Origin of the sequence: Rheinheimera sp. (genome assembly GCF_030824435.1) — a bacterium.
Classification (GTDB): domain Bacteria; phylum Pseudomonadota; class Gammaproteobacteria; order Enterobacterales; family Alteromonadaceae; genus Pararheinheimera.
Genome location: NZ_JAVBXS010000020.1, coordinates 114,354 through 170,816, shown reverse-complemented (window position 1 = coordinate 170,816; position 56,463 = coordinate 114,354). Strand labels below are relative to the sequence as shown.

The 56,463-nt window shown below is 48.3% G+C and carries 57 protein-coding genes and 1 tRNA gene (2 of these 58 running past the window's edge); 28 read left to right on the top strand and 30 right to left on the bottom strand.

All coding sequences use genetic code 11. The features are described 5' to 3' along the window. On the top strand, positions 1 to 1,223 hold the 3' portion of the coding sequence (locus tag RCH83_RS04685; protein ID WP_306519528.1) for a M23/M56 family metallopeptidase. The gene continues 175 nt to the left of window position 1, outside the view; the window shows 1,223 of its 1,398 coding nt (coding positions 176-1,398); its start codon lies off the left edge, out of view; it ends in the stop codon at positions 1,221 to 1,223. Between the two features lie 51 nt (positions 1,224 to 1,274). Beyond that, positions 1,275 to 2,471, top strand: coding sequence for a serine hydrolase (locus RCH83_RS04680; protein ID WP_306519527.1), 1,197 nt, complete (start codon positions 1,275 to 1,277; stop codon positions 2,469 to 2,471). Between the two features lie 214 nt (positions 2,472 to 2,685). Here the strand turns inward: RCH83_RS04680 and RCH83_RS04675 are convergent, their stop codons facing one another. Genes RCH83_RS04675 through RCH83_RS04665 form a run of 3 tightly spaced genes read right to left on the bottom strand, consistent with a single transcriptional unit; the run spans position 2,686 to position 3,802 of the window. Further along, a complete protein-coding gene (locus tag RCH83_RS04675; protein ID WP_306519525.1) occupies positions 2,686 to 2,988 on the bottom strand; it encodes a hypothetical protein in 303 nt (100 codons plus the stop codon). A gap of 1 nt (position 2,989) precedes the next feature. Then, positions 2,990 to 3,529: a hypothetical protein gene (locus RCH83_RS04670; protein WP_306519524.1), complete on the bottom strand. Its 540-nt coding sequence runs from the start codon at positions 3,527 to 3,529 to the stop codon at positions 2,990 to 2,992. 27 nt (positions 3,530 to 3,556) lie between these two features. Continuing rightward, the gene (locus RCH83_RS04665) at positions 3,557 to 3,802 is read right to left on the bottom strand and encodes a hypothetical protein (RefSeq protein ID WP_306519522.1); all 246 of its coding nucleotides are present in this window, start codon (positions 3,800 to 3,802) and stop codon (positions 3,557 to 3,559) included. A gap of 196 nt (positions 3,803 to 3,998) precedes the next feature. On the opposite strand from RCH83_RS04665, the gene RCH83_RS04660 reads away from it, so the two are divergent. Then, positions 3,999 to 4,463, top strand: a complete 465-nt coding sequence (locus RCH83_RS04660; RefSeq protein ID WP_306519520.1) for a DUF4920 domain-containing protein — start codon at positions 3,999 to 4,001, stop codon at positions 4,461 to 4,463. A 43-nt stretch (positions 4,464 to 4,506) separates the two neighbouring features. Here the strand turns inward: RCH83_RS04660 and RCH83_RS04655 are convergent, their stop codons facing one another. The 7 genes from RCH83_RS04655 to ccoG all read right to left on the bottom strand — a co-directional run bounded on the left by RCH83_RS04655 (position 4,507) and on the right by ccoG (position 10,638). After that, the gene (locus RCH83_RS04655; RefSeq protein WP_306519519.1) at positions 4,507 to 5,052 is read right to left on the bottom strand and encodes an isochorismatase family protein; all 546 of its coding nucleotides are present in this window, start codon (positions 5,050 to 5,052) and stop codon (positions 4,507 to 4,509) included. Between the two features lie 107 nt (positions 5,053 to 5,159). After that, the gene (locus RCH83_RS04650; RefSeq protein ID WP_306519517.1) at positions 5,160 to 5,648 is read right to left on the bottom strand and encodes a hypothetical protein; all 489 of its coding nucleotides are present in this window, start codon (positions 5,646 to 5,648) and stop codon (positions 5,160 to 5,162) included. A 95-nt stretch (positions 5,649 to 5,743) separates the two neighbouring features. Beyond that, positions 5,744 to 6,604 carry a PA4780 family RIO1-like protein kinase gene (locus RCH83_RS04645; protein ID WP_306519515.1) on the bottom strand — a complete coding sequence of 287 codons (861 nt, stop codon included), beginning with the start codon at positions 6,602 to 6,604 and terminating at the stop codon, positions 5,744 to 5,746. A gap of 106 nt (positions 6,605 to 6,710) precedes the next feature. Next, positions 6,711 to 7,352, bottom strand: coding sequence for a thiol:disulfide interchange protein DsbA/DsbL (locus RCH83_RS04640; RefSeq protein ID WP_306519512.1), 642 nt, complete (start codon positions 7,350 to 7,352; stop codon positions 6,711 to 6,713). A 21-nt stretch (positions 7,353 to 7,373) separates the two neighbouring features. Beyond that, positions 7,374 to 8,012 (bottom strand): thiol:disulfide interchange protein DsbA/DsbL, encoded by a 639-nt coding sequence (locus tag RCH83_RS04635; RefSeq protein ID WP_306519510.1) that lies wholly within the window; start codon positions 8,010 to 8,012, stop codon positions 7,374 to 7,376. A 120-nt stretch (positions 8,013 to 8,132) separates the two neighbouring features. Next, entirely contained in the window at positions 8,133 to 9,116 is a 984-nt protein-coding gene (locus RCH83_RS04630) for a serine/threonine protein kinase (RefSeq protein WP_306519508.1), read from the bottom strand. A gap of 103 nt (positions 9,117 to 9,219) precedes the next feature. Next, entirely contained in the window at positions 9,220 to 10,638 is a 1,419-nt protein-coding gene (ccoG, locus tag RCH83_RS04625; protein ID WP_306519506.1) for a cytochrome c oxidase accessory protein CcoG, read from the bottom strand. A gap of 376 nt (positions 10,639 to 11,014) precedes the next feature. On the opposite strand from ccoG, the gene RCH83_RS04620 reads away from it, so the two are divergent. Further along, positions 11,015 to 11,377, top strand: coding sequence for a hypothetical protein (locus RCH83_RS04620; protein ID WP_306519505.1), 363 nt, complete (start codon positions 11,015 to 11,017; stop codon positions 11,375 to 11,377). 18 nt (positions 11,378 to 11,395) lie between these two features. On the opposite strand, the gene RCH83_RS04615 is transcribed toward RCH83_RS04620, so the two are convergent. The 3 genes from RCH83_RS04615 to purT all read right to left on the bottom strand — a co-directional run bounded on the left by RCH83_RS04615 (position 11,396) and on the right by purT (position 13,751). Continuing rightward, complete coding sequence (locus RCH83_RS04615; protein ID WP_306519503.1) at positions 11,396 to 11,743, bottom strand: ribbon-helix-helix protein, CopG family; 348 nt, start codon at positions 11,741 to 11,743, stop codon at positions 11,396 to 11,398. After that, the gene (locus RCH83_RS04610; RefSeq protein ID WP_260658182.1) at positions 11,700 to 12,398 is read right to left on the bottom strand and encodes an AAA family ATPase; all 699 of its coding nucleotides are present in this window, start codon (positions 12,396 to 12,398) and stop codon (positions 11,700 to 11,702) included. Before RCH83_RS04610 ends, RCH83_RS04615 begins: the two co-directional genes overlap by 44 nt. A gap of 171 nt (positions 12,399 to 12,569) precedes the next feature. Beyond that, complete coding sequence (gene purT, locus RCH83_RS04605) at positions 12,570 to 13,751, bottom strand: formate-dependent phosphoribosylglycinamide formyltransferase (RefSeq protein ID WP_306519499.1); 1,182 nt, start codon at positions 13,749 to 13,751, stop codon at positions 12,570 to 12,572. A gap of 241 nt (positions 13,752 to 13,992) precedes the next feature. Here purT and RCH83_RS04600 point away from each other — a divergent pair, with 241 nt between their 5' ends. From RCH83_RS04600 to RCH83_RS17625, 3 genes are read left to right on the top strand one after another with little or no spacing between them, the layout of a single operon-like run. Continuing rightward, entirely contained in the window at positions 13,993 to 14,259 is a 267-nt protein-coding gene (locus RCH83_RS04600; protein ID WP_306519497.1) for a GNAT family N-acetyltransferase, read from the top strand. Between the two features lie 10 nt (positions 14,260 to 14,269). After that, positions 14,270 to 15,469: a benzoate/H(+) symporter BenE family transporter gene (locus RCH83_RS04595; RefSeq protein ID WP_306519494.1), complete on the top strand. Its 1,200-nt coding sequence runs from the start codon at positions 14,270 to 14,272 to the stop codon at positions 15,467 to 15,469. Next, complete coding sequence (locus RCH83_RS17625) at positions 15,466 to 15,687, top strand: cysteine-rich CWC family protein (protein WP_373689739.1); 222 nt, start codon at positions 15,466 to 15,468, stop codon at positions 15,685 to 15,687. The genes RCH83_RS04595 and RCH83_RS17625 overlap by 4 nt, the downstream gene beginning before the upstream one ends. 46 nt (positions 15,688 to 15,733) lie before the next feature. On the opposite strand, the gene RCH83_RS04590 is transcribed toward RCH83_RS17625, so the two are convergent. From RCH83_RS04590 to RCH83_RS04580, 3 genes are all read right to left on the bottom strand, one after another. After that, positions 15,734 to 16,513, bottom strand: a complete 780-nt coding sequence (locus tag RCH83_RS04590; RefSeq protein WP_306519492.1) for a peptidylprolyl isomerase — start codon at positions 16,511 to 16,513, stop codon at positions 15,734 to 15,736. A gap of 140 nt (positions 16,514 to 16,653) precedes the next feature. Next, positions 16,654 to 18,570, bottom strand: a complete 1,917-nt coding sequence (locus RCH83_RS04585; protein ID WP_306519567.1) for a tetratricopeptide repeat protein — start codon at positions 18,568 to 18,570, stop codon at positions 16,654 to 16,656. A gap of 41 nt (positions 18,571 to 18,611) precedes the next feature. Next, positions 18,612 to 18,884, bottom strand: a complete 273-nt coding sequence (locus RCH83_RS04580) for a hypothetical protein (protein ID WP_306519490.1) — start codon at positions 18,882 to 18,884, stop codon at positions 18,612 to 18,614. A gap of 269 nt (positions 18,885 to 19,153) precedes the next feature. On the opposite strand from RCH83_RS04580, the gene RCH83_RS04575 reads away from it, so the two are divergent. Beyond that, positions 19,154 to 20,449, top strand: coding sequence for a cation:proton antiporter (locus RCH83_RS04575; RefSeq protein WP_306519488.1), 1,296 nt, complete (start codon positions 19,154 to 19,156; stop codon positions 20,447 to 20,449). A 150-nt stretch (positions 20,450 to 20,599) separates the two neighbouring features. Here RCH83_RS04575 and ilvN read toward each other — a convergent pair whose 3' ends face one another. Both ilvN and RCH83_RS04565 read right to left on the bottom strand, forming a co-directional pair. Then, complete coding sequence (gene ilvN, locus RCH83_RS04570) at positions 20,600 to 21,091, bottom strand: acetolactate synthase small subunit (RefSeq protein ID WP_306519486.1); 492 nt, start codon at positions 21,089 to 21,091, stop codon at positions 20,600 to 20,602. Between the two features lies 1 nt (position 21,092). Next, positions 21,093 to 22,829, bottom strand: coding sequence for an acetolactate synthase 3 large subunit (locus RCH83_RS04565; RefSeq protein ID WP_306519484.1), 1,737 nt, complete (start codon positions 22,827 to 22,829; stop codon positions 21,093 to 21,095). Positions 22,830 to 22,909: 80 nt separating this feature from the next. Here RCH83_RS04565 and RCH83_RS04560 point away from each other — a divergent pair, with 80 nt between their 5' ends. From RCH83_RS04560 to RCH83_RS04545, 4 genes are all read left to right on the top strand, one after another. Beyond that, complete coding sequence (locus RCH83_RS04560; protein ID WP_306519482.1) at positions 22,910 to 23,140, top strand: hypothetical protein; 231 nt, start codon at positions 22,910 to 22,912, stop codon at positions 23,138 to 23,140. Between the two features lie 96 nt (positions 23,141 to 23,236). After that, positions 23,237 to 24,076, top strand: coding sequence for a tetratricopeptide repeat protein (locus tag RCH83_RS04555; protein ID WP_306519480.1), 840 nt, complete (start codon positions 23,237 to 23,239; stop codon positions 24,074 to 24,076). Between the two features lie 72 nt (positions 24,077 to 24,148). Next, complete coding sequence (locus tag RCH83_RS04550) at positions 24,149 to 25,405, top strand: serine protease (protein WP_306519478.1); 1,257 nt, start codon at positions 24,149 to 24,151, stop codon at positions 25,403 to 25,405. Beyond that, complete coding sequence (locus RCH83_RS04545) at positions 25,396 to 26,367, top strand: FHA domain-containing protein (RefSeq protein ID WP_306519475.1); 972 nt, start codon at positions 25,396 to 25,398, stop codon at positions 26,365 to 26,367. The genes RCH83_RS04550 and RCH83_RS04545 overlap by 10 nt, the downstream gene beginning before the upstream one ends. Here the strand turns inward: RCH83_RS04545 and RCH83_RS04540 are convergent. Next, positions 26,364 to 26,753: a response regulator gene (locus RCH83_RS04540; RefSeq protein WP_306519473.1), complete on the bottom strand. Its 390-nt coding sequence runs from the start codon at positions 26,751 to 26,753 to the stop codon at positions 26,364 to 26,366. The genes RCH83_RS04545 and RCH83_RS04540 overlap by 4 nt on opposite strands. A 146-nt stretch (positions 26,754 to 26,899) precedes the next feature. Between RCH83_RS04540 and RCH83_RS04535 the strand changes: the two genes are divergently transcribed. Further along, complete coding sequence (locus tag RCH83_RS04535) at positions 26,900 to 28,081, top strand: methyltransferase (protein ID WP_306519470.1); 1,182 nt, start codon at positions 26,900 to 26,902, stop codon at positions 28,079 to 28,081. Here RCH83_RS04535 and RCH83_RS04530 read toward each other — a convergent pair. From RCH83_RS04530 to speA, 3 genes are all read right to left on the bottom strand, one after another. After that, positions 28,078 to 29,013: an acyltransferase gene (locus RCH83_RS04530; protein ID WP_306519468.1), complete on the bottom strand. Its 936-nt coding sequence runs from the start codon at positions 29,011 to 29,013 to the stop codon at positions 28,078 to 28,080. The two genes, RCH83_RS04535 and RCH83_RS04530, sit on opposite strands and share 4 nt — an antisense overlap. Further along, positions 29,010 to 29,900, bottom strand: coding sequence for an acyltransferase (locus tag RCH83_RS04525; RefSeq protein WP_306519466.1), 891 nt, complete (start codon positions 29,898 to 29,900; stop codon positions 29,010 to 29,012). Before RCH83_RS04525 ends, RCH83_RS04530 begins: the two co-directional genes overlap by 4 nt. Positions 29,901 to 30,007: 107 nt before the next feature. Then, on the bottom strand, positions 30,008 to 31,894 hold the full coding sequence (gene speA / locus RCH83_RS04520) for a biosynthetic arginine decarboxylase (RefSeq protein ID WP_306519465.1): 1,887 nt from the start codon (positions 31,892 to 31,894) through the stop codon (positions 30,008 to 30,010). 129 nt (positions 31,895 to 32,023) lie between these two features. Between speA and speE the strand changes: the two genes are divergently transcribed. Further along, on the top strand, positions 32,024 to 32,884 hold the full coding sequence (gene speE / locus RCH83_RS04515; RefSeq protein WP_306519463.1) for a polyamine aminopropyltransferase: 861 nt from the start codon (positions 32,024 to 32,026) through the stop codon (positions 32,882 to 32,884). A gap of 141 nt (positions 32,885 to 33,025) precedes the next feature. Then, the gene (locus RCH83_RS04510; RefSeq protein ID WP_306519461.1) at positions 33,026 to 33,478 is read left to right on the top strand and encodes a DUF4124 domain-containing protein; all 453 of its coding nucleotides are present in this window, start codon (positions 33,026 to 33,028) and stop codon (positions 33,476 to 33,478) included. Between the two features lie 14 nt (positions 33,479 to 33,492). Here RCH83_RS04510 and RCH83_RS04505 read toward each other — a convergent pair whose 3' ends face one another. Together RCH83_RS04505 and RCH83_RS04500 are read right to left on the bottom strand one after the other, a co-directional pair. After that, positions 33,493 to 34,338 carry an EamA family transporter gene (locus RCH83_RS04505; RefSeq protein ID WP_306519460.1) on the bottom strand — a complete coding sequence of 282 codons (846 nt, stop codon included), beginning with the start codon at positions 34,336 to 34,338 and terminating at the stop codon, positions 33,493 to 33,495. Positions 34,339 to 34,546: 208 nt separating this feature from the next. Then, positions 34,547 to 35,185: an OmpA family protein gene (locus tag RCH83_RS04500; protein WP_306519458.1), complete on the bottom strand. Its 639-nt coding sequence runs from the start codon at positions 35,183 to 35,185 to the stop codon at positions 34,547 to 34,549. Positions 35,186 to 35,415: 230 nt separating this feature from the next. On the opposite strand from RCH83_RS04500, the gene proB reads away from it, so the two are divergent. Further along, positions 35,416 to 36,528: a glutamate 5-kinase gene (proB, locus tag RCH83_RS04495; RefSeq protein ID WP_306519456.1), complete on the top strand. Its 1,113-nt coding sequence runs from the start codon at positions 35,416 to 35,418 to the stop codon at positions 36,526 to 36,528. After that, the gene (locus RCH83_RS04490) at positions 36,528 to 37,820 is read left to right on the top strand and encodes a glutamate-5-semialdehyde dehydrogenase (RefSeq protein WP_306519454.1); all 1,293 of its coding nucleotides are present in this window, start codon (positions 36,528 to 36,530) and stop codon (positions 37,818 to 37,820) included. Before proB ends, RCH83_RS04490 begins: the two co-directional genes overlap by 1 nt. Positions 37,821 to 38,055: 235 nt before the next feature. Here RCH83_RS04490 and leuD read toward each other — a convergent pair whose 3' ends face one another. From leuD to leuA, 4 genes are read right to left on the bottom strand one after another with little or no spacing between them, the layout of a single operon-like run. Continuing rightward, positions 38,056 to 38,658 carry a 3-isopropylmalate dehydratase small subunit gene (gene leuD, locus RCH83_RS04485; RefSeq protein WP_306519452.1) on the bottom strand — a complete coding sequence of 201 codons (603 nt, stop codon included), beginning with the start codon at positions 38,656 to 38,658 and terminating at the stop codon, positions 38,056 to 38,058. Continuing rightward, entirely contained in the window at positions 38,655 to 40,076 is a 1,422-nt protein-coding gene (gene leuC, locus RCH83_RS04480; RefSeq protein ID WP_306519450.1) for a 3-isopropylmalate dehydratase large subunit, read from the bottom strand. The genes leuD and leuC overlap by 4 nt, the downstream gene beginning before the upstream one ends. A 2-nt stretch (positions 40,077 to 40,078) precedes the next feature. Next, entirely contained in the window at positions 40,079 to 41,161 is a 1,083-nt protein-coding gene (gene leuB, locus RCH83_RS04475; RefSeq protein WP_306519448.1) for a 3-isopropylmalate dehydrogenase, read from the bottom strand. 53 nt (positions 41,162 to 41,214) lie between these two features. After that, positions 41,215 to 42,768, bottom strand: a complete 1,554-nt coding sequence (leuA, locus tag RCH83_RS04470; protein ID WP_306519446.1) for a 2-isopropylmalate synthase — start codon at positions 42,766 to 42,768, stop codon at positions 41,215 to 41,217. 491 nt (positions 42,769 to 43,259) lie between these two features. Between leuA and RCH83_RS04465 the strand changes: the two genes are divergently transcribed. Both RCH83_RS04465 and RCH83_RS04460 read left to right on the top strand, forming a co-directional pair. Continuing rightward, a tRNA-Leu gene (locus RCH83_RS04465) sits at positions 43,260 to 43,346 on the top strand. A 115-nt stretch (positions 43,347 to 43,461) separates the two neighbouring features. Continuing rightward, positions 43,462 to 44,691, top strand: a complete 1,230-nt coding sequence (locus tag RCH83_RS04460) for an adenosine deaminase family protein (RefSeq protein ID WP_306519444.1) — start codon at positions 43,462 to 43,464, stop codon at positions 44,689 to 44,691. A gap of 78 nt (positions 44,692 to 44,769) precedes the next feature. Here the strand turns inward: RCH83_RS04460 and RCH83_RS04455 are convergent, their stop codons facing one another. Both RCH83_RS04455 and RCH83_RS04450 read right to left on the bottom strand, forming a co-directional pair. After that, positions 44,770 to 46,365, bottom strand: coding sequence for an ATP-binding protein (locus RCH83_RS04455; protein WP_306519442.1), 1,596 nt, complete (start codon positions 46,363 to 46,365; stop codon positions 44,770 to 44,772). Further along, positions 46,362 to 46,976, bottom strand: a complete 615-nt coding sequence (locus RCH83_RS04450; protein WP_306519440.1) for a YfiR family protein — start codon at positions 46,974 to 46,976, stop codon at positions 46,362 to 46,364. The genes RCH83_RS04455 and RCH83_RS04450 overlap by 4 nt, the downstream gene beginning before the upstream one ends. 58 nt (positions 46,977 to 47,034) lie before the next feature. Here RCH83_RS04450 and RCH83_RS04445 point away from each other — a divergent pair, with 58 nt between their 5' ends. From RCH83_RS04445 to RCH83_RS04405, 9 genes are all read left to right on the top strand, one after another. Then, positions 47,035 to 49,014: a TonB-dependent siderophore receptor gene (locus tag RCH83_RS04445; protein WP_306519438.1), complete on the top strand. Its 1,980-nt coding sequence runs from the start codon at positions 47,035 to 47,037 to the stop codon at positions 49,012 to 49,014. Positions 49,015 to 49,411: 397 nt separating this feature from the next. Beyond that, the gene (locus RCH83_RS04440; protein WP_306519436.1) at positions 49,412 to 49,606 is read left to right on the top strand and encodes a hypothetical protein; all 195 of its coding nucleotides are present in this window, start codon (positions 49,412 to 49,414) and stop codon (positions 49,604 to 49,606) included. Between the two features lie 399 nt (positions 49,607 to 50,005). Next, positions 50,006 to 51,424 carry a HAMP domain-containing sensor histidine kinase gene (locus RCH83_RS04435; protein ID WP_306519434.1) on the top strand — a complete coding sequence of 473 codons (1,419 nt, stop codon included), beginning with the start codon at positions 50,006 to 50,008 and terminating at the stop codon, positions 51,422 to 51,424. After that, positions 51,421 to 51,999: a hypothetical protein gene (locus RCH83_RS04430; RefSeq protein WP_306519432.1), complete on the top strand. Its 579-nt coding sequence runs from the start codon at positions 51,421 to 51,423 to the stop codon at positions 51,997 to 51,999. The genes RCH83_RS04435 and RCH83_RS04430 overlap by 4 nt, the downstream gene beginning before the upstream one ends. 2 nt (positions 52,000 to 52,001) lie before the next feature. Further along, positions 52,002 to 53,354: a sigma 54-interacting transcriptional regulator gene (locus RCH83_RS04425; RefSeq protein ID WP_306519430.1), complete on the top strand. Its 1,353-nt coding sequence runs from the start codon at positions 52,002 to 52,004 to the stop codon at positions 53,352 to 53,354. A 43-nt stretch (positions 53,355 to 53,397) separates the two neighbouring features. Beyond that, on the top strand, positions 53,398 to 53,721 hold the full coding sequence (locus tag RCH83_RS04420) for a DUF2288 domain-containing protein (RefSeq protein ID WP_306519428.1): 324 nt from the start codon (positions 53,398 to 53,400) through the stop codon (positions 53,719 to 53,721). 173 nt (positions 53,722 to 53,894) lie between these two features. Then, positions 53,895 to 55,313 (top strand): HDOD domain-containing protein, encoded by a 1,419-nt coding sequence (locus RCH83_RS04415; protein ID WP_306519426.1) that lies wholly within the window; start codon positions 53,895 to 53,897, stop codon positions 55,311 to 55,313. A gap of 328 nt (positions 55,314 to 55,641) precedes the next feature. Beyond that, positions 55,642 to 55,833, top strand: coding sequence for a hypothetical protein (locus RCH83_RS04410; RefSeq protein ID WP_306519424.1), 192 nt, complete (start codon positions 55,642 to 55,644; stop codon positions 55,831 to 55,833). A gap of 72 nt (positions 55,834 to 55,905) precedes the next feature. Further along, positions 55,906 to 56,463: the beginning of a two-component regulator propeller domain-containing protein gene (locus RCH83_RS04405; protein WP_306519422.1), read on the top strand. The gene runs 3,321 nt beyond the window's last position; 558 of the gene's 3,879 nt are visible here — the first part of the coding sequence; its start codon is at positions 55,906 to 55,908; its stop codon lies off the right edge, out of view.

The window sequence follows — 56,463 nt, the reverse complement described above, 5'->3', positions numbered from 1 at the left end:
ACTGGATCATGCCACCGCAGTTGTTGCAGCAAGGTGTAGGCACAGCAGCTTATTGGGTTGCAGCACCTATGCACCCGGGTTTACAACAAAAACTGGGTGGTGCAGATCTGCTGGTTTTGTTGGTGTTCACATGCTGGATTAGCGGTGCAGCCTGGCGGTTATGGCAACTCATCAGACAATGGCGGCAGCTACAGCTGTTATGTCGCAAAGCGCAAGCTGTCAGTGCCACCGATTTATTAACAGGTATCAATGAAACTTCGGCTGCCGGTTTAACAGAACAACTTGGTTTATTACAACTGAAACAACAGGGTGCCAGTTCAGCTTTTGTGTTTGGTTTTTTCCGTTTGCATCTGGTGTTACCGGCCAACTTTGCCTTTTTTCCACCTGCCGAGCGGCTACTGCTGTTGCAGCATGAGCTCTGCCATGTGCGTCGGCGTGATCCACAACAATTGTTGTGCTGGCGGTTATTGGGCGTTTTGTGTTGGTTTAATCCTGTGGTGCAAAAGCTGGAAACTGCTTTTATCCGTGCGATGGAGCTCAGTGTTGACAGACAGGTGTTGGCCCAACAACCGGAGCTGGCTTTAAGTTACGGCAAAGCCATGCTGACCAGTCTGAAGTATCAGCAGCACGCCAGTCAGGTCAGTGCCGGTTTTACCGGGCAGACATTTGACGAACAGTTTTACCGGCAGCGATTATCCCAATTGTTTCAACCAGTGCCGTTGTGGCCTGCCGGAAAATTGTTGTTGTTGGCACTGGTAACCCTGCTGATGATGGCTTGTTGTCATCTGGTATTAAGCCAGTTTTCGTGGCAGCGCGCTGCGCCAGAGCAGTGGCAGTGGCCGTTACAACAGGTGGCCGTAAATTCTGGTTATGGGGTGAAAAGTGCCATCCGGCAATACAAACCGCATCTGGGATTGGATCTGGCAGGCCGCAGCGGCGACCATGTGCTTGCTGTAGCGCCTGGCCGGGTGCTGATAGCTGATGACAACAGTTTGGATCGCAATTTTGGTTTAGTGGTATTGCTCGACCATGGTGATGGTTATCAGACCCTATATGCCCATCTGCAACAGAGCCAGGTAAAACCGGGTGATAAAGTGGCAGCAGGTGAGTTGATAGGCGGAGTTGGCAGCAGTGGCAAAGCGACAGGACCACATTTGCATTTTGAATTGTTGCACTTTGGTGTGCAGCAGGACCCGATGTTGTATTTACCTGCTTTGCCTTAAGCAATACAAAGTATCAGCGGTGGGATTTAAGGTTATTTTTTGGAGTTTGGCATGTTTGCATCTATATCACGTTTAGGCGGGGCTTTGGTTGTTTTGGCATTGTTTAGTGTGGCTTTGTCGGCCGCACCTTTGTCAGAAGCTGAGCTTATCAGCAGTTTTGAACAACAATTCAGGGAGAAACTGCAAAAGGCTAAAGTACCGGGCGGGGCTTATGCCATAGTGCAGGGCGACCGCATTCTGAAGCTGGGTCATTATGGTGTGCGTGCTGTTGGCGAACGTGCCATGGTTAATGCCGACACTGTCTTTCGTCTGGCTTCAGTGTCAAAGACTTTTGCCGGTGTCAGTCTGGTGCAGGCACAACAAGCCCAACAACTGCAGTTGCAACAAGCTTTATCGAAATATGTGCCTGAACTTCAGCTCAGAACTGAAGAACTGACCCAAAGCCTGACACTGGAGCAAGTGTTATCTCACAGCAGTGGTTTCTGGGCTCATGCCTTTGAAGATTTGATTGAAGCGGATCAAACCCCGGCGCAAATTTTGCCAAGACTGCGTGAGTTAAGTCCGGTCTGCCCGCTCGGGCGTTGTTACAGCTATCAGAATGTGTTTTTTGGTTTACTTGGCAACGCATTAGAACGTGCGACAGGGCAAAGATATGAGCACTTATTGGCGCAGCGTTTATTCCAGCCTTTGGGCATGCAAACCGCTTCTGTTGGTCTGGCACCTTTACTGGCGTCACGCAATAAAGCCATGCCACATGAGCGGGGTGGTAAAGGCTGGCGTCAGGTTAAACCCAAAGCCAATTTTTACCGTGTCAGCACAGCTGCCGGAGTCAATGCCAGCGCACGTGATCTGGCTATTTATCTGCAGGCAATGCTGGGGCAAAGACCTGATGTATTGCCACAAGACATACTTCATCAGTTACAACAGCCATTAACCAGAATGCCGGGCAAGCCACGTTGGCCGGTCTGGCAGCAGTTTAAACAGGTGAGTGCCTGGTATGGCCGTGGCTGGCGTATGGTGCAGTATGATAACGAACGTCTGTATTATCATGCCGGTGTGGTAGATGGTTACCGGCCTTATATTGCTTATTCACCACAAAGTGGTTACGGCCTGGTGTTATTAACTAACGCCGAAGCTGATGTGACAGGGCCTTTAGCTGGCTGGTTCTGGCAGCAGGTATTAAGTCCACAACAGCATATGCGGTTGGCGCAAAAAACGACAAAAACGAACAGCAACAGCGGCGGCTGAGGTTGTGCCTGATTTGGATTTACGTTGCATCGGACAAGGTTGTTTAAGCCGTAGGCGGTCAAGCTGAGATACCAGCCCAGACTGATACTATCCACTAATTTTCAGCAAAACAGATTGATTGTTTTCGCCAAAAACAGAAGATTAGTTTGGGCAAAAGATGCGTCTGATGTTGCATGGTTGTGGTGGTATAACTTGGCTTGCCGATGCAACCCCGTCAGGAAAGAGACGGGGTTTTACGACCTAAATGCACTCTGCTACGTGCCAGTGCTTCTTGTTCATAATCTTCCATATATTGCGCCACATCATTACGCCAATGTTCGTTTTCAACACTGGCGTCGACACTTTGCCTGGCATCCAGTTGATCTTTGCGCACCAGCAAATCGTGTGCTCGTTGTTGTAGTTCAACAGCAACTTCGGCAAAAATCTGCGGTTCTTTAGCCAGTTGCCATAGTTTTAAATGCAGATGCATTGCCAGAATTAGCAGAATGAAAGTCACCAAAATTAGGAATAATGCCATTTTATGCTCCTGCGACTATCAATCGACGTTTACGAATTTCCACCAGCCAGAAGTAGGCAATAAGTGGCAACATGCCGGTATTAAAAATCGCAATCAATACTTGATAAGCGGATGCAAAAAAACTGCTTTGCAACGTAGCTCTGTCAATAAAGTCAATGGCTTGGATAATGGATGTTGCTATAAAAGACATTGAGACCACTAGTGATAACTGAGTAGCCCTTAGCTTCTGTACTTGGTGCAGGTAATAAATAAGCCAAACACAAAACACGTCAATTGCTATCCAACTACCGTACCATGCAAATTTGTTGTACAACTCAGGGCCTGATGCTATGTCGTAAAGCAAAGGCATGACGCCTCTGCATACTACCCAACTCAAATAGACCACAAAAATCGAAATCGTAATTGAGTTAAGTTTGCGCTCGTATATCAAGGCGATCACAAGCAGCATGAGGTAGCCAATAACACCATACTGAGCAATATAAACAAAAATTTGTGATTCAGGACTAATGGTTTTTAGTATTTCGTAAAACTTGCTTTCCATTATGATTGCCTTACCTATGCAGTGGAATCAGAGCGGAGGCCGGGCACTAGCACCACCGCCTGCTGAAGGGGTATCTGTTGGTGGAGCAATAACATTCTGGGTATCAGTCGCCTGTTGCAACGCCAAAGCTTCCGGGCTGATGGTGACAGTGTCTGCAGTGCTGCTGACAGTATTTTGTGTGGTTGTTGTCGTTGTTGCTGACCCTGTGCTGCTTGTTGTGCCGCTGTAGAGTGCATATTGATTTTGCAGATTATTAATACCACTGGTATTCATCAGAATTTCTCCCAACCTTGATTGTTAACTTGTGTTGAAGTAGCTGTAGTACCAAAGCTATAGTGAAACTTTACGCGTCTGATTTCACTACGGCAGCAGGCTAAAAGACTGACAAAATTCTGATATTGCTATGATATATCACTGAAAATACAGAAATTAATAAATCAACAACACTTAAAGCGTTTTGGAGACCAGGATGAAGAGCAGATTGGCAATGTTGCTGGCGCCGGTATTTTTCAGCGTTCAGCTGATGGCGGCGCCATTGCAGTTTGGTGGTTCAGTGGATAAGACTTTAATAACCAGTATCAGTGAAGTGCAGGCAAATCCGGCACAATTCCTCGGTAAAACCATCACTGTGCAAGGTGAAATTGTCAGTGTTTGTCAGAAAAAGGGCTGCTGGATGCAGCTGGCTGTTGCCGGTAGCCAACAACTGAAAATTAAAGTGCGTGACGGTGATATGGTGTTTCCGCTGAGTGCCCGTGGCAAACAGGCGTTGGCAATGGGGCAACTGGTAAAAACTGAACTGGATTTAGCCTCAAGCCGTGAGCAACTGGCGGCGCAGGCAAAAGCGTCGGGCGAAAATTTTGATGTTACAACTGTCACTAAACCTCTGGTTAGCTGGCAGCTGGTGCCAACAGCAGTTGAAATCCTGACTGAATAACTTCTGTCTGGTGTTTGCAGATTGTGCCAGACCACATCTGGTGTTAACGGATCCAGCCTTGATTCAGCGTTCTGAATTTGTCATTGCCGGCTTTATCCAGCCATTCAAATGCCAGCATTTCCAGACTGATAATGCTGGCGCCCGCTTGTTGTAATCTGCTAAGCGCCAGTTGTTTGTTTTCTATAGTACGCGAACCAACAGCAGCTGCCACCACAAAAACCTGATAACCACTGCTCAACAAATCCAACGCCGTTTGCAACACACAAACATGAGTTTCAGTGCCAATTAAGACGATTTGTTGACGTTGTTGCTGCTGGATCACCTGACGGATATCGGGTTCACGCAGCGCGCTAAAATGTATTTTGCTGAAGATATGAACAGGCGCTATTAAGTGTCTTAAGACTGGGACTGTTTCGCCCAGACCTTGTGGATATTGTTCAGTGGCAAATACAGGAACGTGTAATTGTTGGGCAACTTCCAGCACCCAGAGTGCTGCCTGCTGCACCTGTGTGGTTTCATGGATGGCTGGCGCCAGTTTTTGTTGCATATCAATCAGCACTACCAGACTTTGTTCACGCTCCAGCCGCATTTTGGTTTCCTCTTACCGTCGCTACATACCAGAACACCAGTTATTCCCTTCGGGGTCAAGTTTGTAGGCGATTTCCAGCGCCAGCGCTTTGTTCATCAGATAGTCTTTCACCGGCTGAATGGCGACGTCTGAATGCTGGATGCGGAAGTCGCCGGTTTGATATAGCGGTAGCTCAGGCTGTTTTTGTCATAACTAAAAGCCAGATACTGAAAAACCCCGGCATCGCGGCAAATACTTGTTGGCTCAGATAAAGCACTATTGCTTTTAGTTGCGGTGGACCAAAAATTTTGCAGCTGAGCAGGTGCTATTTGTTCGACAAACCGATATTCGGCTGCTTCAAAATAACGGCTGAGATCTGCTTCTGTCAGCTTGTCCTGATGCAGGATGCTGGTTGGGTTTACCGCCGAAATGTCATAACGGTAAATATCACCGGCCCCAGTGATCACCAAACCCTTTTTGCTGTTGCTCCAGGAATGGTTTTCATACACCACGGCAAAAGCATATTTGCCTGGGGCTGGCGGTTCGGAGATGTTCGGCGTGTCGCTGTTACAGCCACTTAACAACAGGCCAATAACAAAAAGCAGCGGTGATTTCATAGGGCAAACTCCGTTCGGCAGATGTTTTATCATGCATCAAACAGAGGTTGTTTAATTGTTAGGTTTTGTTATTTAAATGCCTGAATCAGCACAAATCAGAACGGGTCGTCATCCTGTTCTTGCTGACGCAACTGCCGTTCCTGCATCTGGGCAAAAGCGGCTTTAATTTCCTCCAGCACTGCGTCAACATCGGCAGCTGCCGTGGGCGCCTGATATTGCCCTGTTAACTCAGCTTCCGGGTCAAAATCGCCGGCCTGGTAAAGTGCCCAGATTTCTTTGGCAAACTGTGTGGTTAACAGCTCTGGCGCAAACTGACCATAATATTGCGTCATGTTGTTGACGTCGCGTTCCAGCATCCAACCTGCATTATTATTTGCTGCAGCATCAACAGCTTGTGGCAGGTCGATAATCACAGGGCCATAACTGTCAACCAAAACGTTAAACTCTGACAAATCACCATGCACCAGACCAACACCCAGCATCCGCATAATGTAACGCATCATAATGGCGTGATCTTCAATCGCCTGTTCGGTGGACATGGCGACATCGTTGAGGCGTGGTGCTACATCACCCTCGGCATCTGTCACCAGCTCCATCAGCAAAACACCGTCATAACAACCATAAGGTTCCGGCACCCGCACTCCGGCGTCCGCCAGTTTTGCTAAAGCTGAAACTTCAGCCTGTTGCCAGCTTTGTTCCTGCTGCTCCCGGCCATAACGCGAGCCTTTCTCCATAGCTCGGGCACGGCGTGAGCTCCGGACTTTACGGCCTTCCTGATACTGCACCGCTTGTTTAAAACTGCGCATATTGGCGTCTTTGTACACTTTGGCGCAGCGGATTTGGTCGCCACAGCGCACCACAAACACTGCAGCTTCTTTGCCACTCATCAGCGGGCGCAGCACTTCATCAACCAGGCCTTCATCAACCAGTGGCTGGATTCTTTTCGGAATTTTCATGCTGCCGTTATACCTTAGTTTGGCGGGCTGGGGAATCAGCGATTTTAGCTGTTGCGCAGAGACAAAAAAAAGCCCGGCCTGATGCCGGGCTTTTTCAGCACATAACTCAGTCTTTTTTCGCCAGTAAAAAAGTCACCAGCTGCTGCAGTTCCTGATCAAAGTTCTCAGGGTTCAGCTTGTCAAACTTAGGTTTGTATTTACCGTTCACCAACAACATAGGCACACCAGTTAATACCCGGTTTTCCGACCATTTATTTTGCGCCGTTTTCATTGCATTTACCGCAGCCACTGTAGGCATACTGTTGATTTTGGCATCAAAGGTTTTGGCATCAAAATCATTAACCAACAACAGATTGCGGATATCGTTTTCGCTGCCGAATGAAGCGCCTTTCAGATGAATATAATCAAAAATCATCGCGGCAACTTTTTCTCCCTGACCTGAGGTTTTGCCAACCACATAAGCACGGGCTAAAGCATTTTGCATTTCAGGCGCTGCCGCCTGTACAAAATCTACATGGACTTTTTCCAGTTCGACACCTTTCGGCAATTGGCTGGCCAGTTTGTTGACCACAGGCTCAAAGCGGAAACAATGACCACAATAAAATGAAAAAAACTCTTTCACTTCTGGTTTGGCTGTGGCTTTTTCTGCAACCACTTCATAGTGGGTGCCTTCAACAAATTTGTCTGCTTCAGCGGAGCAAGCCACAAACAACAAGGCCATAGCGGCAACAACAAAAGAACGCAACATGGTAAAACCTCCGGATACTGCTTATGGCAGCTGCAGCAGATAGTTGATCAGGCCTTTTAAATCCTGTTCCAGATTGGCCTGGTCCAGTTTACTGATATCCAGTTTGTAACGGCCGTTAACAATAAAGGTTGGCACTGAATTGAGCACCCGTGATTTTGTCAGAGTATTTTGTTCTTTTTGCATCAGGCTAACTTGTGATTTCACCACAAAGTTATTGATGTTTTTATCGTAATCAGCGGCATCAATACCCGCGCTTAATACCACTTCACGAATGTCCTGTTCGCTGGCAAATGTCTGGCGTTTGGTATGAATGTGTTCAAACAAAGCGCGATTCACCTCATTGCCTTTGCCTTTTACTTTGCCAACAACCATAGCGCGACTTAACGCAGCCTGGGTTTCTTGTTTGGCGCCACCCATAAAATCAACATGGAATTTTTTCAGGCTAACGCCTTCAGGCAACGACTTTTCCAGACTTTGCACCACAGGTTCAAAGGAGTGACAGTGTGGGCAATAAAATGAGAAAAACTCTTTTACTTCCGGTTTGGCCGTTTTTTGTTCAGAAATGACCTGATAATGTTCACCTTCTTCATATTTATCCGCAGCTTGTGCTGCCGGTACCAGCAATAAAGCCGCTGCAAACCACATCATTAATTTTTTCATGTTTCAGTTCCAGAGTTACTTTTTATTGTCCATTGCCAGTGCGCTGGCTATTCGCTGGCGCACAGCTTACACCAAGGTAAATTCGGCTGTATAGCGGCTTTCACCTTTGGCGTTTAACTATTAATAATCATACGGATACATTTGCAAAGGCGGCTGCTGCAATCGATGAATCTGGTCATGGAGTACCACCAGCTGTTGTTGCCAGTATCCTTCGGTATTAAACCAGGGAAAATGCAAAGGGAAGGCAGGGTCTGTCCAGCGTCTGGCAAGCCACGCCATATAATGCACCATCCGCATCGCTCTGAGTGCTTCGATCAGTTTTAGTTCCGCAAAATCAAAATCACAAAACTGCTGATATTCTTCCAGCAGCAGTTCCAGCCTCAGTCTTTGTTCCGGTATTTCGCCGCCCAGCATCATCCATAAATCCTGTATGGCAGGTGCCTGCCGGCAGTCATCCAGATCAACAAAAAAAGGTTGCTGATGGTAAAACAGGTTGCCCGGGTGGCAATCGCCATGGCAGCGAATGGTATTTTTTGGTTTAAATTGTTGCTGACAAAGCAACTCTATCTGTTGCAACAACTGGTCAAGTTGCTGGCCGGTGTGATTGCTGAATTCGCCATGTTGCAATAAAAAGCTGCGGCTATCGCTGATAAAAGCCTGCACCGACAAGGTTGGCCTGTGCACAAAAGCTTTGGCGCTGCCAAGCTGATGTAACTGGCCTAAAAACCGGCCCAGCTGGCAAAGTTGTTCGTCGTCATCAAGCTCTAAAGCCCGGCCACCACGGCTTGGGAATACCGCAAAATGATAACCTTTAAAAGGTAATAACGATTGCCCATCAATTAAAAGTGGTGCTACTACCGGAATTTCGGCGGCGGCCAGCTCAAACGCAAACTGGTGTTCTTCCAGTATTTGCGCCTGACTCCAGCGTTGTGGCCGGTAAAATTTCACCACATAACGCTGACCATCATCGGCTTTAAACTGATAAACGCGGTTTTCGTAGCTGTTTAACGCCAGCAAGCCCGATTCAGCATAAAAACCGTAATGCTGACAGGCATCAAGAATGACATCGGGAGATAATTCAGAAAAATCAAAAGCGGCGCTCATAGCACACCTCGTTGCAACCAGGGTGCAGTGTAACCGGCTATCCACAAGACTGCGATGGCTTTATCGGAGCAGCAGCTTGCGCCGCTGCTCCTGTGTTGTAATGTTAACGTCCGGCGAAAAACTTGCTGCCCTGCGTCAATTCAATTTCTGGTTCATCTTTGTCACGCACCTGAAACTCAATATCCATCACAGGTTTTTTTGCATCTGCCGGGTCCAGCGACAGGCTGATTGGAATACCGGCTGTGTCGCCGCCTTTGATAGTGATTTCTGTTTCACCAATCCAGCTGGCTTGTTCCAGCCCGGTGAAACTGAGCACAAAGGTTTGATCCTGCTGCGATTTGTTAATGATTTTTAAGGTGTAGGTGTTTTCAATCAACCCTTCATCCGTTTCGCGGAACAAACTGCCCCTGTCGCGCACTACGTCAAGCTCGGCCGGCATTCTGGTCCAGAGTGTCCAGGCAAAGGCTGTGCAAACAACCAGCAACACCACAAAATAACCCAGCAATTTTGGCCGTATTACTTTGGTGGTTTTACCAACCAGACTATGTTCTGTGGTGTAGCTAATCAGGCCTTTGGCGTACCCCATTTTGTCCATGGTGTCGTCACAGGCGTCAATGCAGGCACCACAGTTGATGCACTCGTATTGCAAACCGTTACGGATATCAATACCGGTAGGGCAGACATGCACACAGAGGTTGCAGTCGATGCAGTCGCCGAGGCCTTTAGTTTTGTAATCTGTGTCTTTGCGTGACCTTGGCCCCCTATTTTCACCACGCACAGTGTCGTAGGTGACGGTAAAGGTATCTTTATCAAACATGGCTGACTGAAAGCGGGCATAAGGACAAATGTGGGTGCACATAATTTCCCGCATCCAGCCGGCATTGCCATAGGTACAAACCATAAAAAACAATACCGAAACCACAGCCCAGAAACTGGTATTCCAGCTGAAGAAGTCGATAAACAGTTGATCAACAGGTGTGAAATATCCAACAAAAATCAACGAAGTTAACAGCGAAAACGCCAGCCAGGCGAAGTGGGTCAGGCCTTTTTTGAACACTTTGGAAGCTGACCAGGGATCTTTGTCCAGCTTCATCCTGTTGTTACGACTGCCCTGAATTTTTTCTTCAAACCAGATAAAAATAAAGGTCCAGACCGTCTGTGGACAGAGATAACCACACCAGACCCGACCATAAAAGGTCGTAACAAAAAACAACGCATAAGCGCCGATCACAAAAATCCAGGCCATGATGGTGAAGTCTTGTGGCCATAAGGTCATACCAAATATATTAAATTTCTGTTCGCCAATATCGAGCAAAATAGCCTGATGGCCGTCAAACTGCAGCCAGGGCAATAACATAAACAAGCCCATAAAAATAAAGCCCATATTACGGCGTAATCTTTGATGCAAACCTTTTACAGCCCGCACATAAATCCTGTCCCGTGCCGGGTAGTTTTTCTGCTCTTTAGGATTATGCATATCCACTTTGATAGGGATTGCCTGTTGCTTTTGTTGTGGTTCCACGCTGTACCTCTGATGCTGCAACTGCGCCGGAATAGTCGATGTCCGGCACTGTGGGGCGATTATAGCAGTAAATGCTGATGGATCATGGTCTTGCCTGCATTGCGGTAGATCAAGTCCGGGTTGTATCTTGATTCTGCTTTATTAAAAGGCAAGTTTTGTACCAGAGTTGGGCTTGTGGTAAACAGCTGATAAAGCGCAGGTTCAGCTGAAGTTATGTAAACTTTGACGACAGTTAAGTGTCAACAATGGTGACAACCCGTTGTTGTCCTTTGTTGTGATCCACAGCAAACTATAGTGCCGGATTTCGTTCATAGCATTTTATGCGTAGAATAGGGCGTTGCGCACAGAAGCAGGTGCCGGAATAAAAGGTGTAGTGATGAAAAAAGTCTTATGGTTTATCGTGTTAGTGTTGGCTCTGGCAACATTGTCAGACCACCCGGTACTGCTGCCTTATAAACAGCAACTTTATGCCAAATTCAGTGACTCAACCCAAAATGCCAGCAAAGTAAAATCTGATCAGAGTATCAGGGCAATTACAACACGTTTTGCTGAAATTGGTGCCGATCTTGGCAAAGGTCAACAAGCTGAATTAGCGCAGGTTGCCAGCAGCACAGAGAATATTCTTGAGTTTTATCAGCGTTATTGTATTGAAAAGCAATTTCACCCGCAGTTTTATGGCGACAGCATTAAACAGGTGTGCCGGGTGATAGAAAACAACCGCAGCGGTCTGAAGCATTAATCAGACCGCATCGCAGTATTATTCTACCTTTTTAACCACCACTGACTTGCCAACTCCAACAGCGGCACTTTGATTTTGCTCGTTGACGCTGAGAATAAGCTGGCGGATCAGTTTTGATTTTGATACGCCAGTTTCTTTACTCAGTGCATTTAACACTTCAATCGCTTCGGCACTTAAAGTGAAAGTTGCATGACGCATTGGCCCCTGACTCAGCAGGTTTGCTGAATCTTCTTCCGGTGCCTGTCTGACACTTACGATTTTGGGAATACCCATCGCATAGTTTTCAGCATCGGCAATAAATTCTTCCACGGTGAAAGCGCGTTTATTCGATCGTGTTGAATTTCTTTTCAGATCGGTCAATGCCATCTTCTTGAATTGCCTTCATTGCCATCAGTTCAACAATAATGTCTTTGATTTCGGTAGCCGCTTTACCATCCGGCTCAGTGTCCATCACTGACATGCCCTTTTCTTCGCTGTCATCGTAGATGTTGCGGCTGTAAGTTACGCCGTTTAAAACCCGTAAATTAAAGCTGCGTACCACTTCTTTGGCATCGAGTATACGATTGGCCTGATTTGGTAGCGACGGACATTGGGTCAGAACACAAGCAACAATCATGTCCGGGTTCACGACATTACAGTTGCTGACTAAATCTTCTAAGTGTTCCAGTGTTTTTAAGTCACGGCGTTTTGGCCGCAGTGGTAACAATACATGAGACGCAACCGACATGGCGGAACGCAGCGCCACGCTATCCTGACCACCACAGTCGACGATGACATAGTCATAGTGGTGTTCAAGGCTCTTCAGTTCATAACGGATCTTGCCGTACATTTGTACACAGTTGATCCATTGCACGTTCGGTGACAGGTGACGTTCCTGCACCCAATCAGACGTGGTTCGCTGCGGATCACAATCCACCAGAATCACGTTGGCATTTTTCTGGGTTGAAAAATACACGGCGATATTTTGGGCCAGACAACTTTTGCCACTCCCGCCTTTTTCCCCACCGACTAACAAAATCATGCACATTCCCTCTTCGTTGCGACCACGACAATTCAGCACTGCTGCTGCAGAACTGCAGGTTAAACTGATAGTTCAGTGCACAATGATGCTGACTATCAGTTTCTTAGTGTAGGAGACAACTCTGCAGAGTGGCAAAGTTTGCCATCAACTCTTTGCAGTAGTTGTGTCCGGTTATAACTCCACTCTGATATGACTGATCACGTTCAGAGCTTTTTTGACGGCCAGCGCTACAGTTTCAGCCTGCGCCAGGGCAACGCCAAGTCGGCGTTCACCCTGTACTTCAGGTTTTCCGAATAAACGAATTTCAGTATCTGCTTCAGTCAGAGCGCGGTCAAGTCCATGAAAACGCATCTGTTGTGATTGTCCCTGCACCAGTAATACCGCTGAAGCCGTTGGACCAAGCTGCCGTATCGCCGGAATGGGCAGACCGAGAATAGCGCGGGCATGTAATGCAAACTCAGACAGGTTTTGCGACATCAGTGTGACCATGCCGGTGTCGTGTGGCCGTGGCGACACTTCACTGAACCAGACATCATCACCTTTAACAAAAAGCTCAACACCAAAAACGCCACGGCCACCCAAAGATGCAGTAATACGACGGGCATAATCTTCTGCTTTAGCAAGCGCAGCCTCAGACATAGCTTGTGGCTGCCATGATTCGCGATAATCGCCTTTTTCCTGCCGATGGCCGATAGGGGCGCAGAACTGAGTGCCGCTGATGGAACACACAGTCAATAAGGTAATTTCGTAGTCAAAATCAACAAAGGCTTCCACTATCACCCGGCCTTTACCGGCTCTGCCGCCTTCCTGAGCATAAGCCCAGGCGGCTTCAACATCGGCGGTCGATTTCAACACGGATTGGCCTTTGCCGGAGGACGACATTATCGGCTTGACCACACAAGGGTAACCAATAGCGGCCACTGCAGCGAGGTAGCTGTTGTGATCATCAGCAAACTGGTAACGGGACGTTGGCAACGCCAGCTCTTCAGCCGCGAGGCGACGGATGCCTTCCCGGTTCATCGTCAGATGTGCAGCACGGGCACTCGGGATCACCTGAAAACCTTCCTGCTCCAGTTCCAGTAAAGTGGCGGTGGCAATAGCTTCAATTTCAGGCACTATTAAATCGGGTTTTTCTTTAATCACCAGCTGACGCAAAGCCGCACCGTTTAACATCGAAATCACATAATGGCGATCAGCAACCTGCATGGCCGGCGCATTCACATATCGGTCTACCGCTATTACTTCACAGCCATAACGTTTTAATTCAATACAAACTTCTTTACCTAACTCGCCGGCGCCAAGTAGCAATACTTTGGTACTGCCTGGGCTGGCCGGGGTGCCAATGCTGGTCATAACCACTCCACCTGAATGTAAACCGGGCCATTTGGGCCGGTGTTCTGAGATTTTTGGTAGATTAACAAGAAAACATCGTTTTGCCTGCTGTTTTATCGGTTTGGCACTGTGGCTTTGATGGTGTTCTCCGGCTTTTGCTATCTGGCGAGTGGTCTGTAGGCTGGCACTTTGCAACGCTGCGGCGTAAAGTGGAAGTTCTGTCAGAACAAGCATTTAACTTATCATCATTTAAGGATCCGCTATGAGTCAGGCTGTTATTCGTCATCTGCCAGAGCAGCAGTGTTTTGTATTGGATGTTCAGGGACAACAAGCCCGGCTTGACTACCAGCTGAGTACTGATGCCGCGGGCAAGCCGATGCAGGTAAATTTTACTCACACCTTTGTGCCGGAAGTAGCGCGCGGGCAGGGGCTGGCAGAACAACTGGTGCGGGCAGGTTTGAGTTGGGCCCGTGCCCGGCAGCTACAAATAGTTGCCAGTTGTTGGTATGTTGCCAAATTTTTGCGTTAAGGCCAGCGATATGGGATCTCAGCTTATGCCGGAAAAAAACAGGCAAAGTACCGACTGGAGTCTGTCTGCTGTCGTTGCGGGTTTTGTCGCTGTACTGGTTGGTTTTGCCAGCTCAGTGGCTATTGTGTTTCAGGCCGCCAGTGCCTTTGGTGCCGATCAGGCGGTGATGGCTTCCTGGATTGGTGTTTTGGGTTTTGCGATGGGCATCACCTGTATTGGTTTTTCCTGGTATTTTAAAGCGCCAGTGCTGACGGCCTGGTCCACTCCGGGCGCAGCTTTGTTGGCCAGCAGCCTGACCGATGTCACATTGCCACAAGCTGTGGGTGTTTTTATATTCAGTGCTGCGCTGACTCTGTTACTTGGGCTCAGCGGCTGGTTTGACAAAGTTGCCAGTCGTATTCCGCTGCCGATAGCAGCGGCTATGCTGGCCGGCATTTTATTAAAATTTGGCCTGGCCATTTTCAGCAGTATGCAGACTTTACCTTTGCTGGTGCTAGTGATGTTAGTGCTGTTTTTATTGGCAAAAAGATTTATACCGCGTTATGCAGTGCCTTTGGTGCTTTGTGGTGGCTTGTTGTTTTGCCTGCTCAGTGCACAACTGGATTTTTCCACGGTCGAGCTCAGATGGGTGGAGTTAGTCTGGATAACGCCTTCCTGGTCTTTGCCAGCTTTGTTAGGTGTGGGTATTCCGTTGTTTCTGGTAACTATGACGTCACAGAATATTCCGGGTCTGGCTGTGCTTCGTGCCAGTGGTTATCAGGTTCCGGTGTCGCCACTGCTCAGTTGGACGGGTTTTATCACAATACTGACAGCCCCTTTTGGTAATTTTTCTATTAATCTGGCTGCTATTACTGCGGCAATTTGTAGCGGTCCTGAGGCTCACCCTGATGCAACAAAACGTTACACTGCCGGCATCGCCGCCGGTGTGTTTTACCTGCTGACTGGCCTTGCCGGCGCTACAGTTGTGGCACTTTTTGCTGCTTTTCCAGAGGCTCTGGTGGCGACAGTGGCAGGTGTTGCGCTGCTTGGCACTATTGCCGCTAATCTGGCTATCGCCAGTGCTGATACACCTCACCGAGACGCCGCTATGCTGACATTTTTGGTGACGGCTTCAGGTGTGAGCTTTTTTGGTATTGCCTCAGCCTTTTGGGGTTTAGTTGTGGGGGTTTTAACGATGTTATTGCTGAACTGGCGCCGGGGCGGACTGTGAATATTTGTCCTGGCTGTGGTGCGGAAAATCAATGTGCAATAACAGCAGGGGCTGCGCCTGAAAGTTGCTGGTGTTTCCGCTTGCCTTTTGGGCTGGCTGAGCGCGCTGGGTTGCCATCAGGTAGCTATTGTTATTGTGAAACTTGCCTGAGCAAACTGACAAAAAACCTGGCTGAGGAAAAGCTGGCTGGGGAAAAAAGTGACCGGGAGCCGGAATAAGTACCAACGCAATCTCTGCGTGCCACCGGTCACTGACGCAGAACTGTTAAACGGCGCGGCGACGCCATACCAGCAGGGCAGCAGCCAACAGACTGAACCAGCCCAAACTACCACCTGAAGAGCCGCCACTGCTTGGCGGTTGTGAAGTGATCAGTGTATTGGCTTTTGGTGTAAGACCGGCGGCTGTGTTCACTTCGGCATTAATTACAGTGATGCTTTCAATAGTCACCAGATTGTTGCTGGTTACCGGTGTTTTGGCGGTGCCATCGGCTGCAGTGTAGTTACGCAGTGGTACTTCCGGGTAATTGGTATTTAGATTGTTTGGCAGAGCGCTGATAGCGTTTATGATTTCCATGCCGGTGCCCGTCACCTGACCAAAAACGGTAAAACCACCGTTTTGTAAATCGAGATTGGCGCTGTTGTCACCTAAATTAATAAACCACTGGTTGGTGGCGCTGTTGGCATTGCCGCCAATTTTAGCCATGGCGATGGTGCCACGCACATTCGACAACTTAGGTTCGTTCACCACTGGAGCCAGCTGTGGCACTGCGGTAAAAGGTGCATTGTTGTCTCCGCTGAAGCGAAAACCACCACCTTGCAATACAAAACCTTTGACACTGCGATGAAAAATGGTGTTTTGATAACTGCCATTTTTGACATAAGCCAGGAAATTATTGACTGTGGCTGGTGTGGTTTGATCAAACAGATTCACTTCAAAATCACCCAGACTGGTTTTTACCAGCACCACTGTTGCGCTGACAGGGGCACAAACAAAGGTGATGGCTGCGGCCAGACAGGCCAGTACTGGGGCGGTTTTTTTCTGCATTGGGCTTACTCCGGATTTGAATATAAGCCGCAGCTTAAACGACAGCCCACTTTGGATGCCAGCGCCATTACATTTAGTCACCAATTGAATACAGATCGTTGTAAAACAACCGGTTATTAAATAATCGACCAGAGAGGCTGTCAGGGCTTGTCCGGCTGTCCGGTCATTTGTTGCCAGTTTTGTAAATAACGAATGGCATTAGGGTGTTGGCCCGCTTGTTCAAAATATAATTTGGCTTTGGCAAAATCGCGGGGTACTACTTTGCCCTCAAAATACAACAGTCCCAGATAATAGTTGGCACTGTGACTGCCGGCAGCTGCCGCTTCTGCAAATAATTGCAGCGCTTTGTTGCTGTCTTCTTTCAGGCCTTTGCCAAACAGATATAACAAGGCCAGCCGGTTTTTTGCCGGTGCGTAACCCTGAGCTGCAGCATATTGATAAAAGTTTGCAGCTGTCTGGTAGTTCTGCGGCACACCGTCGCCATCATCAAACATTAAAGCTGCGTTAAAAGCACAGGCACTGTTGCCCTGTTTGCTACATAACATAAACCAGCGGTTGGCCAGCTCGCTGTTTTTCGGCACCTTGATGCCGTCGCGGTATAAGGTGCCAAGCCGCAACATAGCCCGGCTGAAAAAGCGTTCTGCCGCCTGTTGGTAATATTGCAGCGCCAGTTGTGGTTGAGGTGCACCAAAAACACCTTCTTCGTAACCATAAGCCAGCAGAAAAAGCGCTTCAGGGTGCCAGTTCTGGCTGGCTTGTAACAGATATTGTTCTGCTTCTGCTGCCGCGGAAGGAGAGACAGGTTGTTGTTGTATCAGTTGTGATGCGTAGAGATAGGCTGCAACACTATTGCCTTGTTCAGCCAGAGGTTTTAGTTGTTGACTGAGTTCAGTAGTTTTTTCCGGATGCTGCTCAAGTTGCGACAGCAGATAAAAAGCTTTGGCATCTTGCATGCCGGCAGCGGCAGCTGCTTTTAACCAAAAATCCCCTTGAGCAGGATCTGACTTGCCAAATTTGTTGCCAAAATAATAACGGGATAGCTGTAATTCGGCCTGTCCGGCGCCAGCCAGCTGATTGATCAGCTGCAGTTGTTCTTTGATATTGCCCTTGTCGACAGCGCCAAGCCTGCCACTCTGGTGCAGGAACAATAAAAACTGCAAGGCAGGCACATAGTCATCGTCTGCCGCAGCCAATAGCCACTGATGACATTGGCTTTTTTTCAGCTCCAGACTGGCCTGATAACAGAGTTCGGCCAGTTTAACTGCGGCCTGATGTGAGCCTTCGCTGATACCTTGTTGGTAAAGGCTGGCTGCCTGTTCCGACTGGCCAGCCTGTTGTTGCAGCATGGCCAATGGCAATAACAACATTGAATTGGTTTTTGCATATTCCGGCTGCATTTGCCGGCCCCAACCATCGACCAGACCGGTAAAAGGAAAAGGGATCTGGTCCAGCGCATGCAGATAACGCTGATTTTCAAAATAAATCGCCTTAAACTTCTGATCGCTGCTGTCATAGACCTGCAGTACATAATGCAAAGCATTGTTACTTGAGGATAATTCAGCGTAATAATCCAATACCTGCATACCCAGCAGCTGCACTAAGTCATGTGCGTCCTGATACATATTAATTTGAAAAGCGGCATAAGCAGTGCGGCCATGGCCAGTTTGCAATAAACCAGTACGCAGATAATTCAGATAAGCATGCCAGTGTTTTAATTCGTTGTTGTTATTGTCGGCTTGTTCGCTAAAACATCTGATCGCCTGACGATAAAAAGCCAGAGTCCAGAAATTGTCTTTTTGTCCTTGTTGCCAGTCCAGTTGCCGGCAGTTTTTGCCATCAACCTTTTGTTGCCACTGTTGCCAGGCAAGGGCTGTTTTTTCCACTGCCGGGCTTTGCAAATAACTCTGATACAAAGTGCTGTAAGGCGGTAGTTGTTCTGCGTCGGCTAAGTTATCGATGGTTTGCAGATAGAGGTTGGCAGCAGAATGGGCAGCAGGGCGGCTTTGGCAAGCCGACAATAACCACAGGCAACAACAGAGGCACAGAAGGCGTAACATCACAGCTTGATTCCCTGCTTCAGCTATCAATAAAAAGACGATTATTCAGCGGCTAACCAGGGGGTTTCCGGCAATAAGTCCAGATGTTGTTCATAACGGGCCAGATTAAACTGTTGCTGCTGTTCCACTACGGCCAACATCTCCGGCGCCAAAGCACAGGCTATCAGCTCCATCGCTTCTTCCTGACTATGACCCGTCATCCGTAAACGCATTAAAGTGGCTTTAACTTTGGCCGGATAAGCATCGGCCAGCTGATTTTCGATGACTTCAAACAACAGGCTTTGATCAAGCTGTTCTGACTCGTGATTCGACATAAATAGCTCCCCACCCTAAAAGCAGCAGCATGCCAGAAATGCGTTGTATTGCCTAGGCGCCGTAGTAATAAATGCGTGCATTTCAAGGTGATGAAAGGCCTTACTACAAATTCACTTGCAATGGTCTGCTGCCGGCTATAAGGTGGTTTTTATAAAATTATCAGACCGGTTTTAGCCGGCTGCCAACCGGATTTAAGCCGGTACATCAATTACAAAGTTGCCACTACCCTACTTTGCCGTAAAAAACTAAAGCAATAGCGAGTCAAACTATGACAAATATGGAGTTGGCCTGGGCTTTTGCTCAGCAGTTAGTACTTATTCTGCTGGCCGCCCAGCTGTTTGGTTATCTGGCCAAATTTATCGGCCAACCCCGGGTGGTGGGTGAAATGATAGCCGGTGTGGTGCTTGGACCTTCGTTATTTGGCCTTCTGCTGCCGGAACTGCAACAAAGTATTTTTGTCGCCGAGACTATGCCCATCTTGTATATAGGCGCCCAGATTGGGGTGGGCCTTTATATGTTTCTGGTGGGGCTGGAGTTTAATACCCAGCTATTCCGGCAGCAGGCGCGTAGCGCGGTTGGGGTGTCACTGGCAGGCATGATAGTGCCTTTTGCCGTTGGCGCTTTGTTATGCCTGTGGCTGCTTGATCAACCCGGCTTATTCGCCCCAAATATTTCTTACGCCAACGCTGCACTTTTTATGGGTGCTGCTATTGCCATTACTGCTTTTCCAATGCTGGCGCGCATTATTTATGAACGTAAACTGGCAGGCACTGCTTTAGGCACGCTGGCGCTGGCGGCCGGCGCTATTGATGACGCTGCGGCCTGGATAGTACTTGCTGTGGTGTTGGCCAGCTTTGGTGGTGGCACTGAGCTTGCCATTAAAGCCGTGATTGGTGGTGTGTTATATGCCTCTTTTATGCTGCTGAAAGCGCGCGGCTGGTTACAACCGCTGGCGGATAAAGTGCAGCAAAGCGGGGTGTTAACCTCATCACAACTTTTGCTGGTCTTGTTGCTGTGGGCTTTGTCCGCTTATTCCATGGAATGGGTGGGTTTGCATGCGGTCTTTGGTGGTTTCCTATTGGGGATTGCCATGCCTCGCGGCAAATTGACAGAACTCATCAGCACCAGACTGAACAAAATTACCGTGTTTTTACTGTTACCGATGTTTTTTACCTACTCAGGTCTGAAAACCCAATTGGATGTATTGGGTTCCTGGCAGGTGCTGTCGACAGCGCTGGTGATTCTGGCGGCTTCTATTTTTGCCAAAGGGGTGGCTTGCTGGGCGGCGGCCCGTATTGGGGGCGCCGATAACCGCACCGCTATGGCCGTTGGCGCTCTGATGAATTCCAGAGGCCTGATGGAGCTGATTATTATCAATATTGCTTTAAGTTATGGTGTCATTCAACAAGGGTTGTTTTCCATTATGGTGTTAATGGCAATAGTCACCACTTTAATGGCAACGCCATTGTTTCAGCTGGTGTATGGCCGGCATATGGCCAAGGACAAACATAAGTCTTCATCACCATTGCTGGATACCGACTCAACCGCATTAAAAACCGGCTGACTGTTAGTTTGCATTGCGCTGACCCCACGAACTAAAAAGGGCGATGTTATATAACATCGCCCTTTGTTTTATCAGAGGTTGCTGAAAGCCAAAGCACCAAAAACGCCAGGCAACAATGCTGCCACCAATGCTATCAACAATGTTGCCAGCTTAGAGTGCCAGTGCTTTTTCGCCCCGGGAAATACCGGATACCCCGGTGCGAACCACTTCCAGAATTTGCGTATTGCTCATGGCTTCAATAAAAGCTTCCAGCTTTTCTGAAGTGCCCACCACCTGAATGGTATAAGTGGTTGGCGAAACGTCGATAATCTGACCGCGGAAGATATCGGCACAACGTTTTACTTCTTCCCGTTGATCGCCGCTGGCTTTTACTTTCACCATCATCAGTTCACGTTCAATGTGTGCACTTTCGCTTAAATCCACCAGCTTCACCACTTCAATCAGCTTGTGCAGCTGTTTGGTGATTTGTTCAATGACCTGGTCGTCACCCCTTGTCACCAGCGTCAACCGCGACAAAGTTGGATCTTCAGTGGCGGCAACTGTTAAAGAATCAATGTTATAACCACGCTGGGCAAATAAACCTACCACACGGGCCAAAGCGCCGGACTCGTTTTCCAGCAATACTGCGATAATATGCCGCATCTTAAGTCCGCTCCGTTTTGCTTAAGAACATTTCATTCATAGCGCCACCCGGCACTTGCATTGGGTACACGTGCTCTTTCGGGTCAATATGAATATCGAGGAACACCAAACGGTCTTTTAAGGCAAAAGCGCGTTCCAGCGCAGGCTCCAGCTCTTCCGGTCTGGTGACGCGAATACCAACATGGCCGTAAGCTTCGGCCAGTTTGACAAAGTCCGGCAGTGAATCCATGTAGGAGCTTGAATAACGCGAATCGTAGTTCATATCCTGCCACTGCTTCACCATGCCCAAATAACCGTTATTGAGGTTGATGATTTTGACCCCAAGGCCATATTGTTTGCAGGTCGACAGTTCCTGAATATTCATCTGAATAGAACCTTCACCCGTGACACAAACTACTTCAGCGTCAGGGTAATGCAGCTTGACGCCCATGGCAGCAGGCAAACCAAAACCCATGGTGCCGAGGCCACCTGAGTTGATCCAACGATTTGGTTTATCAAACTTGTAATATTGGGCGGCGAACATCTGGTGCTGGCCAACGTCAGAGGTGACATAAGCGTCACCTTGGGTATGGCGGTGTACTGCTTCAATCACGGCTTGTGGTTTCAGTAAATCTGCACGCTGTTCATAACGGCCGCCATGCACTTCACGCCATTGATTAATTTGATCCCACCACTGCTGAAGAGCGGCTTGATCCAGTTTTCCGTCCAGTTTATCTAACTGACTCAACATCTCCTGCAACACAGGTTTCACCAGACCAACAATAGGCACCTGGGCGTTGATGGTTTTGGAGATGCTGGCCGGGTCAATATCAATATGAATAATGGTGGCGTTCGGGCAGAATTTTTTGGTGGCGTTGGTCACCCTGTCATCAAAACGGGCGCCAACGGCAAAAATCACATCGGCGTTATGCATGGCCTGATTGGCTTCATAACTGCCGTGCATACCCAACATACCAATAAACTGTGCGTCCGACGCCGGATAAGCGCCCAAGCCCATCAGGGTATTGGTCACAGGTAAATTTAACTTTCTGGCAAGTTCGGTCAGCTCTTCAGAGGCACGACCTAAAATCACCCCACCGCCTGAATACAACACAGGTTTTTTTGCTGCCAATAAAGTTTGCAGCGCCTTTTTAATCTGACCCGGATGGCCTTTGGCATTGGGGTTATAAGAGCGCAGTTTGATCTCTTTTGGATATTCATAAGGGAATTTCTGGCTCGGGATGGTCATGTCTTTTGGAATATCCAGCACCACAGGGCCTGGGCGGCCACTTTGGGCGATATAAAAGGCTTTTTTCACCATCATCGGAATATCAGCCGGGTTACGCACCGACATATTGTGTTTTACGATAGGGCGGGAAATGCCCATCATATCGGTTTCCTGGAAGGCATCATCGCCAATCAGGTGGCTCATCACCTGACCGCAAATCACTACCATCGGAATCGAATCCATATAAGCAGTGGCAATACCGGTAACAGCATTGGTGGCGCCCGGGCCTGAAGTGACGAGCACGACGCCAGCTTTGCCGCTGGCGCGGGCATATGCGTCCGCCATATGGGTTGCTGCTTGTTCGTGGCGGACCAGCACATGCTTCACATCATTTTGCTGAAACAGCGCATCATAGATATGTAACACGGCGCCGCCGGGGTAACCATAAACGTATTCCACGCCTTCATCGTGCAGGGCGCGAACTAACATGGCACCGCCAGACAGCATTTCTGGTTGGTTTTGTTGGCTCATGACTTCGGTCTCATAGTTTGCGTATGCAAAAATATCGGCACTGTGGCTGAAGTTTAAAAAACACTCAGTTGCAGTTCCGGTTGGGTCTTGTCGAAACAAGAAATTTTTTGCTACGTGGATTAGGTTGGCAGCGTAAGGCACTGGCAACAAAAATTTCAAACTACGGCCCGGTTTTTAGTGGTGACTTCTTTTCAAAGAAGTTCATTCTGGAGGCTCGTGAAGTTGTTACTTTACGGGAAAAACCAAAGCCTTGTCGACTTCTTTTTGCCGCTTTTAACCGCTGTTTGCTGGCTTTTTTTGCAGGCTGCTGACATTTGGGGCAACAGCGCTGGTGTGGCTTGCAAAAAGGCGGGTCTGACCACATAGTATTAAATCAATAAGTTAAATCAGCTACAGGTGTTGTCTTGGTGAATCAGGTTGCGGCTAGTTTTGAAAATGTGCGGGAATTGCTGGCGTTGTCACAACAAAAACTGGTGATTTTTGCGTTCTGGTCCGAACGTTCTGCTCAAAGCAAAGAATTATTGCAGTTATTATCAGCCATCAGCAGTGCTTACCCTGAGCAATTGGTGCTGGCTTCGGTGAACTGCGACCAGGATCAGGAACTGGCGATGCAATTTGGCGTACGCAGTTTACCTACCACTATGTTTATTCAAAATGGTCAGCCGGTTGATGGTTTTGCTGGTGTTGAGAGTGACGCGCAAATACGCCAGCGGTTGCAACCTTATTTACCTAAAGCTGAAGATTTATTGTTGGCGCAAGCTGAGACTATGCTGGCTGCGCAACAATGGACAGAAGCTTACCCGTTGTTATTACAGGCGCAGCAAATAGCGCCGGAACGGGTGGATATCCGCAAATTGCTGGCTTATAGCGCCGCATCTCTTGGCAAAATTGACGAAGCCCGCAGTTTAATCAGCACAGTGCTGATGGCCGATCAGGATGCTTTGTATCAGCAGGTGCTTTCATTGATTGAGCTGGCGGAGCAAGCGGCTGACAGCCCGGAGATCCGCGCTTTGGAGCAACAGCTGGCGACTGACCCTGATAATTTATTACTTTGCCAGCAACTGGCAGTGCAATACCAGCAAGCCAACAGGGTGGCGGATGCGCTGGCGCTGTTATACAAAATTCTGCAACAGGATTTAAATTTTGGCGAAAGCAAAAAGCTGATGCTGGATATGCTGGCGGTGCAGCCAAAAGGCGACGCACTGACGGCCAGTTACCGGCGCAAGCTGTATAGTTTATTGTATTAACTTTGCAAAACAGCCAGCATTCTGGCTGTTATTGCGGATGCATGCTGGCATCTGAGCTCACAAGGATCTGTTATGCGCTGGATTTGGTACTGCTGTAGTTTGCTGTTGCTGGTCACCACTTTGCAGGTGCGGGCTGATTCAGCGGAACAATTATTTGCCCGTTATGAACCTGCTTTATTGCAGGTGCGGGTGTTGGAAAAAGCTTCGGGCGCCAAAGCATCTATAGGCACAGGTTTTGTGCTGGAGCAGGCGAATTTATTGGTCACTAATTACCATGTGGTGTCTGAAGCGGTGTTGTTTCCGGAGAAGTATCAGCTGGAATATCTGGCGGCGAATCAGCAAAAAGGCGCTTTAACAGTGCTGGCAGTGGACGTGGTCAACGACCTGGCTTTAGTACAAACTGATTACCAACCAGTAGAAAGATTCAGTATTCAAGCGGAAAAACCTGTACAGGGCGCAACTTTGTATTCGCTCGGTAATCCCCATGATTTGGGTATGATCCTGGTGCCAGGCACCTATAACGGCTTACAAAAATACAGTTATTACCCAAGGATCCATTTTACCGGTGCTGTAAACGCCGGCATGAGTGGTGGCCCCACAGTGGATGCCAGCGGTAAAGTGGTGGGTGTGAATGTGGCTTCTGCCGGCAATCAGCTGGGTTTTCTGGTACCGGCCGATGCGTTATCCAGGTTATTGACCAGTTATCAGCAACAAAACAGCAATACCGACCTGCCTAAACAGATTGAACAACAGCTGTTTGACAGCCAGCAAAAAATGTTCAGTGAAATTTTATCCGCCAACTGGCAACTCAAAGATTTTGGCCCCGGCAAGGTGCCGGATGAAGTGGTGCCTTTTATCCGTTGTTGGGGTGAATCCAATGTGGAAAAAAGCAAAGACCAGCTGAAAAAAGTGGCGGCGTTTTGTAGTCAGGGAGAAGAAATTTTCCTGTCGCAACAGTTTAGTACCGGTCGTATTGAGATGCAGTTTGAATGGTTGCATGGTGTTGGTTTGCACCCGCTGCAGTTTTTTAACCGTTACCAACAGAATATCAGCAGTGCCAATGCCGACAATCAGGCCAGTAAAGAAGATGTCACGCCTTTTGAGTGCCAGCATCAGGTGGTGCAACAACACAATGGTCAGCATGCCAAAACCATTTTTTGTGTCCGTGCTTATCGTAACTTTGCCACCTTGTTTGACGTGTTATATCTGGCGGCTTCGCTGGACCATCAGCAACAAGGGGTGATCAGCCACTTTACCTTGTCTGGGGTCAGTCAGGACAATGCACAGGCTTTTGCCCGCAAATTCAGTGAGGCAGTATTATGGCAATAATTATTGAGGTGCTGAATAAACAACATAAAGTGACGGAACGCCATAAGTTCAGCCAACACAGAGTGGCGTTGGGGCGGGCTTACGACAACGACGTTATTTTGTACGACAAACATATTTGTCCCCATCATGCCGAGCTGGTGCTGGATGAAGAAGGCCAGTGGATATTACGTGATCTGGCGTCGATGAATGGCAGTTATCTGCAGCCAAAACAGCCGTTAACGGAACCTCAACAGCTGCAATCCGGCCAGTTGTGCTGGCTTGGTGAACAGGCGGTGCGGATTTATGACGATGCCCATCAGGTGGCGCCGGCCTTGCCATTTAATCCGCTGGAACAACGCCTGCTGCGTTGTGGCCATCTGGGGCTGATCCTGTTGTTATTGTTGTTTATGCTGTTCGAAGAAGTATTTCATATCTGGCTGGCGGCACCTGAGCAGCAGCAGGCACAGTGGTCGCGTAGTCTGGTGAATTTGCCTTTGTTGTTGCTGGTATTAACTTTATGGCCAGCAGTGTTGGCGCTCTGGTCCAAAATCAATCAGCACGAAGCCAGATTTTTACCTCAGTTGGGTATTACTTTTATTGGTCTGAGTGTGATGGCGGTATGGCAGGCGCTGATGGTGATCATGAACTTCAGTTTTGATGGTGCTGCCGCCATCAACTGGCTGCAGGAAGCCGGCCGACTGGTGATATTAACTTTGTTGCTTGGTGCCAACTTTTATCTGGCGATGCAAATTAGTGTATTTAAAAAAATGGCGATGGCTTTTGGTCTGGCGCTGTTACTCAGTGTACAAAGTCTGGGGCTGGGTTTCTGGTTTGATGAATCCCGTCAGCTGGCACCGCAGTTTGACCACAGTTTATTACCCCTGAGTTTTTATCTGAACACTGCGGTCAGTGCCGAAGATTTTGCCCAAAGCAGCAACAGCCTGTTTGAGGCTGCTGCCAAAGAACGTCAGGAACAGGATTAAGGCTGCTGACTGTCGAGCCAGATCTGCCGGATTTGGCTCGACAACGTCATAGGATCAAAAGGTTTGACCACTACATCACTGGCTCCCAGCGCTTTATAAGATTCAATCTCGCTGGCCTGCACCTTGGCTGTCATAAAGACGACAGGCACCTGGCGTAAATCAAACATCTGTTGCAGTTGTTTGAGGGTGGTAGGGCCATCCATACCTGGCATCATCACATCCAGCAGCACCAGTTGCGGCGAAAATACGGTAAATTTGTCCAGAGCTTCCTGGCCTGAGCTACAGGTGCAAACCTGAAAACCTCCGACTATCTCCAGAGCTACTCTGGCAACATCCTGAATTGATTGATCATCTTCGACATGCATCACACGGACTAAATCATTCATCGGCTATCTCTGCATTCAACCTAAGATGCTTTAGTCTGGCATAACAGCCGCGTAGTGGCTAGCCATGTCCACTGACAATGCTGGCTTTGTCGGCGGCTGGCTTCGTATAATAACAACCTGATTTGCCCTTTATAACCGGATAGCCTGTGCTGACTGATGATCTGAAGTTGTGGTTTTTCCAGCTGGACCAGTTACTGCTACAACTACAGCCGCAGTGGCGACTACAGCCTATGCAGGCAAAAGCTTTGCCTTTTGCCGATGCTGAACTGAACGCCTTGTTGTTGTCTTTGAGTTTGGAACAATGTGATGCCATTGACCAAAACCCGGTTCTACAACAACACTATTTTGCCGGTTTTTTTCCGTTGTTATTTCAACTGATGCCGCAGCTGCCATTTTTTCAGGCCAAAGGCCTCAGTTTGCCCTTTTGGCTTAGTACCGATATAGGTGGGCGCAAGTGGCAACAAATTTCTCTTTTTGCCGAAGCTGTTGGCAAAAAAGACGGCACTGTATTGGAGTGGTGCGCCGGTAAAGGCCATCTGGGAAAAGTGCTTTGTTTTGCTTACCACAATGAAGTTCGTAGTCTGGAATGGCAGGCTGAGTTATGTCAGCAGGGGCAACAACAAGCCGACAAACTGCAACTAAAACAGAACTTTATTGAACACAATGTGCTGCAAGGTGAACAACAACAGGTTTTTAGCGGTGTTGATCAACTGGTGGCTTTACATGCATGTGGTGATTTACACCGGGTGGCGTTGCAGGCCGGTGTAGCGGCGAATTGTGCTGAACTGCATCTGCTGCCTTGTTGTTATCATTTGCAACAAGGGGATCTTTACCAGCCGCTGTCGCAACTGGCGGCGCAGAGTCAGTTGAAACTGACAAAACAGGAACTGAAACTGTCGGTGCAGGGGCACAATACCGGCGGTGAACGGGTGCGGCGTTTGCGCCATACCGAAGTGTTATGGCGCCGTGCTTATCAGTTATGGCACAACGAACAAACAGGCAGTGAGCTTTATCAGCCACTAGCTTCCACTGGCAAACACTGGTTTAGTGGTGAATTTGCCGCTTTTGCCAAGTGGGCAGCTTCACAGCATCAGCTGCATTGGCCGGTACAACAAGATGGTTTGTGTTATTTACAGCAGGCGCAAGCCTTGTTGTTGTTACAAAGGCGTATTGAGCTAGTACAGCATTTATTCCGTCGGCCGCTGGAATTGTGGTTGGTGCTGGACCGGGCTTTGTATCTGGTGGAGCAGGGTTATCAGGTGCAGTTACAGCAGCTGTGTGAGGCCAGTGTGACCCCACGCAATCTGCTGATCAGTGCTTATCGTTAAACCGACGAACAATCCAGCTCAGTCAGAGTGACAGGCGCTGTACCCAGGTAATGACTGATTTGCTGGTCTTTATGCACCCACCTTTGGTTCAGCCATAGCTGAAACCGCTGGCGAAAAGCTTCGTCGTTAAAATAATCACCAATAATGTGGTCGTTAACCGGCAGCACTTCCACCTGAATCACCACCCGTTTTAATTTACCGAGCAACATATCTACCAGTACATGGTTTGGGTTATCCGGATAAATCAGTGTGACATCCAATACAGCATCAAACTGCGAACCCATACTGGCCAGCGTAAAAGCAATACCACCGGCTTTGGCTGGTAATAAATGGCGGAACGGGCTGTTTTTGTGTTTTTGTTTGCTGCTGGTAAAGCGGGTGCCTTCAACAAAATTGATGATAGTGGTAGGCGTGTGGCGGAACTTTTCGCAGGACTTTTTTGTGGTTTCGATGTCTTTGCCTTTCAGCGCCGGGTTTTTCTGAATTTGCGCCTGGCTGTACCTTTTCATAAAAGGCATGTCCAGCGCCCAGGATGCCGAACCAATAAAAGGCACCCATTTGAGTTCTTCTTTTAAAAAAAACTTCGGCTCCGGAATACGCTCCAGCGCAAACTGGCTTAACACCGGAATATCCAGCCAGCTTTTATGGTTGGAAATTAACAAATACCAGCTGTCTTGCTTCAGCTCTGTCAGGCCAGACAGTTGCCACTCAACCTTGTTAAATAAACCAATCAACTGGCGGTTGTGTAAAGACCAGTGGCGGTATGCCCAGTGTGCCAGTCGTGACACCTGAATTTGCAATACCGGCACTGGCAACAATAGTTTGAGCACACCACATAGAGTGACAATACAGCCCCACAAGCTCAGATTCAGCGTAAAAAGTGCCAGTGCAAAAGGCGCACGCAACAGCCGGAATAACTCCATCAACATCATACTTCTCCCTGTTGCAACCTGATCAGTTGCTGGTCTTTGTCCAGCCATAGCTGATTAACCCATAACTGAAAACGCTCGCGAAACTGTGGATCTTCGTAGTCACCTATCAGGTTCTGGTCAATAGGCAGTACCCGCACTCTAACCTTGATGTCATGCACTTTGCCAGAGATATAATCCCAGAAAGTTGGTGCGCCTTTCGGGTAATAAATAGTCACATCCAGCAATTTATGCAGATGTTCACCCATAGCGTTTAACACAAAAGAAATGCCACCGGCTTTGGGTTTTAATAAATGTTGGAATGGCGATTGTTGCTGTTGTTGTTTTTCTGGTGTAAAGCGGGTGCCTTCGAGAAAATTCATCACCGACACTGGTTTATAACGGAATTTTTCGCAGGCCTTGCGGGTGGTTTTTATATCCTGGCCTTTGAGCTCTGGGTATTTTTTTAAAAAAGCTGCGCTGTAGCGTTTCATAAAAGGAAAATCCAGCGCCCACCAGCACAGGCCTATCACAGGCACATAAATCAGCTCTTTTTTCAGGAAAAATTTTAAAAAAGGCACTTGCTGGTTCATTACTTTTTGCAACACCAGAATATCCACCCAGGATTGATGGTTGGCGATCACCAGGTACCAGTCTTTTACCGACAGCTTATCTAAACCTTTAACATCCCAATGAATTTTGCTGAATAAACGGCTGGTCATATTGTTCAGACTGATCCAGGCGCTGGCGCAGGTGTCGAGCAGATAAGTAATGCCAACCTGCCATAACCGCACCGGTGGCAGTTTTAAGATGGCCAATAACAAAATGGGGCAAGCCCAGAACAGGGTGTTGATCAGATACATCATAAAAGAAATGATGCCAATCAATGGCTTAGGTAAAAAGTGCAACATAGGTTTTCCTCCACAAAGAAAAAGAGCAGGCGGAGCTGCTCTTTGTATCTCATTGGTCATTGCAGTGGCATGAAGAGTGCGACTGCTCCGACCTGTGTCAGTGTACCTTAATCTTCGAAATAGGTGTAACCATAAACACCGGCTTTCAGCTCATCAAGCATAGAGGCTTGTTGGGCAGCATTAAACTTCGAAGTGGCCAGCTGGTTTTTATACGACTGCAACAGCTTTTCCGCGTCAAACTGCACATAACGTAATACGTCAGCCACAGTGTCACCTTTAATGGCGTTGGTCAGTTTATAACTGCCGTCACTGTTCAGTTCAACGTGCACTGAGTCGGTGTCGCCAAACAGGTTGTGCAAATCACCCAGAATTTCCTGGTAAGCACCGACCATAAACATACCCAGCAGGTATTGTTCATCTTCTTTATAGGCCGGTAATGGCAAGCTGGATTCAATACCGTTGCCGTCGGCATAACTTTTCAGCGCACCGTCAGAATCACAGGTGATGTCCTGAATAATGGCGCGTTGTTCCAGCGATTCGTTCATCCGTTCCAGTGGCATTACCGGGAACAGCTGATCAATACCCCAGGCATCCGGCATTGACTGGAACAATGAGAAGTTAACGAATAACTTGTCGGCCAGTTTTTCATTCAGCTCATCGTGAATTTCACGGTGTGAACGTGAAGATAAGTCCAGCTTGTCTTTCACTTTGTTAATGGTGGCAAAATAAATCTGCTCCAATAACGACCAGTCTTTTAACGTCAGCAGACCATGCACATATTGGGCGTGGGCGTCGGTAAAATAATGCACAGCGTCGTGGTAAGCCTCAACCGCAGAACGTGAAGTCACGTTCTGGTAAGAATCCCACAAAGCCCAGACTACCTGAGGTGAATCTTCACTTGGCTCCGGCAGATGACGCAGGCCAGGTGCTCTTTCCACGTCGATAGCGTCTGTGACCAGTACAGCGTGGTGGGCTGTCATAGCGCGGCCAGATTCAGTGATAATGTTTGGATGTGGCAAATCGTATTCGTCACAGACTTCTTTTAAACCATACACTACGTTGCGCGCGTATTCGTACATGGTGTAGTTCATTGAACAAGCTGAACGTGAGTTCGAACCTTCGTAATCCACACCTAAACCACCACCGACATCAACTGTAGTGATAGGCACACCTAAGGTGCGCAGTTCAGCATAATGACGGGCACATTCACGGATAGCATTGTGAATATCACGGATATTCGCAATTTGTGAACCAATATGGAAATGCACCAGTTGCAATAAATCTAACTTGCCAGCTTCTTTTAAAATATCAATGGCTTGCAGAACCTGAGTGGCAGTTAAACCAAACTTACCTTTTTCACCACCGGTGTTTTGCCATTTGCCTTTACCCACTGAATTCAGCTTGATACGGATACCGATAAAAGGTGCCGCTTCCAGGCTGTCTATTTCGCGGATTAAGGTTTTTAATTCAGACAGTTTTTCCACAACCACATAAACACTGTGGCCCATCATCTGGCCAATAGTGGCCAGGCGCAGGAATTCGCTGTCTTTATAACCGTTACAAACAATACGCAGTGGTTGTTCAGTGACACCTAAAATGGCCATCAGTTCTGGTTTAGAGCCTGCTTCCAGACCCACTTTACCACTGTGGTGACTGACCAGTTTACTGACCACTGAAAACTGCTGGTTTACCTTAATTGGGTAAACTGCTGTGTATTCGCCCTGATACTCGCGCTCTTGCTTGGCTTTGGCAAAAGACTTGATCAGCGTATCAACACGATGTTCCAGAATATCGGTAAAACGTACCAAAACCGGCAGCGTTAATCCTTCTTCTTTAAAACGTGCAGTCAGCTCCGGAAAGCTAATGCCTGGTTTGCTGTGATCCTGATCCGGATAAGCAACGAGATTGCCCTGTGCGTTGACATCAAAATAGCCTTCGCTCCAGACTGCTACGTTATAGATGGATCTTGCTTTGTCGATACCCCATTCTGCCATTGTCGTGCCCTTCAAAAAATTAGGTCGCTATTTTAAGTGCAATAGCAGCAAAAAAACATGAAAAATTTGTCCCAAAGCGGCTTCACTGGCAAAATAATTGCCCCCTTTGCCAGTGCCCGGAGTGGAGCTATGTCAGAACTTAATTCTAAACAATGGTTTACCGAAATTTTCCAACCTAGCGGAAGTGCGTTTTCCCTGCAAATTCACCAGAAGTTAGCTGAAGTTCAGTCCCCTTTCCAACATATTGAAGTCTACGAAACCACAGAGTTCGGCAATATGATGGTGATCGATGGCGTTATTATGCTGAGCAGCAGGGAAAATTTCCTTTACCACGAGATGTTAAGCCACCCGGTATTGTTTACTCATCCAAATCCGCAGCAGGTGGTGATCATCGGCGGCGGCGATTGCGGTACCTTACGTGAAGTGCTGAAACATCGATCAGTACAAGCTGTCACTCAGATAGATATTGATGAGCAGGTCACCCGCATGGCCGAACAATATTTCCCTGAACTTTGTGCTTCCAATTCAGACCCGCGCGTTCAATTACTGTTTGATGATGGCATTAAATATATGCGTGAAGCTGCGCCTGAAAGCCTGGATGTGGTGATTGTTGATTCAACTGACCCTATTGGCCCTGGTGAAGGTTTATTTAACCGTGCTTTTTATCAAAGCTGTTTTAACGCTTTAAAACCAGGTGGCATTCTGGTGCAACAAAGTGAGTCACCGCTTATTCATCTGGAGCTGCTGAACGCCATGCGTGAAGCGATGAAAGACGCGGGTTTTGCGCAGCTGCAAACCTTGAATTTTCCACAAATGGTTTACCCAAGTGGTTGGTGGACATGCACTATGGCACGCAAAGGTCAGCCTTTTGACGGCTTCCGTCGTGAAGACGCCGATAATGCCGGTTTTTCCACCGAATATTACAATGCCGACATTCATCAGGCTGCCATGGCATGGCCTAACTTTATGCGCCGCAAGCTGCGTGATTAAAGGCTTTGAGGCTTATTGTGCCAGCGGTTTTGGTTGTTAGCAATTTGTGATGCTGTCAGAAATATGTAACTTTGTTGGTTCAGTACTTGCTTGATCTTAAATGCTTCTGTACATTTAACGTTCAAGTTGGGAGAACTGCCGATGAAATGTCATAGTCTTTGTTTATTATTACTTTGTGCCGCTGGTGCACAAGCCAACGTATATCAATGCGAACAGGACGGCAAAGTTACTTTTAGTCAGTTCCCATGTGAGGAAAGTGCCGAGTTAACCCAAGAGGTCAGCGCCGGCAATGTGATCCTCAGCAGCAATAAAAAGTCAGATCAACAGATGGAAGGCCTGAAGAAAAAAGGCCGTTATCTGGAATATCAATTGTCTGTACTTGAGCAGCAGCAAAAGAAGCAGTTAACAGCGCTGGAAGATGAATATTACGAAGCACAGAAAAAAGGCGCCAAGTCGAACTATCTGGCGATGTTAAATCAAAAAATGCAAAAATTGCGGCAGGAATTTGCTGAGCAACAGCAAAAACAGCAGCAGGAATTAACGGCATTACATCATCAAATGAGCACTTTGCAACGCCAATACGCCGTTAACTGATATATCAGGCTCAGCTAATTGTTGAGCCTTTTTCCCCAGCTTAAACTCGCCACTATCAATACCGACCCCAGACTAAAAGTCAGCCAGTTGACTTGTTGTTGCCAAAGCACAAAATTCACCAATAAACCGGCGGGGATCAATAAATTGTTCATTACAGCCAGCTGGTGAGCATTCACCTGACGGGCGCCGGCATTCCACAACCAATAACCAATACCTGATGCCACCAAACCCAACCAAACCAAAATGGCCCATTCGCTGGTGCTTTGTGGCGCTTTTTGCCAGTCGGCAAACAACCAGGCGCCTAAAGCAGCAACCAGCGATGCACCAACAAAAAACCAACCAAAACTCTGTTGTTGTTGCATGCTGCTGCCAAGGGCAAGCTGGCGGTAAGCCACCTGACCAAAAGCAAAACATAAGTTGGCGGCCTGCACCAACAACAGACCTAACCAAAAATCTGTAGTAGGCGGTGAAAAACGGATCACCAAAGCACCTGAAACGGCCAGAGCTGCCGGGCCAAGCCAGCGCCAACTGATGGGTTTTTGTTGCAAAATCCGGTCAAACAACACCACATAAACCGGCGTCAGAATAGTAAACAGCAACACTTCAGCCACTGTCAGATATAAAAAACTGTGATAAAAAAACAGATACATCAACCCAAGTTGCACAGCGCCAATGCCGGCCAGAGCTGCCGCTTGTTTTGGCGGCGTTTTATAACGGATTAACCAGGGTAAAAATAACAACAGCGCCAACGCCATGCGACTACCAACGGCCAGATAAGGGTCTACTTTTCCCGCCAGAAATTCACCAATCAGCGAAAAACTAAAAGACCAGATCAGCGTCACCCAGATTAATAACTGCATGCAAAATTGCCCTTGATGTCAAAACCGGCCAAGACTAACGTTTTTTCGCCAGATTAAACAGTGTGGCGGCGGGCTATTGTGCTGACATTCAAAACCAGCATCAGGTTTGTTGAGTGGGCGGTATTGAGTGGACGCTGGGTATACGGCGCAGAGTTCGCAGGAAAAAAGGGCAGCTTAAAAACAACAATAAACCGCCCCTGGGACAAACTTATTCGGTCACTGGTTCGATATGAATTTCCACCCGGCGGTTCATTGCGCGGTTGGCTTCATTGGTATTTGGCACTGCCGGATAATTCGGGCCTACACCGCGGGTTTCCAGCCGGATAGGGTCGACCTGCTGGGCTATCAGGTAACTTTTTACCGCGTCAGCACGGGACTGCGACAACTGCATATTCAGGTTCATTGGGCCTGTGTCGTCGGTGTGGCCTGTGATCACCAGCATGGTTTTGTTGTATTCACCCAATACCTTGGCGATGTCGTTGAGTACCGGATATAAATCGGCGCGGATATCGCTACGACCCACAGCAAAAGTCACCTGAGCCGGAATATCAAGGCGCAAAATGTCGCCATCGCGATACACCTTTACACCGGTGCCGGACAGCTGGTCACGCAAAGCTTGTTCCTGATTGTCCATATAACGGCCAACAGCAGCACCGGTTAAAGCACCTAAAGCTGCGCCAATGGCTAATCTTTTGTTTTTGTGGTTGCCGGTAGCTTTACCGGCAATAGCACCAACAGCAGCGCCAATAGCGGCACCTTTAGTGGTGTTGTTTTGCGTGATAGTGGCACAACCACTTAAAGCTAAGCTGGTGCACAAAGCGGCAACCAAATAATGACGTGTATTCATCAGTAGTCCTTGATAAAAGCAATAAAGGCAGCCTAGTCCGGCAGAACTGAATTTTGGCTGAATCTGTAGGCGTTAGGCCGCGGCAGTGTAGTCAGACAACAGCGCTGACGCCAGTGAATTTGTGGTGGTTTTACCTGCTTGTCCGGCCACTGGATTCAGCTGGACATATATACGTCTGAAAAGTTAAGCTCCTGCTGAATTAAAAAACAATAACAGAGGGTTTTAACAGCATGAACGCGCTGCGTTGGAAGCGGATTGTGATCAAAGTGGGTAGTGCTTTGATTGCACCTGAAGGCAAAGGTTGTTCCACCCGTTATTTGCTGGCGATTGCCCGCTTTATCAGCGAATGCAAATTACAGGGTGTGGAAGTGGTATTAGTTTCCAGTGGTAGTGTGGCTGCAGGCCGCGCTGCTATTCCCTTTAGCCATCAGCCGCTGCCCATCAACGTCAAACAAGCCATGGCAGCTATTGGTCAGAGCCAGATGATGATGCTCTGGAGCAAACTGCTGGATTGGCCTTGTGCGCAGATATTGTTAACCCATGATGATTTACGCGACCGTAAAAGATATCTGAATATCGACAATACCTTACGCACCTTGTTAAGCCATGGTGCTGTGCCTGTGGTCAATGAAAACGACACTGTGGCAACAGCTGAGCTGAAAGTGGGCGACAACGACAACCTGGCCGCTATGGTGGCGATAGTGGTAGACGCTGATGCCTTAATTATCTGCTCCGATATTGACGGTTTATACAACGCCAACCCAAGAACCAATCCAGACGCGCAGTTTATTCCGCAGGTTGAAAGCATCACGCCGGACATTTATGCCATGGCCGGTGGCAGCCATCATGCCGTGGGTACAGGTGGCATGGTGACTAAATTACAGGCTGCTGCCAAAGCGGCAGCGCAGGGTATTGAAACGCTGATCATCAATGGCCAGAAGGCCAGCAGTTTTGATGCGCTGCTGAAAGGGGGATCGGCAGGAACCTTGTTTTGTGCTAAAACCGGCCATTTAAGTGCAAAAAAACACTGGTTATTACATAGCAGCAAAGCCAGTGCCGAAGTGACATTAGACGCCGGTGCTGTGGATGCTTTATTGCACAAAGGCGCTTCGTTGTTGGCCAAAGGTGTGGTGGCAGTCAAAGGTGATTTTGATAAAGGTGACGCTATCTGGCTGGTCAGCAGTACAGGCGACAAACTTGCCAAAGGGGTTTGCCAATACAGCGCACCTGAGCTGAATAAAATCAAAGGCATTCACAGTGCACAAATTGAAGCTGTATTGGGTTATTGCCCAAGTGAAGTGGCGGTTCACCGCGACGATTTAGTTTTGATGGAGCAACTCTGATGCAAAACCAGTTTGATCAAGGGGTAGACCAGGCGGTTGGCCAAGCAGTAGACATAGCGGCGTTATGCCAACAAGCAAAAGCGGCCAGCCGGCAACTGGCGCAGTTATCTGAAGCGGAAAAAAACCGGGTGTTGCTGGCGATGGCGGATGCACTGGAAGCGGCAACCAGCAGTATTCTGGAACAAAATCAGCTGGATATGCAAAACGCTGTCGCCAATGGTTTAGCCGAAGCTATGCAGGACAGGTTGTTATTAACCCGGGAGCGCATTCATGCGCTGGCGGGCGCAGTGCGGCAAATTGCCAGCCTGGCCGACCCTGTGGGTCAAATCCGCCAGTTGGCGCCAAGGCCGAATGGCATTCAGGTGGGGCGCATGCGTATTCCACTTGGTGTCATCGCGATGATTTATGAAGCAAGGCCCAATGTCACAGCAGATGCCGGCGCTTTGTGTTTTAAATCGGGCAATGCGGTGATTCTACGGGGTGGCCGTGAGGCTTTACATTCCAGCCTCGCCATTGCCAAAGTGCTGCAACAGGTGCTGGTGACCCATCAAATTAATCCTGCTGCTATTAGTGTATTGCCAAATCCGGACCGGGATTTATTGCTGCAACTGTTGCAGCAAAACAACACTGTGGATTTAGTGATACCAAGGGGTGGTGAAGGTTTAATCCGTTTTGTCAGTGAACATAGCCGTATTCCGGTGATCCAGCATTACAAAGGTGTTTGTCATTTATTTGTCGATAAAGCCGCCGACTTTAACAAGGCGCTGGCGCTGCTGCTCAACGGCAAAACCCAAAGGCCGGGTGTTTGTAATGCACTGGAAACCCTGTTGGTGCATGCCGATATTGCCGCTGAATTTTTAACATTAGCAGGCAAGGCTTTAACAGAAAAAGGCGTGCAGCTGTTTGGTTGTGGCAAAACAGTAGCTTTGTTGCCACAGGCGCAACAAGCCGCTGACGATCAGTTTGATACTGAATATCTGGCGCTTGCCATGTCGGTAAAGGTGGTCGACAACTTTGCTGCTGCTGTCGCGCATATTGAACAACACAGCTCAGGCCATACCGAAGTCATTTGTACCCAGGATATCAGCCGCGCTCAGCGCTTTTTAAAAGCCATTAACTCTGCTGTGGTGATGGTAAATGCTTCGTCGCGCTTTTCCGATGGCGGCGAGCTGGGGTTGGGTGCCGAAATTGGTATTTCCACCAGCAAGTTACACGCTTATGGTCCAATGGGGCTGGAGTCTTTAACCACCGAAAAATATATAGTCATAGGTGATGGCCAGGTGCGTGGTTAACAGCAGGGGTTGTTGACAGACGCAGCTGCCAGTCCAGCGCCCCTACACAACGTTACAGTTCAGCTTTACAGCCTGGATTTACAGCGCAGAGCTCTGAGTTAAAAACAAAAAACGCAGGATGTTCCTGCGTTTTTTTATGCGGAAAACCTCAGATTCAGTGGTGGCTGCGGGTTTTTGTCAGCGCAGCCACTCAGTCTATTAAAGTCCGCAGGTCCATTAAACTCAGCCAGGCCCATTAGCCTAGCCAGGGAGTCGCCTGACGGCGTTGCTTTTCGTATTGGTCAATCTGCGCACTTAAGGTTTCGCTGGCACCGATAAAATCCAGCCCAGACAACAACCGTTGTTTGACGTCCTGATCCATGGCAAAACCTACAGCGGCATTATTGCCCAGCAGAATTTCCTGATTTGCCAAATCAATTTGCCATTGTTGTGGCCCTTGTTTGCAGCGGTTAAACAAAAATTCGATGTTTGACGCGCTTAAACTAATCAGCAACATGCCGTTGTTGACGCTGTTATTAAAGAAAATATCGGCAAAACTTTCGGCAATAACCACGTTAAAACCATATTGCTGAATGGCCCAGGGCGCGTGTTCGCGTGATGATCCACAACCAAAGTTGGTGCGGGTCAGCAAAATGGAAGCGCCTTGGTATTGCGGTTCATTCAGAATAAATTCCGGATTGGCGCTGCCGTCAGCCTGATAACGCCAGTCAAAGAACAACGCTTCGGCAAAACCGTCACGGCTGACTGAGGTTAAAAACTGTTTTGGGATAATTTGGTCGGTATCAACGTTATTTTTATCCAGTGGGCAGACTAAACCCTTTGCAAAAATCTGGCTCATGCCTGCGCTCCTTGAGTGACTGACATCTTAGAAATATCCACAAACTTACCGGCAATAGCGGCTGCAGCTGCCATCGCCGGACTCACTAAATGGGTGCGGCTGCCTCGGCCCTGACGGCCTTCAAAGTTACGGTTGGAAGTGGAGGCGCAGCGCTGACCGGCATCAACGCGGTCGTCATTCATGCCTAAACACATAGAGCAACCAGGTTCGCGCCATTCAAAACCGGCGTTTTTAAATACATCGGCCAAACCTTCAGCTTCTGCCTGACGTTTCACCTGGCCTGAACCCGGCACCACCAAAGCACGTACACCAGAAGCCACTTTTTGGCTGCCAACCACGGCGGCAGCAGCGCGTAAATCTTCAATGCGGCTATTGGTGCAAGAGCCGATAAAGACTACATCAACGGCAATATCAGTCAGCTTCTGACCGGCTTCCAGCCCCATATAGGTTAAAGCGCGTTTGGCAGCATCGGCTTTAATTAAATCTTGAAAAGACTCAGGCGCCGGCACTGGTTGATCGACCGCAATCACTTGTTCCGGATTGGTACCCCAGCTGATTTGTGGCCGGATTTGGCTGCCGTCAATGCTCACCACAGTATCAAACACAGCATCATCATCGGAATACAGCGATTGCCAGTAGGCAACGGCCGCATCCCAGTGTTCTGCTTTTGGCGCATGTGGTTTACCTTGTAAATAAGCAAAGGTGGTTTCATCCGGCGCAATTAAACCGGCTTTGGCGCCCATTTCGATGCTCATATTACACAGCGTCATGCGGCCTTCCATCGTCATGCCACGAATGGCTTCACCACAAAATTCCGCCACATAACCATTGCCACCAGCTGTGCCTAATTTACCGATAATTGCCAGAATCACATCTTTAGGCGTGACAAAAGGCGATAACCGGCCTGTGACTTCCACTTTTAAAGTTTTGGCCACTTGTTGCGGTAAGGTTTGGGTGGCCAGCACGTGCTCTACTTCAGAGGTACCAATGCCAAAAGCAATAGCACCAAAAGCGCCATGGGTGGAGGTGTGCGAATCACCACAGACAATCACCATGCCAGGCTGGGTTAAACCAAGCTCTGGGCCTATCACATGCACTATGCCTTGATCCGGATGATATAAATCCAGCAATTCAATGCCATTTTCAGCGCAGTTGGCGGCCAGTGCTTCCAGCTGTTTGCGCGAGGTTTCACCGGCGGCGTCGTAGCTGCGCACCTGGGTTGAGGTATTGTGATCCATAGTGGCGAAGGTTAAATCCGGCCGCCGTACTTTGCGACCGGCCAGTTTTAAACCGGAAAATGCCTGCGGGCTGGTGACTTCATGGATCAGATGCCGGTCGACAAACAATAAATCGGTGCTGCCGTTTAATGAACCGACCACGTGACTTTGGTAAATTTTTTGGTAAAGGGTACGGCCCATTTTTATGCTCCTGCCTTTTCTGTAGCACGAATGGCGTTAACAATAGCGTTGCCAATATCGTTGGTGCTGTAAGTGGATTGTGGATTGATATCGCGCGTCACAATGCCACGCTCTAAAGTCTGTTCAACGGCTGCTTCAATGGCGCGGGCAGCGGCTTCTTCACCACAGCTAAAACGCAGTAATAAGGCGGCGGATAAAATCTGCGCTACCGGGTTAGCAATGCCCTGGCCCGCGATATCCGGTGCGCTGCCACCTGCTGGTTCATATAAACCAAAATTAGAGCCGTTTAAGCTGGCGGACGGTAACAAACCCAAGGAACCAGCAATAGCAGCAATTTCATCGGATAAAATGTCGCCAAACAGGTTGTCGCACAAAAGCACGTCAAAGTGTTTTGGTGCCCGAATCAGCTGCATTGCGGCGTTGTCGATATACATATGCTCAAGTTCTACGCCCGGATAATCTTTGGCGATGCGTGAAACCACTTCGCGCCACAACACCGAAGTTGCCAGCACATTGGCCTTATCAATAGAAGTCACTTTGTTATTGCGTTTAGTGGCGGCTTCAAAAGCTACGCGGGTAATGCGTTCAATTTCTTTCACGCTGTAAGTCTGGGTATCAAAAGCGCTGTCTTGCGAGCGGCCTTTTTCGCCAAAATAAATGCCGCCGGTCAGTTCACGCACACACAAAATGTCCATGCCCTGACTGCTGGTGCGTGGGTGCAGCGGTGATAATTCGGCAAAAGCCGGGTAAATTTTGCCTGGGCGTAAATTGCAGAATAAATCGAAGGTTTTACGCAGTGGTAATAACGAAGCGCGCTCTGGCTGCTGCGCTGGTGGCAAGCTGGTCCACTTCGGGCCGCCTACTGAGCCAAATAAAATAGCGTCGCTGCGTTTGCACAAAGCTAAAGTGCTCTCAGGCAGGGCTTCACCATGTTCATCAATGGCGGCGCCGCCCACTAAAGCCGCTTCGCTTTGAATAGCAAAACCAAATTTGTTGGATACGACTTCCAACACTTTTAACGCTTGTTGCATCACTTCAGGGCCTATGCCGTCACCGGCCAATACTGCAATTTTGTAGGTTTTCATATGTTTCTCTGGATAAACTCTGTTCCTGGAATCCTGTGTTCATACCGGCCAATTCAGGCCAGTTTTCGCGCTTGTTTTGCTGCATCAATGCGTTTGCTGCGTTCAATCAGGTTTAACACGTGCACATAAGCCAGCACCGACGAACGGACTATGTCGGTAGCCAAGCCGGCACCGTGATAACGACGGCCCTGATATTCGGCGATGATATCGACCTGACCCAAGGCGTTTTCACCTTCACCTTTGGCCTGTAAGTTGTAATCCACCATTTTCACATCCAGTTTGGCTACGCGGTGAATGGCCGAAAATGCGGCTTCGACCGGGCCATTGCCTGTGGCTGCTTCAGTAAATACTTCGTCACCTGCTTTAATGCCAACAGTGGCGCTGGCCACATGGCCGGTGTGGGTGCTGGAGCTTAAAAACTCTAATTGGTAATGTTCGTCGTCATCCTGCAGATTCTGGAAAAACACCAAAGCTTCTAAGTCGTAATCAAAAACCCGGCCTTTTTGGTCGGCAAGCGCGATAAAAGCGGTATAAATCTGTTCTAAATCATAATCTTCTTTGCCATAACCTAATTCGGCTAAACGGTGGGCAATGACGGCGCGCCCAGAGCGTGAGGTCAGGTTTAATTCGTTCTGGCGAATACCAACCTGCTCCGGCGACATAATTTCATAAGTGTTTTGCGCTTTTAACATGCCATCCTGGTGAATGCCCGAGCTGTGGGCAAAAGCGTTTTCACCAACAATGGCTTTGTTTGGCTGAATGGGCATATGGCAAATCTGGCTGACCAGATGGCTGGAGCGGTAAATTTCGGTGCTTTTAATATCGGTATAAAACGGCAATACATCGGCGCGGGTTTTAATAATCATCGCCACTTCTTCCAGCGAACAGTTGCCTGCGCGCTCACCAATACCATTAACGGTACATTCAATCTGCCGCGCACCGGCCTGAATGGCGCTAATGCTATTGGCGACGGCTAAACCTAAATCGTTATGGCAATGCACACTGATAATGGCCTGATCGATATTCGGCACTTTGTTACGCAGGCCGGTGATGATCTGCGCAAATTCATTCGGGATGGTGTAACCAACGGTATCCGGAATATTAATGGTGCGGGCACCGGCTTTAATGGCGGCTTCAACAATACGGCATAAATCATCAATGGGTGTGCGGCCAGCGTCTTCGCAGGAAAATTCCACGTCATCGGTAAAACGACGAGCCAATTGAATGGCAGCAACAGCTTGTTCGGTGGCTTGTTCTAAGGTGCGGCGTAATTTGTATTGTAAATGCAGTGGCGAGGTGGCGATAAAGGTATGAATACGGCGGCGTTCGGCGTCTTTTAACGCGGCGCCACAGGCTTCAATATCGGCGCTGACGGCGCGGGCCAGGCCACAAATAATTGGCCCTTTTACGCTTTGCGCTATGGCCTGCACAGATTCAAAATCGCCGGGGGAGGACACAGGGAAACCCACTTCCATTACGTCGACGTTTAACCTGGCAATGGCATGTGCCAGCTGGATTTTTTGTTTATGGCTTAAGCTGGCGCGTAATGCCTGTTCGCCGTCTCTTAAGGTGGTGTCGAAAATCCAGATTTTGTCTTGGCCGCTCATATTTTGTCCCTCTGTCGCTGATTTGTTATCCCGTTATCAGACCTTGAGGTAACAAAAAACCCCGGCCTGTGGCTCGGGGTTTTTGCTGGTTCCGGTAAACGCGTGTTACCAATGCACAAAACCCCGTGGCCTGAGTAGGAGCACGAGGAGGTTGAGAATAATGGCGTTTACACGGTTTTGGCTGTTCATAAAAATTCTGGTTAATTCGTCAGCAATATGCCTGATGCTTTTAGTAATATCACGGCACTTTTGGAAATGCAACAGTATAGATGGCCAAACCAGCAGGTTTTATTTTGTACAAGCTGCAACTGTGTGGCGAATTTTCTAGCAGTATCATCAGCTTTGTCGTGTCGGTTTATTTGCCGTTTTTGCTGGAAAAAGCAACAAACTGACATTTTTTTGCCGTAAATGGCAAAAATAACATGACAATTTGCCAGACTCAGGCTTAAAATGCGCGCCGTTCTGCCAGTGCTTTCTGCACACATGACTCTGCCCGGGTGGTGAAATCGGTAGACACAAGGGATTTAAAATCCCTCGCTCGAAAGGGCGTGCCGGTTCAAGTCCGGCCCCGGGCACCATTTACTTCCTTCTTGTTGTTTTACACTCCCTGCAAAACCACATTTTTTGTTATCGCACCCGATGCGACCAGCTGCTATAACTAAAAACCAAGTTTGTTTTGCGAAGAGCCTGCCAATGCCGTTTTATTCCGCTGATTTTATTAAAGAAATGCCAAAGTCTGATTTGCACCTGCACCTGGATGGCAGCTTGCGTTTAGAGTCTTTGATCGACATGGCCAAACGCAGCCAGTTAACACTGCCATCCAATACAGTGGCGGGTTTAAAAGAGCTGGTGTTTAAAGAGTCTTATAACAACCTTGGCGAATACCTGCATTGTTTCCAATACACTTGTGGTGTGCTGCGGAACATGGAAAACCTGGAGCAGGCCGCTTACGAGCTGGCCATTGATAACCAGCAGGAAGGCGTTAATTATATTGAAGTGCGTTTTGCGCCACAGCTGCTGATTGATTTACCAGCAGGTATTGATTTTGACAAAGTCATGCATGCAGTGAACAACGGCTTAAAACGTGCGCAAACTGAATATAATCAACAAGCTGCGGTTATTGCCGGCGACAAACCACCTTTTGCGTATGGCATTATCAACTGCGCCATGCGGATGTTTGGCGACAAAGGTTTTTCCCCTTATTACACCAATTTGTTCCAGCTGATGCGCGATTTTGAACCTATGCAGGTGATTAAACTGGCGGCGATGGAACTGGTGCGTGCCAGTGTACGTTTGCGCGATGAAGAGGGTGTGCCGATAGTGGCGCTGGATTTAGCCGGGCAGGAGTCAGGTTATCCGGCACATAATTTTAAAGAAGTGTATGAATATGCCCATCAACACTTTTTGTTAAAAACCCTGCATGCCGGTGAAGCTTATGGCGCCGAGTCGGTGTTTGAGGCTATTACTGAATGTTACGCCGACCGTATTGGTCATGGTTATTCGATGTTTATTCCTGACATGATTAAAGACCCGAATATCACCGATAAACAACGTTATATCAAAGAACTGGCGTCTTATATTGCCGATAAACGTATTGCCATTGAAGTCTGTCTGACGTCCAACCTGCAGACCAACCCTGCCATTACCGATATCAAACAACATAAATTCCGCGATATGCTGGAAAACCGCATGGCAACAGTGATTTGTACTGACAACCGTTTGGTGTCGAACACTACGGTCAGCCGTGAATATCAGCTTGCTGTTGATAACTTTGATATTCCGCTGAAACGCTTAAAAGACATAGTGGCTTATGGTTTTAAAAAGAGCTTTTTCCCGGGCAGTTATGTGGAAAAACGCGAATATGCCAAACAGTGTCTGGAGTATTTTGACAAGGTAGCGCGTAAATACGGTTTTATTTATTAAGCCGTTTTATTGCTGAGCCAGCTGGCTCCAGGTTTTTTGTTGCAGAGGGCGCAGCTGCGGTGGCATAAACACCGCAGTTCAGGCCTGATTATTATGGTGATCAACCCCAATTTTGCGCTCTGTCAGCGGGATTAATAAAGCAAAATGCACCCCTTTGGGCACGTCTTCCACCAGGTCAATACGGCCTTTGAGCGCCTGGGTAATTAAGTTATACAAAATGTAGGTTCCTAAACCGCTGCCGCCTTGTTGCCGGTTGCTGGTGACAAAAGGATCCCACAATTTGGGTTTGATTTTTGGATCTATACCTTTGCCGTTATCGTAATAATTCAGCTGCAGGTAGTTGGGTTGCAGCCGGGCTTCAATGCGGATTTCACCTTGTGCTTGCCCGGCAAAACCATGGATCAATGAATTCATAATCAGATTGGTAAAAATCTGCGAATAAACGCCCGGAAAGCTATACAGCTGCAGCGCCGGGTCTATATCCAGTGTCACCTGATAAGCGCCTTTTTTCAGTTGGGGTCGCAACGACAACACAATATTTTGCAAATATTCCAATAAATAAAACTCACGCGCTTCTTCGGTCGACTGGTCAATGGCAACCATTTTAAAACTGCGGATTTGTTCAGCGGCGCGCTCCAGATTCTTTAGGATAATCAGCGCACTTTCATTCAGTTCACCAATATGCTTTAACAAACTTGATTTGCTTAAAGTGCCATCCTGCAGCTCTTCAGTCAGATGTTGTGTCAGGTAGGTTAAATGGGTCACGGCCGTCATTGCCACACCAACAGGGGTATTGATTTCATGGGCTACGCCGGCCACCAGACCACCGAGTGATGCCAGTCGCTCGCGCTCAACCAATGCACTTTGGGTGCTTTTTAAATCATTCAGGCTGTTTTCCAATTGGGCGGTACGTTCAGCAACTTTTTGCTCCAGCGTTTTATTCAGCTCAAGCACTTGTTGTTCTTTGTCTTGTTGCAGCTGGTTAATGTGCTGAATGACATCAAGCATGCTGTTAAAAGAACGGATAAAAATAGCCAGATCAGGATCATCAGACAGCTGCGCTCTGCGGCTGTAATCTTTGGTATCGGCAATAGATCCGGTGACAGCCCGCAGGTCGGCCAGTGGTTGTAATAAAGAACGGCTCAGCCGCAATGCCAGCCAGCTTGCAAGCACTATGGCAATCAGCACTGCCATAAAAACTAATGCATAACTTTGGGTTAATTTGCGTTCCATTGGAACTAAGTTGCTGTCTAACAACAAATAACCGATGACGTTGTTATCCAGGGTCACAGGCGTTACCAGCCGGTAAAAACCAGGAACATGAATGGGCTGCTGATATTCTGCCGGGTTTATCTGCGCTGGTGCCGCAGGACCATATGACGCAAATAGCCGTTGTTGTGTGCCTTCAGTTTTATATAAAGCTGCCCGCAAAATATCGGGTGATTGTTGCAGCGATTTTAATAACAGGGACGCACTTTCCTCCTGATCAAACATCATGGCGGCAGCGCCCATATCAGCCAGCACTTTGGATTGTGAACGACTGTATGCCTCCATCTGAATTTGAAACTGATTACTAATGTTCCAAAGCACCGGCAATACAACCAGACAAAGACTCAACAAAGCAACCAGCACAAAACCCCAGAATACTTTGTGCTGAAACGACACTTTTTTCATAATTTTGCCCTTTGCCTGGCAATAGACAACAACGCTGGATTTACCTGTAAACCTGACTGCTGCAAGCTGTCGCTGTTGACATACAATAAAATCCGGCCTTGCTCAACTACCAAATCCACCTGCGAATAAGGGTTGGCTGCAAGCTGAGGAGCGGCAATTCGTAAGATATGCGGTTGATTAAGTTGTGGCAGCTCAGTCCAGCCCATATCTGACGGATCAGCCGTCAGATACAACACCCGGCACCACTGCAGCTGTTCGCCGGCTTCAGCTAAGGATATTTCTGCCGGATCCAGAGCAAGGATATGTACCGGCAATGACTGGATGGTTTTGTCTTTGGTGCCCTGTTGCAGCTGGTTGGTGAGTTTGGGTTGCGACTGGCCAAGCAGGCAAATCTGAAAGCTGCTGCCGTTAAGTTGAGGCCATTGCACAAACCTGGCTAAGTTAAAAATATAAGCCGCCTGTACACCAATAAACTTTTGTTGATCCAAAGCCTGTTCTGTTGCCGCCGGAGTCGCGAAACTCAGACAAAAGCTGGTCAGCAAGCAAAAGACTTTCCAGTGCTCAAGTACTCTGATCTGTGCTTTAACTTTTATTTCAGACCACCTTGTCATTTAAGATACTGATTCCTAAACTGCTATTTACATCAGATTTTAGTCAATTAGTGTCAATATGCATCAACTAAATCGAATTATTCCTGTCATTGGCGTCTGTCTGATCCCGGTTTCAGCTGTAGCCCAGACTTCTGATGATTTATTCGATTTGTCATTGGAACAACTGGCCGAAGTGTCTGTGGTCACTGCAGGCAAGTATCAGCAGGATTTAGCTAAAGCCGCAGCTGTGATGACGGTATTAGATACCAGCCGCATCCGCAATCTGGGTGCAGAAAACCTGCAGCAATTGCTGCAGCAGGTCAGCAGTTTTTATATGACAGGTTCGCATTTTTTTCCGCGTAATGTTGCCTCTATTCGCGGCAACCTGTTAACCCATGCCGATAATCATGTGTTGTTATTATTAAATGGCCGGCCCATGCGCGAGAGTTATTCCGGCGGTATTAATTTTGCGATTTACAACGCATTCCCATTACAGGCTATTGAGCGGGTTGAAATTATTCGTGGGCCTGGATCAGTACTTTATGGTTCTAACGCTTATGTTGGTGTGATTAATCTGGTGACGGCGAAACAAATTCCGGCTGAACTACAGCTTGGGATTGGTGAGCAGGGACAACAAAACGTCGGGCTGGCTGGCCATTTGCAGCAGCAGGAATGGACGGTCAATCTGGCGGCAAAATTGCAGCGGGACGATGGCTGGCCATTTCGCTCCTTTGATAACAACAGGCAGTGGCGTCAAATCGATTATGGTCAGCAAAATCTGGGTTTGTTTGCTTCTGCCAGTTATCAGAGCTGGCAGCTTGACTGGAACCTGACGCGCAGTCAGCAGGACTTTTTTGGCGCTGCAACCAGCTGGACTGGTGGTATTGCTCCCGATCAGCGGGAAGTGGACAGCAGTCGTCAGCATCTGGCATTGCAACATCAATGGCAACAACAGCAAGACTGGTGGTTACAAAGCAGCCTGAGTTGGGCACGTTTGGATTTTTCCCATTACAACTATGATGCTTTTGCCAATGACATGTTGCTGGAGCTGGATCAGCACTGGCAGGCCAGCAGCAGATGGAAATGGCAGGCAGGCGCCGCACGCTGGTGGCAACAATTCGGCACCAGAGCAGGCCTTGCCGCGGCGCCTGTTGCTGATACCCACAATATAAGAGATACCGCTTATTTACAGGCGGATTGGCAGTTGCTTGATAACTTTAGTCTTTCGTCCGGGCTGCAGTTTAACCATAGCGAGCGTAGTGGCAGTGACTGGTTACCGCGACTAGGGTTGGTGTGGCAAGTATCTGAAAAATGGGGTTTTAAGCTGCTACAGGCCAGCGCTTATCGCGACCCTTATGCAGTGGAAACCGACTTTAATATTGTACTTCGTAATGCCGCAGGGCAAATAACCGGCGGTTTGCGCGGCAATCCGAAATTAATGGCTGAACAAATCAAAAGTACCGATCTGCAATGGTTTTTACAAAATCCGCAGTTTAATCTGTCGTTGACTTTTTTTCACAGCGAAGCGCGGGATCTGATCAGCAGGCAGCGGGCACCCGACAGAGTGATTGATTTTGTGAATCAGGGTCAGATGCAATTAAAGGGCATTGAACTTGAAGCGCAACAACAGTGGGCTGAACATATCAGGTTCAGCACTGCCGTGACTTATCAACAAAATAAGGTCAATACAATTGAAGATTTTACCACTGTGCCGAACTGGCTGGCGAAGTCTTCACTGGAGCTGGTTTTGCCGCAGCCTTATGGCAATGTGACTCTGTTGTGGAGTTATACCGGCAGCGCCACCGATATTGCCGTCCGTAATCCCAACAGGTTACAGCTAAATCCTCCTGCCGCTGCATATCATGGTCTGGATTTACACTGGCGTTTAGCGTTAAACCCCTGGTTTGCAACTTTACCTGAAGGTACTGAACTTCGAACCTATGTTGCCAATATGCTGGATGTCGATATTTATCAACCCGAATTTGTTGGCCAGACCATCAATACTATCCCTGCCGCAGCGGGCCGGCGTGTCCGGCTGAGTCTGCACCTGCCGTTCTAAGTAAAAAAGATATGCTGTAACTTACTGATAAATAATGAAAATATTTAATATCTCCTAAATCCCACCTGAGTGTCGCAAAAAAGATACACGATAAGTCATTGAATAATATGAAAATTAATAATACCCCTTGAACGCTGTCGCTAATTAGCAACAGATCACAGAGGGTATTGTTGTTTATTTCAGAAAAAAATAAAAACAACATATGTAACGAATTGATTTTTAATAACAAAAATTTATTTTTAAAAGTTGGCACGACGACTGCATTGAAGAGATTGTCCAGGTAAATAACGCAAGTGATACACAAGGTTCCACTTCCGTTTTTTACCTGATGAAACAAGCAGAGTAGTTAAAAAATTTAAGCCCGGTCCAATGACTGGCAACATGACAGAGGTACACCATGGACACATTTTTAATCGCAGCAGCAGTATTTTTCGTGATTAATGCTTTAGTGTTTGTTACTTATTTACGCAAGATCGACGTCAACGGCACTGCCGTACGTCAACTGGAAAAAGCGCAGTTTGCTGATGCATATGCCCGTCAGTCTGCCAAAATCCGTAAAGCCCGTGCTGCTGGTGTTGCTGCCCGCGCTTAATCTGAGCTGATGCCAAAGCATCAACAAGCAAATTCCTGAAAAAGGCCGGTTTAAACAACCGGCCTTTTTTTATGTACAGGATGTACGGTATGCCGAGAGCGCAGGAGCAGCTTTTTGGCGATGTACAGGATGTACGGTATGCCGAGAACGCAGGAGCAGCTTTTTGGCGATGTACAAGGCAACCACTCTGCAGGAGGGGGTATCAGGGCTGCAGGAGCAAAAGCCGTTGATGTTGTTTTACCAAACCCAAATAGCTTGTTTTTTACGCTGCTTTTTTATCTCGTCTGGTTTTGTGATGTGCTGATGTTATAACAGCATGTGCGATTAGGTTTGGCCGCACCGTTAAATCCGTTATGATAGGCTTTTGTTGGCTTCCCTTGTTCCGGAGCACTGGCTTCTATGCGTATGCCATTTCAGCCTGCGTCACTCAGGCAATTTATTTTATTAAGTTTTTTTCTGGCATTAATTCCACTGGGCGTGCTGCTTTGGCAAAGTAACAGCGCTTTGTCAGACGTCAGCCGTTATGCGGTTGCTGAAGCGGAAAGTTCGGTCGACAGCGTTAAAGTCACGGAAAACATGCAGAACCTGGTGATTGATATTGAAAGGGCGGTACGTCAGTTTAGTATTTTACGCACTGAAGCTTTGGGGCGGCTGGCCGGCACCCATTTGCGCAATTATCAACAAATGCTCGATACCGTCTGTCAGAGCCTCGATGCCAAAGAGTTGTGTGAACAACAACAACGACAGCTGGCGGTGTTATTACAGGTGTATCCACAAAGCAGTATTGAAGAATTGTCACCTGTACTGGTGGCACTGCGGCAAAATCAGGCACAACTGACCGAACAAACCTGGAAGTTGTTAGAGCTTCGGCTGCAAACCCAGCAAAATTATGTGGTTGATGCCCAGAACCAGCTGGCATGGCAAAGTGTGGCGCTGGTGATCCTGACATTATTTCTGGTGCTCTGGGCATCTGCCCGTATTGCTTCGCCTATTAAACAACTGGACACCATGATCCGCTCTGTCGGTCAGGCCAGCCATCATTTCCCGAATGAAAAAGTGGAAGGGCCACGTGAACTGACTGAGTTGGGGGAACAGCTGCGCTGGTTAGCATCACGTTTACAGCAGCTGGAAGCATTGCGGCTGATTTTATTACGCCATGCGTCGCATGAGTTAAAAACCCCTTTGTCCAGTATCCGCGAAGGTTGTGCGCTGCTTTCTGAACAGCTGGTGGGCAGCCTGAATCCCCAACAGATGGAAGTGGTGACTTTATTAAATGGCAGCGCCGACCGGCTTAGTCAGTTAACAGAGCAACTGCTGGATTACAACAGATTATTACAACAAGCCAAACCAGAATTTGGCTGGCATGACAGTCAGCAACTGTTACAAAGCTGTTTTAACGACCATGCACTTTCATTGCAACAACGCCAGCAATATATCGAGTTAGACTGCCAGTTACCGCGTATTTATACCGATGCCATGTTGTTCCGCCGTATTCTTGATAACCTGATCAACAACGCTCAGGCTTATGGTGGGGAGGGCAGTCCGGTCTGGGTGGTGCTCAGGCAACACGATAAGTTTATGTTGCTTGATGTTGCTAATAACGGTACTCCTATTCCGGCAGAAATGCGGGCTAAACTGTTTGAACCTTTCCAGCGTGGCACAGCGCCGCGTTTTGATGCGGTACAGGGTTCAGGTTTAGGCTTATCTATTGTGGCCGACTGCGCCCGTTTGCTGGGTGGTCTGGCTGAAATTGTTGATGTGAATTATGCCGATGTGTGTATCCGCATCCGTTTACCTTTGGTTGAGGAAGAGTTATGAAGTTATGGTCAGTGCTGGCTGGGACTGTGTTGCTGGCAGGATGTCAGGGTGGCCCGGTGCAATTGCCTGTGGTGCACAAACCCTTGCCGGCACCGGAAAAAGTAGTGGAGTTGCCGCGTCAGGCACCCGAGCCGGTGAAACCTGTGCTGGCGATCAGCGATGACGCTCTGAGTTTAACGGCCTGGGCACAGTTTCGCAGTGAATTACTTGCCATGAATGGCAAACAGCGGGATGCGTTAAGCAAAGAACTGGCGCCTTCTGCCGTCAGCAATTTGCAGCAGTTACTGATCCGCATTCACCCCGATACCCCTTATGCCGTGCGTTTTAAAGCCCAGATGCAGCTCGGCGAACAGTTGACCACTTTACCCAAAGGCCTGGCTGAATTATTACGCTGGGATTACGCCTATAACCAAAAGTTGCTGGAGTCAGAGTCTGCGGTGAAAGCTTTGGGGCGGCTGAATGGTCAGCAGCAGGACAATCTGGACCGCTTACAAAAACAAAATGCCGATCTGCAAAAGAAAATTGATGCTTTGACTCAGATTGAAGCCAAGCTCAACCAAAATGGCGGAGGTTAACCATGAGTGGTAATAACGCCCGTTTATTGTTGGTTGACGATGATCCAAGCTTGTTGCGTTTAATGACACTGCGCTTAGAAGGTGAAGGTTATCAGGTGATTAGCGCAGATTGTGCTGAAACTGCTTTAACTTTATTGGCGAAAAACCCGGTGGATGTGGTGCTGAGTGACCTGCGCATGCCGGGTCTGGACGGTATGGCACTGTTTGACGAAATTGCCAAACGGAACCCGGGTTTACCTGTGGTGCTGATGACAGCCCACGGTTCTATTCCGGAGGCTGTTGCCGCCACACAGCGTGGTGTTTTTGGTTTTTTAACCAAACCACTGAACAATGTTGAGCTTAGGGATATTCTGCAAAAAGCTGTGCATCAGTCGCATGTGCCAAGTAAAGATGAGTGGCGCCAGGCCATAGTGACGCGCAGCAAAGGCATGGAACAGCTGTTGGAGCAGGCTTACCGTGTTGCACAACGTGACGTCAGTGTGCTGATCACTGGCGCCAGCGGTACAGGTAAAGAACTGTTGGCCAAGGCGATTCATCAGGCCAGTCCAAGAGCTCGCCGGCCTTTTGTGGCTATTAACTGTGGTGCTTTGCCGGAACATTTGCTCGAGTCTGAATTATTTGGTCATACCAAAGGTGCTTTTACCGGCGCTGTGACTGAACATAGCGGTTTATTCCGCGAAGCCGACGGCGGCACATTGTTTCTGGATGAAATTGGCGATATGCCGCTGCCGCTGCAAGTGAAGTTGTTGCGCGCTTTACAGGAGCGGCAAATCCGCCCTGTTGGCAGCGCCAAGTCTATTCCTATTGATGTGCGGATTATTTCCGCCACCCACCGCGACTTAAAACAGGCGATGCAGGAGCAAAGTTTCCGCGAAGATTTGTATTACCGCTTAAATGTGGTGAATTTGCAGTTACCGACTTTGCGCGAGCGGGCCGAAGATATTCCGCTGCTGGCGCGCCATGTGCTGGCGCAAAGTGGTGAACGCCATCATGTGCAGGTGAACAGGTTTTCGGAAGATGCGATGCAGGCGCTGGTGACGGCGCAGTGGCCCGGCAATGTGCGTCAGCTGGTGAACGTGGTGGAACAATGTGTGGCCTTAACCAGCAGTCCGGTGATTAGTCTGGCATTAGTGGAACAGGCGCTGGCACAAAACCGCAGCTTCTGGCCAACTTTAAGTGAAGCGCGTGACCAGTTTGAACGGCAATATCTGGTGCGGGTGCTCAAAATGTCAGAAGGTAATGTCACCCGTGCTGCTGAATTGGCGGGACGTAACAGAACCGACTTTCATAAACTGCTGAAAAAACATGAGCTCAGTGCAGCCCAGGTGTCAGAACAAGGCGATGAGCCGGAATAAATAACCAAGGCGCCCAGGCGCTTTTATCAGAGGAGTCAGACAGATGCATGAAAACTTTGCTGTCGAACCCGAAGTCCTGAAAACCAAAATTACCGCTGAAACAGCCCGCATCAGTTGGCTGGAACTGCAAAAATTTTATGCTTCAGGTGCAGTGTTGCAGGTCAGTCCACAACTGGATTTGGTTGATGTGGCTTACGCTTTTGCCGTGGATGATAAAACTCAGGTTGCCAGTTGGTTGGCGCAAAGTTTAATCGAGCGGGTAGCACCAGCGCAGGCGCAATTGTGGTTTGAACAAAAAGCTGAGCTTTGGGCTGTGGTGATTTCCCCCTGGGTATTGGTACAAAGCACAGAACGTGAAATGCATTAAGCCAATATGACAAAGCCGGTGAGCTGCTGATTTTACAGTAACTGTGCATTTGCTTTGGCCAGCCAGCAGCCTGCTGTTAAAGCTGGCTTTCAACAGATGGCAGGCACTACACTGACATCAGATTGTCACCCGCCTGGCAGCGCTGCAGTCGCCGGCGAACTGTGGAGAATATTATGGCTGATGTACGGGGTCCGGCGGCATGGATGCGGTTGCTGGCGCAAGTGAAATTGCCAGCAATTCAAAGTGTTGTACTTGAAGTCTGTCAGCTCAATGACAGGGCTGAAAGCAGTGCCGATGATTTGGCGCAGATCATTCTGCGCGACGCCAGCCTGACGTCGAAAGTGTTACGGGTTGCCAACACAGTGCACTACAACAGATCCAGCAAACCTATCCAAACTGTGTCGCGTGCCATAGTGCAAATTGGTTTTGTTGAAGTAAAAAACATCACTTTAGCCAGTGTGTTGATCGATAGTTTCCTCACCGGCAAACCTAAAACTTTGTTATTGCAGCGGCTGGCCCGTTCATTTCATGCGGCGGTGCAGGCAAGGGCTATGGTGCCCAAACTGGACAGCGAGCGCAGGGAGCAGGTGTTTATTGCTGCTTTGTTGCGCCATGTCGCTGAGCTGGCTTTGCTGGCGAGCGGAGAGCCTGCGGCTGAGCAGTTTATTGTGGAGCGGGATCTGTATCCGGACGATGAACATGCCATAGCGATGAAATATCTGGGTGTTGGCATAGACACATTAAACAAAGAGCTGGTGAAAGAATGGAAGCTGGGTGATATGTTGCAGGAGGTGGTGAACCCCGGACCGAAAGCCAATGCCATCAGTACAGTGATCAATTTGGCCGACAGTATCAGTCAGAACATTATGCAGGGGCTGACCTCACCTCAAATGACCCGCAATTGCCAACAACTGGCAATGATGTGTCAGTTAAAGCTGGAAGAAAGCCAACAACAAATTTTGCTGATGGCTGACGAAGCTGCGGTGGTCGCCAGTAGTTATGGTGCTGACAAAATTTTGCCGCAGTTACCGGACCGGCAAAAAGTGCTGGAAGTCACGGCGCAATATTCAGTCACAGATTTTGAGCTGGTGCGTCATCTGAACATGCTGTTTAAGTTGTTCACCCTGCAGGACAATTTGTCGAAAATTCTGCATTCGGTGGTGCTGTGTTTGCACGAAGGGGCGCAGTTACCCCGTGTCAGCCTGATGTTGATGGACTACAAAAGCAAGTCGTTTGAACCCCGTTATGTGGCTGGGCGTGACACGCTGTTATGGCGCCAGCAATTAAAAATTGAACTGGATAAACTGCAAAAAAGTGAGTTATTACATGATTTGTTGTTACATCAACAGCCGATCTGGCGACAACAAAATACTCTGAGTCAGCCGCTTGGCCGGCTTGAAGTATTGTTGCCCAATGATGGTGATTGTTTGGTGGCCAGTTTAAAAGTGGAAAAACGTATTTTTGCTTTGTTGTATGCCGATGCTGCCGGCCGGGCCATCAGCGCCCGCCAGTTCGCCGAGTTTCAGCTGGTGGCGCAAACGCTGCAGTTGATGTTGCAATATCACGACAATAATCAAAACCCACAAGCTTAATATTGTTGTACCCGGCACAGCCAGAGTCAGGGTAAAACAACGTTGCTCCATCAAGCTTTGCAGGCAACAAACCGCATGGCACTGCTGCTAATTCCAGAAAATAAAAAAAGGGAGCTGGTACAGGCCAGCTCCCAAGCTGCAGAAAAGCATAAACACCGTGGAGTCCGGATCCTTCCGTAAACCGTGCAAGTACAGTTTGTCTTCCTGACGCAAAATACTATACAAGCCAGATTACTCAATTGCAAATAATTCTCATTTAAATTATGCTATTTTTCACTTCAGCCCGCAGCAGGGGTTGGGGCCGTTTAGCCGTGGCAGGGAGAAAAACATGCAGGATATGCAAACCGTGATACCTATGCAGTTGCTGCTGATGTTATTTATGTTGTTGCCGGGTTTGGTACTGCTGGGTATTGATTATCTGCTTTATCAGTCGGTAGACAGACGCATTCTGTTGCTGGCGGTTTTGATGGCTTTGTTGTTGTTTTTTTGTTCTTTATTAAAAGCTACTGCAACAGCTTAGCCTGGCTATTGCGGCACCGGCAAAAAGCAACAATACTAGGCGTTAACATCAGGGTGTCGGAACACTGCGGCTATGTGGATAAGGTGGGTACTGGTTTATTGTTGTTGCTGGTTCTGCGCCGCACCACTTTGGGCACAAAGCAGTTTCGACCTTCATAATGGTCATACAGCGACTGAACCCGTTGTAGTTTACAGCCGTTTTTTACAATTATCCCGCCAACACCCCGGTTTATCTCAGGCCACTGCGCTGACCCAAGACCAACAAGGTTTCCTCTGGATTGGCACCCAACATGGTTTATACCGTTATGACGGTCAGGAAATTGAAGCTTTCCGCGCCAATCCGGGTGACAACAATAGTTTATCAGCCGACTGGATCTCCAGTTTATTGGTTGACCGTCGTGGTCAGATTTGGATAGGTACCCGTTATGGCGGGCTTAATCTGTTTGATCCTGCAACAGAAACATTCAGCCGTATTCAGTTGCCGCGGGGCAATGGTGTGGCACAGCAGGTTGAAATCAGTGCTTTATATCAGGATGGCCAACACGAAATTTGGGTGGGCACCTATGGTGCCGGTTTGTTACGCTGGCAGGTGGAAAAGAAAGAGCTGGAATCAGTCCAGCTGCCTGGTGTG

Bases quoted from the DNA above. Each gene is read 5' to 3' on its own strand.
- RCH83_RS04575 (WP_306519488.1), top strand. From the start codon at position 19,154: ATGACAAATATGGAGTTGGCCTGGGCTTTTGCTCAGCAGTTAGTACTT.
- RCH83_RS04415 (WP_306519426.1), top strand. From the start codon at position 53,895: ATGGCTGATGTACGGGGTCCGGCGGCATGGATGCGGTTGCTGGCGCAA.
- RCH83_RS04590 (WP_306519492.1), bottom strand. From the start codon at position 16,513: ATGCAGAAAAAAACCGCCCCAGTACTGGCCTGTCTGGCCGCAGCCATC.
- RCH83_RS04530 (WP_306519468.1), bottom strand. From the start codon at position 29,013: ATGATGTTGATGGAGTTATTCCGGCTGTTGCGTGCGCCTTTTGCACTG.
- purT (WP_306519499.1), bottom strand. From the start codon at position 13,751: ATGACCAGCATTGGCACCCCGGCCAGCCCAGGCAGTACCAAAGTATTG.
- leuC (WP_306519450.1), bottom strand. From the start codon at position 40,076: ATGGGCCGTACCCTTTACCAAAAAATTTACCAAAGTCACGTGGTCGGT.
- proB (WP_306519456.1), top strand. From the start codon at position 35,416: ATGAACGCGCTGCGTTGGAAGCGGATTGTGATCAAAGTGGGTAGTGCT.
- RCH83_RS04425 (WP_306519430.1), top strand. From the start codon at position 52,002: ATGAGTGGTAATAACGCCCGTTTATTGTTGGTTGACGATGATCCAAGC.
- speE (WP_306519463.1), top strand. From the start codon at position 32,024: ATGTCAGAACTTAATTCTAAACAATGGTTTACCGAAATTTTCCAACCT.
- RCH83_RS04440 (WP_306519436.1), top strand. From the start codon at position 49,412: ATGGACACATTTTTAATCGCAGCAGCAGTATTTTTCGTGATTAATGCT.
- ilvN (WP_306519486.1), bottom strand. From the start codon at position 21,091: ATGCGGCATATTATCGCAGTATTGCTGGAAAACGAGTCCGGCGCTTTG.
- RCH83_RS04450 (WP_306519440.1), bottom strand. From the start codon at position 46,976: ATGACAAGGTGGTCTGAAATAAAAGTTAAAGCACAGATCAGAGTACTT.
- RCH83_RS04650 (WP_306519517.1), bottom strand. From the start codon at position 5,648: ATGAAATCACCGCTGCTTTTTGTTATTGGCCTGTTGTTAAGTGGCTGT.
- RCH83_RS04505 (WP_306519460.1), bottom strand. From the start codon at position 34,338: ATGCAGTTATTAATCTGGGTGACGCTGATCTGGTCTTTTAGTTTTTCG.
- RCH83_RS04665 (WP_306519522.1), bottom strand. From the start codon at position 3,802: ATGAATACCAGTGGTATTAATAATCTGCAAAATCAATATGCACTCTAC.
- RCH83_RS04545 (WP_306519475.1), top strand. From the start codon at position 25,396: ATGGCAATAATTATTGAGGTGCTGAATAAACAACATAAAGTGACGGAA.
- RCH83_RS04660 (WP_306519520.1), top strand. From the start codon at position 3,999: ATGAAGAGCAGATTGGCAATGTTGCTGGCGCCGGTATTTTTCAGCGTT.
- RCH83_RS04435 (WP_306519434.1), top strand. From the start codon at position 50,006: ATGCGTATGCCATTTCAGCCTGCGTCACTCAGGCAATTTATTTTATTA.
- RCH83_RS04550 (WP_306519478.1), top strand. From the start codon at position 24,149: ATGCGCTGGATTTGGTACTGCTGTAGTTTGCTGTTGCTGGTCACCACT.
- RCH83_RS04655 (WP_306519519.1), bottom strand. From the start codon at position 5,052: ATGCGGCTGGAGCGTGAACAAAGTCTGGTAGTGCTGATTGATATGCAA.
- RCH83_RS04580 (WP_306519490.1), bottom strand. From the start codon at position 18,884: ATGTCGAATCACGAGTCAGAACAGCTTGATCAAAGCCTGTTGTTTGAA.
- RCH83_RS04595 (WP_306519494.1), top strand. From the start codon at position 14,270: ATGGGATCTCAGCTTATGCCGGAAAAAAACAGGCAAAGTACCGACTGG.
- leuD (WP_306519452.1), bottom strand. From the start codon at position 38,658: ATGAGCCAGATTTTTGCAAAGGGTTTAGTCTGCCCACTGGATAAAAAT.
- RCH83_RS04455 (WP_306519442.1), bottom strand. From the start codon at position 46,365: ATGAAAAAAGTGTCGTTTCAGCACAAAGTATTCTGGGGTTTTGTGCTG.
- RCH83_RS04420 (WP_306519428.1), top strand. From the start codon at position 53,398: ATGCATGAAAACTTTGCTGTCGAACCCGAAGTCCTGAAAACCAAAATT.
- RCH83_RS04610 (WP_260658182.1), bottom strand. From the start codon at position 12,398: ATGATTTTGTTAGTCGGTGGGGAAAAAGGCGGGAGTGGCAAAAGTTGT.
- RCH83_RS04630 (WP_306519508.1), bottom strand. From the start codon at position 9,116: ATGAGCGCCGCTTTTGATTTTTCTGAATTATCTCCCGATGTCATTCTT.
- RCH83_RS04540 (WP_306519473.1), bottom strand. From the start codon at position 26,753: ATGAATGATTTAGTCCGTGTGATGCATGTCGAAGATGATCAATCAATT.
- RCH83_RS04430 (WP_306519432.1), top strand. From the start codon at position 51,421: ATGAAGTTATGGTCAGTGCTGGCTGGGACTGTGTTGCTGGCAGGATGT.
- RCH83_RS04620 (WP_306519505.1), top strand. From the start codon at position 11,015: ATGAAAAAAGTCTTATGGTTTATCGTGTTAGTGTTGGCTCTGGCAACA.
- RCH83_RS04585 (WP_306519567.1), bottom strand. From the start codon at position 18,570: ATGTTACGCCTTCTGTGCCTCTGTTGTTGCCTGTGGTTATTGTCGGCT.
- RCH83_RS04500 (WP_306519458.1), bottom strand. From the start codon at position 35,185: ATGAATACACGTCATTATTTGGTTGCCGCTTTGTGCACCAGCTTAGCT.
- RCH83_RS04525 (WP_306519466.1), bottom strand. From the start codon at position 29,900: ATGTTGCACTTTTTACCTAAGCCATTGATTGGCATCATTTCTTTTATG.
- RCH83_RS04410 (WP_306519424.1), top strand. From the start codon at position 55,642: ATGCAGGATATGCAAACCGTGATACCTATGCAGTTGCTGCTGATGTTA.
- RCH83_RS04670 (WP_306519524.1), bottom strand. From the start codon at position 3,529: ATGGAAAGCAAGTTTTACGAAATACTAAAAACCATTAGTCCTGAATCA.
- leuA (WP_306519446.1), bottom strand. From the start codon at position 42,768: ATGAGCGGCCAAGACAAAATCTGGATTTTCGACACCACCTTAAGAGAC.
- RCH83_RS04445 (WP_306519438.1), top strand. From the start codon at position 47,035: ATGCATCAACTAAATCGAATTATTCCTGTCATTGGCGTCTGTCTGATC.
- RCH83_RS04645 (WP_306519515.1), bottom strand. From the start codon at position 6,604: ATGAAAATTCCGAAAAGAATCCAGCCACTGGTTGATGAAGGCCTGGTT.
- RCH83_RS04600 (WP_306519497.1), top strand. From the start codon at position 13,993: ATGAGTCAGGCTGTTATTCGTCATCTGCCAGAGCAGCAGTGTTTTGTA.
- speA (WP_306519465.1), bottom strand. From the start codon at position 31,894: ATGGCAGAATGGGGTATCGACAAAGCAAGATCCATCTATAACGTAGCA.
- RCH83_RS04510 (WP_306519461.1), top strand. From the start codon at position 33,026: ATGAAATGTCATAGTCTTTGTTTATTATTACTTTGTGCCGCTGGTGCA.
- RCH83_RS04635 (WP_306519510.1), bottom strand. From the start codon at position 8,012: ATGAAAAAATTAATGATGTGGTTTGCAGCGGCTTTATTGCTGGTACCG.
- RCH83_RS04675 (WP_306519525.1), bottom strand. From the start codon at position 2,988: ATGGCATTATTCCTAATTTTGGTGACTTTCATTCTGCTAATTCTGGCA.
- RCH83_RS04460 (WP_306519444.1), top strand. From the start codon at position 43,462: ATGCCGTTTTATTCCGCTGATTTTATTAAAGAAATGCCAAAGTCTGAT.
- RCH83_RS04680 (WP_306519527.1), top strand. From the start codon at position 1,275: ATGTTTGCATCTATATCACGTTTAGGCGGGGCTTTGGTTGTTTTGGCA.
- RCH83_RS04615 (WP_306519503.1), bottom strand. From the start codon at position 11,743: ATGGCATTGACCGATCTGAAAAGAAATTCAACACGATCGAATAAACGC.
- leuB (WP_306519448.1), bottom strand. From the start codon at position 41,161: ATGAAAACCTACAAAATTGCAGTATTGGCCGGTGACGGCATAGGCCCT.
- RCH83_RS04640 (WP_306519512.1), bottom strand. From the start codon at position 7,352: ATGTTGCGTTCTTTTGTTGTTGCCGCTATGGCCTTGTTGTTTGTGGCT.
- RCH83_RS04490 (WP_306519454.1), top strand. From the start codon at position 36,528: ATGCAAAACCAGTTTGATCAAGGGGTAGACCAGGCGGTTGGCCAAGCA.
- RCH83_RS04565 (WP_306519484.1), bottom strand. From the start codon at position 22,829: ATGAGCCAACAAAACCAACCAGAAATGCTGTCTGGCGGTGCCATGTTA.